The 57537-nt window shown below is 72.2% G+C and carries 45 protein-coding genes and 4 pseudogenes (2 of these 49 running past the window's edge); 25 read left to right on the forward strand and 24 right to left on the reverse strand.

What is annotated here, in order from left to right; translation table 11 throughout:
* Nucleotides 1–1373 carry the 3' portion of a C39 family peptidase gene (locus IEY56_RS01535; RefSeq protein WP_189035191.1) on the forward strand. The gene continues 10 nt to the left of window position 1, outside the view, so only the last 1373 of its 1383 coding nucleotides appear in the window; its start codon lies off the left edge, out of view; the stop codon is at nt 1371–1373.
* Between the two features lie 213 nt (nt 1374–1586).
* Here the strand turns inward: IEY56_RS01535 and IEY56_RS29180 are convergent.
* A pseudogene (locus IEY56_RS29180) lies at nt 1587–1758 on the reverse strand (IS30 family transposase); the annotation flags it as partial.
* Nucleotides 1759–2162: 404 nt separating this feature from the next.
* On the opposite strand from IEY56_RS29180, the gene IEY56_RS01540 reads away from it, so the two are divergent.
* Entirely contained in the window at nt 2163–2501 is a 339-nt protein-coding gene (locus IEY56_RS01540; RefSeq protein WP_189035192.1) for a histone-like nucleoid-structuring protein Lsr2, read from the forward strand.
* A 172-nt stretch (nt 2502–2673) separates the two neighbouring features.
* Here IEY56_RS01540 and IEY56_RS01545 read toward each other — a convergent pair whose 3' ends face one another.
* Nucleotides 2674–3735, reverse strand: a complete 1062-nt coding sequence (locus IEY56_RS01545; protein ID WP_189035193.1) for a class I SAM-dependent methyltransferase — start codon at nt 3733–3735, stop codon at nt 2674–2676.
* 385 nt (nt 3736–4120) lie between these two features.
* On the opposite strand from IEY56_RS01545, the gene IEY56_RS01550 reads away from it, so the two are divergent.
* A complete protein-coding gene (locus IEY56_RS01550; RefSeq protein ID WP_189035194.1) occupies nt 4121–6811 on the forward strand; it encodes an alpha/beta fold hydrolase in 2691 nt (896 codons plus the stop codon).
* The gene (locus tag IEY56_RS01555; protein ID WP_189035195.1) at nt 6808–7677 is read left to right on the forward strand and encodes an ABC transporter permease; all 870 of its coding nucleotides are present in this window, start codon (nt 6808–6810) and stop codon (nt 7675–7677) included. Before IEY56_RS01550 ends, IEY56_RS01555 begins: the two co-directional genes overlap by 4 nt.
* 291 nt (nt 7678–7968) lie before the next feature.
* Here IEY56_RS01555 and IEY56_RS01560 read toward each other — a convergent pair whose 3' ends face one another.
* Together IEY56_RS01560 and IEY56_RS01565 are read right to left on the reverse strand one after the other, a co-directional pair.
* Nucleotides 7969–8205 (reverse strand): hypothetical protein, encoded by a 237-nt coding sequence (locus tag IEY56_RS01560; RefSeq protein ID WP_189035379.1) that lies wholly within the window; start codon nt 8203–8205, stop codon nt 7969–7971.
* Nucleotides 8206–8306: 101 nt separating this feature from the next.
* Nucleotides 8307–9533, reverse strand: coding sequence for an epoxide hydrolase family protein (locus tag IEY56_RS01565; protein ID WP_189035196.1), 1227 nt, complete (start codon nt 9531–9533; stop codon nt 8307–8309).
* A 176-nt stretch (nt 9534–9709) separates the two neighbouring features.
* Between IEY56_RS01565 and IEY56_RS01570 the strand changes: the two genes are divergently transcribed.
* Nucleotides 9710–10144, forward strand: coding sequence for a VOC family protein (locus tag IEY56_RS01570; RefSeq protein ID WP_189035197.1), 435 nt, complete (start codon nt 9710–9712; stop codon nt 10142–10144).
* Nucleotides 10145–10236: 92 nt separating this feature from the next.
* On the opposite strand, the pseudogene IEY56_RS01575 reads toward IEY56_RS01570, so the two are convergent.
* The 4 genes and pseudogenes from IEY56_RS01575 to IEY56_RS01590 form a co-directional block, all read right to left on the reverse strand.
* Nucleotides 10237–11961, reverse strand: a pseudogene (locus IEY56_RS01575) (SpoIIE family protein phosphatase); the annotation flags it as partial.
* A 1921-nt stretch (nt 11962–13882) separates the two neighbouring features.
* Nucleotides 13883–14089, reverse strand: a complete 207-nt coding sequence (locus tag IEY56_RS01580; RefSeq protein WP_189035198.1) for a hypothetical protein — start codon at nt 14087–14089, stop codon at nt 13883–13885.
* A gap of 292 nt (nt 14090–14381) precedes the next feature.
* Nucleotides 14382–14798 (reverse strand): SLOG family protein, encoded by a 417-nt coding sequence (locus IEY56_RS01585; RefSeq protein ID WP_189035199.1) that lies wholly within the window; start codon nt 14796–14798, stop codon nt 14382–14384.
* A gap of 328 nt (nt 14799–15126) precedes the next feature.
* On the reverse strand, nt 15127–15687 hold the full coding sequence (locus tag IEY56_RS01590) for a GNAT family N-acetyltransferase (protein ID WP_189035200.1): 561 nt from the start codon (nt 15685–15687) through the stop codon (nt 15127–15129).
* Nucleotides 15688–15841: 154 nt separating this feature from the next.
* On the opposite strand from IEY56_RS01590, the gene IEY56_RS01595 reads away from it, so the two are divergent.
* Nucleotides 15842–16711 carry an alpha/beta fold hydrolase gene (locus IEY56_RS01595; protein WP_189035201.1) on the forward strand — a complete coding sequence of 290 codons (870 nt, stop codon included), beginning with the start codon at nt 15842–15844 and terminating at the stop codon, nt 16709–16711.
* Nucleotides 16712–16953: 242 nt separating this feature from the next.
* On the opposite strand, the gene IEY56_RS01600 is transcribed toward IEY56_RS01595, so the two are convergent.
* Nucleotides 16954–17748: an SDR family NAD(P)-dependent oxidoreductase gene (locus IEY56_RS01600; RefSeq protein WP_189035202.1), complete on the reverse strand. Its 795-nt coding sequence runs from the start codon at nt 17746–17748 to the stop codon at nt 16954–16956.
* Nucleotides 17749–18035: 287 nt separating this feature from the next.
* Between IEY56_RS01600 and IEY56_RS01605 the strand changes: the two genes are divergently transcribed.
* Nucleotides 18036–18452, forward strand: a complete 417-nt coding sequence (locus tag IEY56_RS01605; RefSeq protein WP_189035203.1) for a nuclear transport factor 2 family protein — start codon at nt 18036–18038, stop codon at nt 18450–18452.
* A gap of 99 nt (nt 18453–18551) precedes the next feature.
* Here the strand turns inward: IEY56_RS01605 and IEY56_RS01610 are convergent, their stop codons facing one another.
* Nucleotides 18552–20903, reverse strand: a complete 2352-nt coding sequence (locus tag IEY56_RS01610; RefSeq protein WP_189035204.1) for a thiamine pyrophosphate-binding protein — start codon at nt 20901–20903, stop codon at nt 18552–18554.
* 128 nt (nt 20904–21031) lie between these two features.
* Between IEY56_RS01610 and IEY56_RS01615 the strand changes: the two genes are divergently transcribed.
* The 3 genes and pseudogenes from IEY56_RS01615 (at nt 21032) to IEY56_RS01625 (ending at nt 22743) form a co-directional block, all read left to right on the forward strand.
* On the forward strand, nt 21032–21535 hold the full coding sequence (locus IEY56_RS01615) for an Lrp/AsnC family transcriptional regulator (protein WP_444544885.1): 504 nt from the start codon (nt 21032–21034) through the stop codon (nt 21533–21535).
* 123 nt (nt 21536–21658) lie between these two features.
* A pseudogene (locus IEY56_RS29015) lies at nt 21659–21966 on the forward strand (DUF4326 domain-containing protein).
* Nucleotides 21967–22122: 156 nt separating this feature from the next.
* Entirely contained in the window at nt 22123–22743 is a 621-nt protein-coding gene (locus tag IEY56_RS01625; RefSeq protein WP_189035206.1) for an L-threonylcarbamoyladenylate synthase, read from the forward strand.
* A 55-nt stretch (nt 22744–22798) separates the two neighbouring features.
* Here the strand turns inward: IEY56_RS01625 and IEY56_RS01630 are convergent, their stop codons facing one another.
* Nucleotides 22799–23542 (reverse strand): GNAT family N-acetyltransferase, encoded by a 744-nt coding sequence (locus IEY56_RS01630; RefSeq protein WP_189035207.1) that lies wholly within the window; start codon nt 23540–23542, stop codon nt 22799–22801.
* Between the two features lie 183 nt (nt 23543–23725).
* Between IEY56_RS01630 and IEY56_RS01635 the strand changes: the two genes are divergently transcribed.
* From IEY56_RS01635 to IEY56_RS01645, 3 genes are all read left to right on the forward strand, one after another.
* Nucleotides 23726–24577, forward strand: a complete 852-nt coding sequence (locus tag IEY56_RS01635; protein ID WP_189035208.1) for an endonuclease/exonuclease/phosphatase family protein — start codon at nt 23726–23728, stop codon at nt 24575–24577.
* A gap of 144 nt (nt 24578–24721) precedes the next feature.
* Nucleotides 24722–25225, forward strand: coding sequence for a hypothetical protein (locus IEY56_RS01640; RefSeq protein WP_189035209.1), 504 nt, complete (start codon nt 24722–24724; stop codon nt 25223–25225).
* 225 nt (nt 25226–25450) lie between these two features.
* A complete protein-coding gene (locus IEY56_RS01645; protein WP_189035210.1) occupies nt 25451–26968 on the forward strand; it encodes a glycosyltransferase in 1518 nt (505 codons plus the stop codon).
* Nucleotides 26969–27142: 174 nt separating this feature from the next.
* Here IEY56_RS01645 and IEY56_RS01650 read toward each other — a convergent pair whose 3' ends face one another.
* On the reverse strand, nt 27143–29032 hold the full coding sequence (locus tag IEY56_RS01650) for a propionyl-CoA synthetase (protein ID WP_189035211.1): 1890 nt from the start codon (nt 29030–29032) through the stop codon (nt 27143–27145).
* Nucleotides 29033–29265: 233 nt separating this feature from the next.
* Nucleotides 29266–29601, reverse strand: a complete 336-nt coding sequence (locus tag IEY56_RS01655) for a deoxyxylulose-5-phosphate synthase (protein ID WP_189035212.1) — start codon at nt 29599–29601, stop codon at nt 29266–29268.
* Between the two features lie 228 nt (nt 29602–29829).
* Between IEY56_RS01655 and IEY56_RS01660 the strand changes: the two are divergent.
* Together IEY56_RS01660 and IEY56_RS01665 are read left to right on the forward strand one after the other, a co-directional pair.
* A pseudogene (locus IEY56_RS01660) lies at nt 29830–30582 on the forward strand (DUF817 domain-containing protein); the annotation flags it as partial.
* A 209-nt stretch (nt 30583–30791) separates the two neighbouring features.
* Nucleotides 30792–31592 carry a TIGR03619 family F420-dependent LLM class oxidoreductase gene (locus IEY56_RS01665; RefSeq protein WP_229711457.1) on the forward strand — a complete coding sequence of 267 codons (801 nt, stop codon included), beginning with the start codon at nt 30792–30794 and terminating at the stop codon, nt 31590–31592.
* 48 nt (nt 31593–31640) lie between these two features.
* Here IEY56_RS01665 and IEY56_RS01670 read toward each other — a convergent pair whose 3' ends face one another.
* Nucleotides 31641–32432: an SDR family NAD(P)-dependent oxidoreductase gene (locus IEY56_RS01670; protein ID WP_189035215.1), complete on the reverse strand. Its 792-nt coding sequence runs from the start codon at nt 32430–32432 to the stop codon at nt 31641–31643.
* A 186-nt stretch (nt 32433–32618) separates the two neighbouring features.
* On the opposite strand from IEY56_RS01670, the gene IEY56_RS01675 reads away from it, so the two are divergent.
* Nucleotides 32619–33446, forward strand: coding sequence for an aldo/keto reductase (locus tag IEY56_RS01675; protein ID WP_308424102.1), 828 nt, complete (start codon nt 32619–32621; stop codon nt 33444–33446).
* 72 nt (nt 33447–33518) lie between these two features.
* Here the strand turns inward: IEY56_RS01675 and IEY56_RS01680 are convergent, their stop codons facing one another.
* Both IEY56_RS01680 and IEY56_RS01685 read right to left on the reverse strand, forming a co-directional pair.
* Nucleotides 33519–34523, reverse strand: coding sequence for an aldo/keto reductase (locus tag IEY56_RS01680; RefSeq protein ID WP_308424103.1), 1005 nt, complete (start codon nt 34521–34523; stop codon nt 33519–33521).
* Between the two features lie 93 nt (nt 34524–34616).
* Nucleotides 34617–35591, reverse strand: coding sequence for an aldo/keto reductase (locus IEY56_RS01685; RefSeq protein WP_189035216.1), 975 nt, complete (start codon nt 35589–35591; stop codon nt 34617–34619).
* A 107-nt stretch (nt 35592–35698) separates the two neighbouring features.
* Here IEY56_RS01685 and IEY56_RS01690 point away from each other — a divergent pair, with 107 nt between their 5' ends.
* Together IEY56_RS01690 and IEY56_RS01695 are read left to right on the forward strand one after the other, a co-directional pair.
* Nucleotides 35699–36595 (forward strand): LysR family transcriptional regulator, encoded by an 897-nt coding sequence (locus IEY56_RS01690; protein WP_189035217.1) that lies wholly within the window; start codon nt 35699–35701, stop codon nt 36593–36595.
* 231 nt (nt 36596–36826) lie between these two features.
* Entirely contained in the window at nt 36827–40150 is a 3324-nt protein-coding gene (locus IEY56_RS01695) for an amidohydrolase family protein (RefSeq protein WP_189035218.1), read from the forward strand.
* Nucleotides 40151–40228: 78 nt separating this feature from the next.
* Here IEY56_RS01695 and IEY56_RS01700 read toward each other — a convergent pair whose 3' ends face one another.
* Nucleotides 40229–41407: a Cmx/CmrA family chloramphenicol efflux MFS transporter gene (locus IEY56_RS01700; protein ID WP_189035219.1), complete on the reverse strand. Its 1179-nt coding sequence runs from the start codon at nt 41405–41407 to the stop codon at nt 40229–40231.
* 336 nt (nt 41408–41743) lie between these two features.
* Here IEY56_RS01700 and IEY56_RS01705 point away from each other — a divergent pair, with 336 nt between their 5' ends.
* Nucleotides 41744–42157, forward strand: a complete 414-nt coding sequence (locus tag IEY56_RS01705) for an HIT family protein (protein ID WP_189035220.1) — start codon at nt 41744–41746, stop codon at nt 42155–42157.
* Nucleotides 42158–42255: 98 nt separating this feature from the next.
* On the opposite strand, the gene IEY56_RS01710 is transcribed toward IEY56_RS01705, so the two are convergent.
* The 3 genes from IEY56_RS01710 to IEY56_RS01720 form a co-directional block, all read right to left on the reverse strand.
* Complete coding sequence (locus IEY56_RS01710) at nt 42256–42729, reverse strand: GNAT family N-acetyltransferase (protein ID WP_189035221.1); 474 nt, start codon at nt 42727–42729, stop codon at nt 42256–42258.
* Between the two features lie 117 nt (nt 42730–42846).
* Nucleotides 42847–44619 (reverse strand): bifunctional 3'-5' exonuclease/DNA polymerase, encoded by a 1773-nt coding sequence (locus tag IEY56_RS01715; protein WP_189035222.1) that lies wholly within the window; start codon nt 44617–44619, stop codon nt 42847–42849.
* A gap of 137 nt (nt 44620–44756) precedes the next feature.
* On the reverse strand, nt 44757–46049 hold the full coding sequence (locus IEY56_RS01720; RefSeq protein ID WP_229711459.1) for a glycoside hydrolase family 18 protein: 1293 nt from the start codon (nt 46047–46049) through the stop codon (nt 44757–44759).
* 434 nt (nt 46050–46483) lie between these two features.
* Here IEY56_RS01720 and IEY56_RS01725 point away from each other — a divergent pair, with 434 nt between their 5' ends.
* A complete protein-coding gene (locus IEY56_RS01725) occupies nt 46484–47659 on the forward strand; it encodes an acyl-CoA dehydrogenase family protein (protein ID WP_189035223.1) in 1176 nt (391 codons plus the stop codon).
* Nucleotides 47660–47724: 65 nt separating this feature from the next.
* On the opposite strand, the gene IEY56_RS01730 is transcribed toward IEY56_RS01725, so the two are convergent.
* Together IEY56_RS01730 and IEY56_RS01735 are read right to left on the reverse strand one after the other, a co-directional pair.
* The gene (locus tag IEY56_RS01730; protein ID WP_189035224.1) at nt 47725–48390 is read right to left on the reverse strand and encodes an endonuclease; all 666 of its coding nucleotides are present in this window, start codon (nt 48388–48390) and stop codon (nt 47725–47727) included.
* A gap of 402 nt (nt 48391–48792) precedes the next feature.
* Entirely contained in the window at nt 48793–49164 is a 372-nt protein-coding gene (locus tag IEY56_RS01735) for a hypothetical protein (RefSeq protein WP_189035225.1), read from the reverse strand.
* A 200-nt stretch (nt 49165–49364) separates the two neighbouring features.
* Between IEY56_RS01735 and IEY56_RS01740 the strand changes: the two genes are divergently transcribed.
* From IEY56_RS01740 to fxsA, 5 genes are all read left to right on the forward strand, one after another.
* Nucleotides 49365–49805 carry an Lrp/AsnC family transcriptional regulator gene (locus tag IEY56_RS01740; protein ID WP_045862166.1) on the forward strand — a complete coding sequence of 147 codons (441 nt, stop codon included), beginning with the start codon at nt 49365–49367 and terminating at the stop codon, nt 49803–49805.
* A 96-nt stretch (nt 49806–49901) separates the two neighbouring features.
* Nucleotides 49902–51545 (forward strand): amidohydrolase, encoded by a 1644-nt coding sequence (locus IEY56_RS01745; RefSeq protein WP_189035226.1) that lies wholly within the window; start codon nt 49902–49904, stop codon nt 51543–51545.
* A gap of 689 nt (nt 51546–52234) precedes the next feature.
* Nucleotides 52235–54109: an apolipoprotein N-acyltransferase gene (gene lnt / locus IEY56_RS01750; RefSeq protein ID WP_189035227.1), complete on the forward strand. Its 1875-nt coding sequence runs from the start codon at nt 52235–52237 to the stop codon at nt 54107–54109.
* A complete protein-coding gene (locus IEY56_RS01755; RefSeq protein ID WP_189035228.1) occupies nt 54106–54876 on the forward strand; it encodes a polyprenol monophosphomannose synthase in 771 nt (256 codons plus the stop codon). Before lnt ends, IEY56_RS01755 begins: the two co-directional genes overlap by 4 nt.
* A gap of 3 nt (nt 54877–54879) precedes the next feature.
* The gene (gene fxsA / locus IEY56_RS01760; RefSeq protein ID WP_189035229.1) at nt 54880–55527 is read left to right on the forward strand and encodes an FxsA family membrane protein; all 648 of its coding nucleotides are present in this window, start codon (nt 54880–54882) and stop codon (nt 55525–55527) included.
* A gap of 133 nt (nt 55528–55660) precedes the next feature.
* On the opposite strand, the gene IEY56_RS01765 is transcribed toward fxsA, so the two are convergent.
* Together IEY56_RS01765 and IEY56_RS01770 are read right to left on the reverse strand one after the other, a co-directional pair.
* Nucleotides 55661–56044 carry an RNA polymerase-binding protein RbpA gene (locus IEY56_RS01765; protein WP_189035230.1) on the reverse strand — a complete coding sequence of 128 codons (384 nt, stop codon included), beginning with the start codon at nt 56042–56044 and terminating at the stop codon, nt 55661–55663.
* Between the two features lie 256 nt (nt 56045–56300).
* Nucleotides 56301–57537, reverse strand: the 3' portion of a protein-coding gene (locus IEY56_RS01770) for an MFS transporter (RefSeq protein ID WP_189035231.1). 119 nt of this gene lie beyond the right edge of the window; only the last 1237 of its 1356 coding nucleotides appear in the window; its start codon lies off the right edge, out of view; the stop codon is at nt 56301–56303.

The raw sequence follows: 57537 nt of genomic DNA on the forward strand, positions 1-57537 counted from the left end.
GACCCGCCACGCGCCGAACCGTCCTGGCTGCCGCCGTAGCCACCGCAGCCGGCGTCGCGGCCGGACAGCCCGCGGCCGCCGCCGGGCTGAGCACGGGCGCCGGGGCGGGCACACGGGCGGGCGGCGGTGCGTCGCACGTCTCGCTGCACAGCTGGCACCGTTACCGCGACTGGGCGGAGGGCAAGGCTGAGGGCGTACGCGCCGTCAACTCGGGCCGTCCCCGCATCGTCTTCGAGAGGCCGCAGGGCACCGCCAAGTACAAGGACCCCCACACCGACAAGACGGAGACGTGGGAGTACGCCACGTGGACCTCGCCGCTGCGCGAGGCGGGTGTGGACGCGGGCGAGATCATCACGTCCTGGAACGCGCACACCCCCGCCGGCACCTGGCTCCGCATCGAGCTCAAGGGCCTCTACTCCGACGGCACGAAGTCGCCGTGGTTCACGATGGGCATCTGGACCGCCGGCGACGGCGAGGACGTGCCGCGCCGCACCTCCGTCGACGACCAGAGCGACGACAAGGCCAGCGTCTGGACGGACACGCTCGCCGTCGACGACCCGGCGAGCGGCCTGCGGGTGATCGCGTACCAGGTGCGTCTGACGCTGTACCGAGCCCTCGCCAGCGGCGCCGAGCCGGCCGTGTGGCGTCTGAGCGCCATGTGCTCCGACGTTCCCGACCGGTTCGAGGTCCCCGCCTCCGAGCCCAGCCTGCCGCGCGGCGTCGAGCTGGACGTGCCGCCCTACTCGCAGGAGATCCACAAGGGCCAGTACCCGGAGTACGACGGCGGCGGCGAGGCCTGGTGCAGCCCGACCTCCTCGCAGATGATCATCGAGTACTGGGGGCGCAAGCCGTCGGCGGAGGACCTGGAGTGGGTCGACCCGTCGTACGAGGACCCTCAGGTGTGCCACGCCGCGCGCCATGCCTTCGACTACCAGTACGAGGGGTGCGGGAACTGGCCGTTCAACGCGGCCTACGCGGCGACGTACCGCGGCATGGAAGGTGTCGTCACCCGCCTGGAGAGCCTGACGGACGCCGAGCGCCTCATCGCGGCCGGTATCCCCCTCATCACGTCGCAGTCCTTCATCGAGTCCGAACTCGACGGCGCGGGCTACGGAACGGCGGGGCACCTCATGACGGTCGTCGGCTTCACCGACGACGGCGACGTCATCGCGAACGACCCGGCCTCCGAGGACAACGACGCGGTCCGCAACGTCTACAAGCGGCGCCAGTGGGAGAACATCTGGCTGCGCACCAAGCGCAAGGACGCGGACGGCAAGGTCAAGTCCGGTACGGGCGGCGTGTGTTACCTCTACTTCCCCCGTGAGATCACGGCGCGCCAGAAGGCCGCGCTGAGGTCCGTGGGAGTGCGCTGAGGTCACACCGGCACGCACGCGGAAAGGGCCCCTCCCGGCGGGCGAATTCGAGGGGTCGTTGCAACACCTGGTCGTGTTGATCAGGCCGCGAGAAGTTTAGGACAGACGCTCGGCTGGGGTTTCCCAGCCGAGCGTCTTGCGTGGGCGGCTGTTGAGCTCGGCGGCGACGCGGTCCAGGTTCCTCGCGGGTGTGGACCGACAGGTGTGTGCCCCGAGCATGGCTTCCGTTGCGCCACTTCTTGCCGGTCCGCACATCGATGCCGACGATCCTACGGGCTTCCTCGCTGCTGTAGCCCCGCTGCATGAGTTGGAAGTATGCCGCCTGCTCACGGGTCAGCTTCCTCCTGCCCTGCGGCTTCCTGTCCCTGCGAACCTCGAAGTCCATCGCATCCCCAGAGCTGGGTGTTGCGACGACCACTAGAACTCAAGCGTTCGGGAGGGGCCCTCCCGATGTCCGCGGGAAGGCGGCGGAAGTCCCTCGGGAAGTCCGGGAATTGGTTCCTTGAACCGCGCTTGCGCCGCCGCGAACGGGCCCGGCCGCCGCCTCCGCAGCAAGGGCGGTTGCGTGTGCGCGGGCCCGGCAGGAATGCGGCCCCGGCGTGAGGATGCTCTCCGCCGACAGAAGAACTTTCCTGCGCGGCGGGTGAGAAATGGCAGTGCTGCCGCCCGGCCGGCCAGCCTATTACGGCTGTGTGCTACAAGTGGCCTCGACGCAACAGGAATTGACGGGCAGTTCCGCAGCGGTCAATATGTAGCTTCTTCTTCAGATGATCCCGGAAGGAACCCAACATGGCGCAGCGGGTCGTGACTCTCCTCATCGATGACATTACGGGTGAGGAGTCCGAAGACGTCACGAACGTGCAGTTCTCCGTGGCCGGCACGGATTTCGAGATCGATCTCAACGACAAGAACCACGCCGAGTTCATGAACGCCCTGGCCCCCTACATGGAAAAGGGCCGGCGCATCAAGCGGAGCCGAAAGGGCGGCGGGGCGGCCACCCGGTCCTCCTCCGCGGGCGCGAAGGACACGGCGAAGATTCGCGAATGGGCGAAGAGCCAGGGCCACAACGTCAACGAGAGGGGACGGGTGCCGGCTCACATCCGCCAGGCATACGAAGAGGCCCACTGACCCCTTTCGGCACCCTGGAATGCGGTGCCGCACCGGCCCTGCCCGGCCGCTCGTGCCGGCCGGGCAGCCCCGCCCGGCGGAGCACTGCCGGGAGCGGCGTGACGGCTGGCGGAATCCGCGGCCCGCGCACTGCGCCTTCCGTCGCCGTCGTACGTCCCGGGCCGTCGCATCGTCAGGACGTGCGGCGGGCCAGCACCCGGTAGGTGTTGGACATGCCGCGCTTGCGTCCGATCGGCGCGACGAGGCGGTCGACCAGCAGCGCGGACACCACGACGGGCAGGCTCACCAGGAACGCCGCCTTGCGCAGCGCCTTGCGGAGGCGTGACGGCGGAGCCGCGCGCCAGGCCAGGTCCTCTCCGGAGATCGTGGCGGCGTTCACGAGAAGGAGCGCCGCGTTCACCGCGTCCGTTGCGATGTGCGGTTCGGCCCTTTGCTCGGCGACCACGGTGAACCCCAGATCCGTCAGCCGGGCGCGCAGGTTCGCGATCGGCATCATGTGGAGGTGCTGCGGCTGCAGCCAGGGCGTCCACCAGCGGCCGAGCAGCCGGTTCCAGGCGCATTCGGGGTCCGGCAGCTCGATGGAGAGGTACCCGCCCGCGGGGAGTGCCCTGCGGGCGGCTGCTATCTCCGCTCCCGGATCCAGGGTGTGTTCCAGGTAGTGGTACATGCTGATCACGTCGTACTGGCCGGCGATCTCGTCGGCGAGTTCGACGAAGTTGCCGTGGTAGGCCTTGCGGATGCGCCCCTCCTGCTGGCCGAGCAGGACGCCCTCCGTCATGTCGAGTCCGTCGAACTCGGTCTCCGGCAGCACCGTCTTGGCGTCCTGCGGGAAGTGGCCGTGCCCGGTGCCCACGTCGAGCCACTGCTGGGGCGTGCCTGCTGAGGCGAGGACCATGCGGGCCCGTCCCTCGTGCCCCGAGCGGTTGAACTGGAGCGTGGAGTTCATGTCCTGTTCGCCGAGTCCGTCGTAGAAGTCCCGGTAGTAGAATTCGAGACCTTCGGCGTTCAGGCGCGGATTCTGGAACACATGCCCGCAGTCCGTGCAGGATTCCAGGACGAATCGGCCCGGCTTGTGCTGTATGACGTCGGAGGTGCGCAGCACGACCTTGAACGGCTTCGCCGACGTGCACCAAGGGCAGGTCTCTCGGCGGGCTTCGAAGAACCGCTCGGTTCCGTCGGCGAGGTCGGACAGGTACGCCGGTCTGCGTGCGGCAATCATTTCGCTCTTCGTCATGGCCGCGGATGCTATACGTTCCCGACCGCCCCGAGCCGCGAGTTGTCCGCGCCCTATGGAGTTCACGGCAGCAGAACCTGCTCCAACTCGCATGTTTCCGGCTCAATTCGCTGTCCGGGGAAGGCGGAAGCGAGGGGAGCGCTCTCCTTCCGCGGAGAGCCGGGCGGCCAGCACGGCAATGACCGCTTCCGGTACGCACCGGCGAGCAATCCGCCCTCGCCGGCCGTTCCGAGTTCCGGCGTGCGACCGTTGTACCGACCCCGCTGCCGGCCCGCATCCGTACTGCGGTGGTTGTAGGGGGGCGCGTGCGCGTACGCCCGGGAGCCGAGCCGGAATCCACCTGGAGACCCCGGCAATCCGCCGTCCGTCCTTCTAGGGTTCGACCATGGATCTGCGAAAGAGCCGGGAAAACCGGCCGGTCACCTGGCCGGACCGGCTGCGCGGCACGACGCGCCGCGCCCGCAGAACGCTGCTCGCCGGCGTCGCCGCTGTGGCAGTGCTCTCCGGTGCGGGCACGTGGAGCGCGACGGCGTCCGGGGAAGAGCCGCCGGTCGACCGGGCCGACCGGACCTTCGCCATGCCGGGCGCGAAGATCGACGCCTCGTACTTCACCTCGGGCCCCCGCTCCGTGAAGCGGCCGGTCGTGCTGCTCGGCCACGGATTCGGCGGCGACAAGGACGACATGCGCGCGCAGGCGCAGAGCCTGGCCCGGCAGGGCTACGCCGCAATGACGTGGTCGGCGCGCGGCTTCGGGGACTCGACCGGTGAGATCGGCCTGAACGACCCCGAGCACGAGGTCGCGGACGTCTCCCGGCTGATCGACTGGCTGGCCCGGCGTCCCGAGGTGCTGCTCGACGGGGACGGCGATCCGCGGGTCGGCATGACCGGCGCCTCGTACGGGGGTGCGATCGCGCTGCTCGCGGCGGGACACGACGACAGGGTCGACGCCATCGCGCCGCGGATGACGTACTGGAACCTCGCCGACTCGCTGTTCCCGGACGGAGTCTTCAAGAAGCTCTGGGCGGGGGTCTTCTTCAACTCCGGCTCTCCGCAGGGCGGCTGCGGCAGTTTCGAGGCGGAACTGTGCGAGATGTACGAGCGGGTGGCGGTGAGCGGCGAGCCGGACCGCGCCGCACGCCGGCTCCTCGAGGCACGCAGCCCCTCCTCGGTGGGGGACCGGATCAAGGTGCCCGCACTGATCGCCCAGGGCCAGGCCGACTCCCTCTTCCCGCTCGGCCAGGCGGACGCCATGGCCAAGGCGATACGGGCCAACGGCGCGCCCGTCTCCGTCGACTGGTTCGCGGGCGGCCACGACGGCGGCGACCCGGAGACCGCCCGCCTCGACGCCCGCACGGCAGCCTGGTTCGACCGTCACCTGAAGGGCGACAAGAGCGTCGACACCGGACCGGCCTTCCGCATCACGGAGTCCGGAGGCGTGGACTCCACCGACGGCACCGTCCGGACGCGGGGGGCGACCGGCGCCTCCTATCCAGGGCTGCGCAGCGGAGCCCGCGAAGTCGCCCTCGACACGGCGGAGAAGCGCTTCGAGAACCCGCCGGGCGCGGGACCGCCCTCGATCTCCTCCGTTCCCAGCCTCGGCGGCGGGCTTTCGCAGCTGTCCTCGTTCGGCGTCGGCGGCCTGAACGTCGACTTCCCCGGCCAGCACGCGCGGTTCGACTCCCGGCCGCTGACGAGTCCGCTGCGCGTCACCGGCTCTCCCACCGCCAGGGTGCGGGTGAAGTCCGAGAGCGACGCCGACGCCGTGCTCTTCGCGAAGGTGTACGACGTCGGGCCTGACGGCCGAGCGACCCTGCCCTCCCAGCTCGTCTCCTCCGTCCGCGTCAGCGGCGCCCAGCGCGGCAGGACCGTGGACATCCGGCTTCCCGCCGTGGACCACGAGGTCCAGGCGGGCCACCGGCTGCGGCTGGTCCTCGCCACCACCGACCTCGGCTACGCCTCCCCGGCCGAACCCGGCTCGTACAGGGCCTCCCTGGCCGGCGGCCTGAGCGTCCCCACCGCCGACGGCGTCAGCACGGAGGCCGCCCCGCTGCCCGCCTGGGTCTGGGGGCTCCCGCTCGCGGGCGCCGTCGCCGCGGTCCTGCTGGTGACCGTCCGCCGCCGCGCACCGGTCCCCGCTCCCGACCCTGAGCTCGCCGAAGTGCCCCTGCAGATCACCGGGTTGACGAAGCGCTACGCGAAGTCCGCCGGCAGGTACGCCGTACGCGACCTGTCCTTCCGCGTCGAGAAGGGTCAGGTGCTCGGGCTGCTCGGCCCGAACGGCGCGGGCAAGACCACGGCCCTGCGCATGCTGATGGGGCTGGTCACGCCCGACGCGGGCGAGATCCGCCTCTACGGGCAGGCCGTGCGCCCCGGCGCTCCGGTGCTCTCCCGGGTCGGCTCCTTCGTCGAGGGCGCGGGCTTCCTCCCGCACCTGTCGGGCCGGGCCAATCTGGAGCTGTACTGGGCCGCCACAGGGCGCCCCGCAGAAGACGCCCGCATGGACGACGCACTGGAGATCGCGGGGCTCGGGGACGCCGTGCAGCGTGCGGTGCGCACGTACTCCCAGGGCATGCGGCAGCGGCTCGCCATCGCCCAGGCCATGCTGGGCATGCCGGACCTGCTCATCCTCGACGAGCCCACCAACGGGCTCGACCCGCCGCAGATCCGCGAGATGCGCGAGGTCATGATCCGCTACGCCGCCCAGGGCCGCACCGTGATCGTCTCCTCGCACCTGCTGGCAGAGGTCGAGCAGTCCTGCACCCATCTCGTCGTCATGGACCGCGGACGGCTCGTGCAGGCAGGCGCGGTCAAGGAGATCACCGGCTCCGGCGAGACGCTGCTCGTCGGCGTCGACGGCCCGCCCCTCGGGGACGCCGAGCTGGGCAAGGTGGCCGGGCTGCCCGGCGTGCTGTCCGCCGTACGGGCCGACGGCGGCCTGCTGGTGCGGCTGAGCGGCGCGAGCCCGTCCCAGTTGCTCGCGGAACTCGTGGGGATGGAGATTCCGGTGAACGGCCTCGCGCCGCAACGCCGCCTGGAGGACGCCTTCCTCACCCTCATCGAAGGAGAGACCTCGTGACCGCCCAGTCGGGAACCGCGTCCGGCTACCGGCCGGGCCGCACGCTGCCCTTCCGGGTGGAGGCCGTACGGCAGTTGCGCCGCCGCCGCACCGCGGTGGTGGCGGTGATCCTGGCCGTCCTCCCCTTCGTCCTCGTCCTGGCCTTCGCGATCGGCGGCGACGGCGACGGGGGTGACGGGGCGGGCCGCGAGCGGCGGATCAACCTGATGGACACCGCCACCGCCTCCGGGCTCAACTTCGCCACGTCGGCGCTGTTCCTGTCGGCCGGGTTCCTGCTGGTCGTCCCCGTGGCGCTGTTCTTCGGGGACACCGTGGCCTCGGAGGCCGGATGGTCGTCGCTGCGGTACCTGCTGGCGGCGCCCGTGCCGCGCGCGCGGCTGCTGTGGAGCAAGCTGAGGGTCGCGCTGACGTTCAGTCTGGCCGCGATCGTGCTGCTGCCCCTGATGTCCCTGGCCGTGGGCACGGTCGCCTACGGGTGGCAGCCGCTCCGGAGTCCGGCCGGCGGCTCGATCCCCGAGGACGCCGCCCTGCTGAGGCTCGCGCTGGCCGTCGCGTTCGTCTTCGTCTCCCAACTGGTCACGGCGGGCCTGGCGTTCTGGCTCTCCACGGTCACCGACGCGCCGCTGGGCGCGGTGGGCGGCGCGGTGGGACTGACCATCGTCGGCAACCTGCTGGACGCCGTCGAAGCCCTCGGTTCCTGGCGGGAGTTCCTGCCCGTCCACTGGCAGTACGCGTGGGCGGACGCGCTGCAGCCCCAGCTGGAGTGGGCCGGGATGCTGAAGGGGAGTTCGGTATCGGTGACTTACGCCCTGGTGCTGTTCGCCTTCGCGTTCCGCGGGTTCGCCCGGAAGGACGTCGTCTCCTGAACTCGGCCCTCCGGCACGGGACATGGGCCGACCACCCGCCTGTACTGGACGGGGTGCCGACGGTGCGGCGCCTTTCACCCTGGTTCGATCCGGCCCAGGGGCGCGGCGCCGTCCAGGAGACTTTTCCGCACCGTCGTCCAGCCGGCGTCCTCGACGCCGAGCGTTTGACGGAGACGGGCCCACGTAGCCCGCCGGACGAGGACGACAGCGGGGAGTCGTCCCGGTCCCCGGCGACGACGAGGGCCGGGCACCGGAGTCGGGGCCTGTCCCTGCAGCCGGGGCAGTCGCTGGTCAGCGGTGGGTGACGGCGGTGGGTGGGCGATGGGCGCGGATGTCCACAGGGCGACCGACGGGATCGCGAGCTGTCATCGTCCACTGCGTGGGCAGCGTCTCGATCTGTCCGGCCGGCCATCCGGCGTCCAGGATCTGCTCGCGGACCTCGCGGACCTCGCGGACCTCGCGGACCTCGCGGACCTCGCGGACCTCGCGGACCTCGCGGACCTCGCGGAGCTGCGCGAGTGTCGCCACGGCATGGCGGGGCGACTGTAGCGCCGCCCCGGGAGGAGCACCTGGCGATGCCCTCCCCACGTGCGTACCGCTCCGATCCGTCCGCCGGGGCGACAAGCCGTTCAGCGGCGGCCGCGGAAGGTGCGACGCAGGTCGCCGACCCAGGCGTCGGGGACCTCCCACGGGATGAAGTGGCCGCCCTCGTCGTGGGCGGTGAGGTTGACGGGGTCGAACCAGCCCTCGCGCATCCGGGACCAGAAGCCTGCGCGCTGCCCGGTGGTGACGCCGGGCGGATTCTCGTAACCGACGAAGGTGATCCCGACGGGGGCCTCTACGACGGGGCGGCGGTCGTGGACGGGCGTCCAGGGGTAGCGGTTGGCGTTGGCGTAGTACCGGACCGACGTGCCGATCGCGTTGTTCACCCAGTAGATCATCGCGTGGGTGAGCAGGTCGTCCTTGGTGAAGACCGTCTCGACGTCGCCCCCGCAGTCGCTCCAGCTCCACCAGCGCTCCAGCAGCCAGGCCAGCATGCCCACCGGGGAGTCCGTCAGGCCGTAGGCGAGGGTGCTGGGGTCGAGGGTGTGGGCGCACAGATGCACGGCGTTGCGGCGCTCCATGGCGACGAACTGCCGGTGGAGGTCCTCGGGCAGGCCCTCCGGAAGGGGCTTGCCGCGGCTGAGGTCCCAGGCGCGGTCCCCGGTGAAGAAGTCGAGGTTCAGGCCGGAGCCGATGTGGATCGCGTACAGCTCGCCGGGGTACTTGTGGCCGAGCTGGCTGGTGATCAGGCCGCCGATGTCGCAGCCGGCGGCGGCGTACTTCCCGTACCCGAGGGTGCGGGTCATGAGGGTGTGCCAGAGGTCGGCGGCCTTCCAGAAGTTCATGTCCGGATGGTCCGGCAGCGGCGTCGAGAAGCCGAAGCCCGGCAGGGAGGGCACGATCACGTCGAACGCGTCGGCCGGATCGCCGCCGTACGCGGCCGGGTCGGCGAGGGGCCCGATCACCTTGGACCAGTGCCAGAACGTCCAGGGCCAGCCGTGGCTGAGGATCAGCGGCACGGGGTCCGGGCCCACGCCGGGCTTGCGCATGAAGTGCACGGGGACGCCGTCGACTTCAGTGCGGTAGTGCTCGTAGGCGTTGAGACCGGCTTCGGCCTTCCGCCAGTCGTACTCGTCGCGCCAGTACTCGGCCAGCTCCTGGAGGAAGGCCCGTCCCACCCCGTAGGACCAGTCGCCGTTGCCGGTGTCGTCCGGCCAGCGGGTCAGCCGCAGCCGGGTGCGGAGGTCCTCCAGAGCCTCCTCGGGGACGTGGATCGGACTGGGCTCCAGCGGGAAGGGCACGGAACCTGGCACGGGGTCACCGCCTCGGATGAGTGGTCGGCGTCGGAGTCGCGGCGGCGCGGGCCGCCTGAATCCGGGTACAGGGCAGGGGGCGGTCGGACGATTCCGGAACCTCGGCACCGTGTCGGCACGTCCGGGTCCGGAAAATACCGGAGAAAGCGCCGGTGTCTCCTTGCTAGCGTGCGCCGATGTCTTCGATCAAGCAGTTCCAAGTCACGTTCGACTGCGCGGACCCCTGGCGCGTCGCCCGTTTCTGGTGCGAAGTGCTGGGATACGTGCTGCCGCCGCCACCGGAGGGGTTCGCCACCTGGGGCGAGGCCGAGCGTGAGATGCCCCCGGAGCAGCGGGGCGCGTGGGCGGCATGCACCGATCCCTCGGGTGCGGGCCCGCGGCTGTTCTTCCAGCGTGTTCCCGAGGGGAAGGTCGTCAAGAACCGGGTGCATCTGGACGTGCGGGTCGGCACCGGTCTCGTGGGTGAGGAGCGCGTGGCGGTGCTCGAGGCCGAGTGCGAGCGGCTGGTCGCGCTCGGAGCGGTACGCCTGTGGCTGCTGCCCGCCGACGATGTCGACGAGTCGTGCCTGGTGATGCAGGACGTCGAGGGCAACGAGTTCTGCCTCGACTGACGTCCAGTCCAGGCTGTCGGCCCGCCCGTAGTCCTCTGCCCGCGGCTGCCGCAGCGGGTGGAGGCCCATCGGAGGCCGCATACGAGGGGCCGTCAGCCGGCGGGCGGCCGGGGCACCGTCTGCTCGGCCCAGATGATCTTGCCGTCCTCCGTGTAGCGGGTGCCCCAGCGTTCGGCGAGCTGGGCCACGAGGAACAGCCCTCTCCCGCCCTCGTCCATGGTGGCCGCGTAGCGCAGGTGCGGCGAGGTGCTGCTGTGGTCGAAGACCTCGCAGAAGAGCGTGCGGTCGCGGAGCAGCCGCACGTTGATGGGTCCCGCGCCGTGCCGCATGGCGTTGGTGGTCAGTTCGCTGAGGATCAGCTCCGTGGTGTCCACGAGCTCCTCGAGCCCCCAGTCGGAGAGGAGTTCGGCGACGGCGGCGCGTACGCGGCGCACCGCGGCGGGGTCCGACTCCACGTCCCACTCGGCCACCTGCCCGGCGTCGAGCACGCGCGTACGGGCCACCAGGAGCGCGATGTCGTCGCTCTGGGACTCCGGGAGGAGGGCGTCGATGACGGCGTCGCACGTCTCCTCCGGCGACTGGTCGGCGCGCGCCAGGGTCTCGTGGAGCAGCTGGAGCCCGGTGTCGATGTCCTGCTCGCGGCGCTCGACGAGTCCGTCCGTGTACAGGACCAGCCTGCTGCCCTCGGGAAGCCGCAACTCGGCTGTCTCGAAGGGCTGTCCGCCGATGCCGAGGGGAAGGCCGGCCGGCACGTCCGGGAACTGCACCGTGCCGTCGGGGTGGGTGAGCGCGGGCGTCGGATGGCCGGCCCTGGCCACGGCGCACACGCGGGAGACGGAGTCGTAGATCGCGTACAGGCAGGTGACGCCCGCGACGGTGGTCTCGTCACCGGCGGCGACGGCGTCCTGGTCGATGCGGGTGACCAGCTCGTCGAGGTGGCCGAGGATCTCGTCGGGCGGCAGGTCCAGAGCGGAGAAGTTGTGCACCGCCGTGCGGAGGCGGCCCATGGTGGCGGCGGCGTGCAGGCCGTGCCCGACGACGTCGCCCATGACGAGCGCCACCCTCGCACCCGGCAGCGGGATGACGTCGAACCAGTCGCCGCCGACCCCTTCCTGCGCGGGAAGGTAACGGGAGGCGACCTCGACGGCGTTCTGCTCCGGCAGCGCGCGAGGCAGCAGGCTCCGCTGCAGGGCGACCGCCGTGGCGTGCTCGCGCGTGTACCGGCGGGCGTTGTCGAGGGAGACGGCGGCGCGGGCCGCCAGTTCGGCCGCGAGGAACAGGTCGTCCTGCTCGAAGGGCTCGGGCTTCTCCGCCCGCCAGAAGTTGACGACACCCAGCAGCATGCCGCGGGCGGGCAGCGGAGCCGTGATGAGCGAGTGGATCCCGTAGCCGAGGATGCGGGAGGCCCGGTCGTGGCCCATCGACTGCCATCCCCGCGACTCGCTGAGCCGGGGCACCAGAATCGCCTGCCCGCTCTCGATGCTGCGGGCGGGAGGCGACGACGGCACGAAGGTGATCATTTCGCCGACCGGGAAGAGCGGCGCGTCCTCGCGGATGCCGCTGTAGGCGAGGCGCCGCATCCGGGTGCCGCCGTCGCCGTCGCCGTCGCCGGAGCCGACCCTGATGCCGTTCACCCCCGGTTCGTCACCCCGCAGCACGGACTCGGCCAGCTCGACGGTGACGAAGTCGGCGAAGCGCGGCACCGCGACCTGCGCCAGTTCCTCGGCCGTGTGGGTCACATCGAGGGTCGTGCCGATGCCGCCCGTCGCGTCGTACAGCAACTTCAGCCGGCGCCGGACCAGTTCGACCCGCTGCGATGCCTCACCGATCATCTCCATGACGTCGTCGGTGCCGATGTGCTCCTCGCCGGCGACCGCGTCGACCGCGAGACGCGCCGACGCCGCGCCGACCGAGCCGGCGAGCTGCGCTTCCGCGTGGTGGGCCAGTTCCGGCGCCGCCTCGGCCGCCGGCGACTCGGGTTTCCTCCCCGGATAGGAGCTCATCGCGCGGCGCGCCCCCTCCCGCCCGAGAAAGCGCTCCAGCAGCGCCTGAAGCTCGCCGACGGTGGCACGCGTCTGCCAGCGCCGCCGCTCCCTGACGGGCTCCGCGAGGACTTCGACGAACTGCAGGGCCTGCGTCCGCTCGGCCGGCCCGGGTCTGCCCGCGAGTGAGACGCCGACGTACGCGCCGATGTTCAGCAGCGCGCTCCAGAACATGGCGTGGCTGATGTGGTCCATTCCCGACAGGCCGAACAGGTGCTGCGGCCGGAGCAGTTCGATGCCCAGCGGGCCGTTGCGTACGAAGGAGGAGGGCAGCAACCCGGCGTCGGCGAAGATCGGCAGCAGCAGCGTGTACGCCCACACCGCGAACCCCGCCAGCAGTCCGGCGAGCACTCCGTGACGCGTGCCGCCCTTCCAGAACAGCCCGCCGAGGATCGCCGGCGCGAACTGTGCCACCGCCGCGAACGACACGGTGCCGATGGAACCCAGCGCCGGGCCCTCCCCGGCGAGCCGGAAGTACGAGTAACCGAGCAGCAGCACCAGGACGATCGTCGCCCGGCGGATGCCGAGCACCAGTCCGGCGACGTCCGCCCGGTGCGTCAGCCGGGGCCGGACGCGCAGCAGGAACGGCATGACGAGCGAGTTCGACACCATGGTGCTGAGCGCGATCGTCTCGACGATGATCATGCTGGTGCCGGCGCTGATGCCGCCGATGAATACGAGGAGTGCGAGCACCTGCGGGCCGTCGGCCATCGGCAGTGCGAGCACGAACGTGTCGGCGTCCACGGACTTCCCGAACTTCAGCAGTCCGCCGGCGGCGATCGGCAGCACGAAGAAGGTGATCGCGAGCAGGTACAGCGGGAAGAGCCACATCGCCCGCTTGAGGTGGCCCTCGTCGACGTTCTCCACGACGATCATCTGCCACTGCCGCGGCAGCAGCACGATCGCCAGCATGGACAGCACGTTGAGCCAGACCCACTCGCCGTACCCGGTCTCCTCCCGCACGGTGAACAGTTCGCTGAGACCGGCGTCCGCGGCCTGGGAGAACAGGTCGCCGAACCCTCCGAACACCCAGAAGGTCACGAAGATCCCGGCCGTGAGGAACATCAGCAGCTTCACCACGGACTCGAACGCGACGGCCGCGACGATGCCCTCGTGGCGCTCGGTGGTGTCCAGGTGCCGCGTGCCGAAGAGGATCGTGAACGCCGCGAGCAGCAGCGCCACGTAGAACCCGGTGTCCTGGAACAGCGGGACGTAGCCCAGCTTGGAGGTGGAGGTGATCTCGGGGTGCCTGCGGAGGATCTCGAAGGTGTTGGAGATCGCTTTGAGCTGCAGCGAGATGTAGGGGACGATCCCCACGACGGCGATGATCGTCACGAGGCCGCCCAGCGCGGCGCTCTTCCCGTAGCGGGCGGAGACGAAGTCGGCCAGCGAGGTGATCCGCAGCCGACGGCTGACCCGGATGATCCTCCGCAGTACCGGCCAGCCCAGCGCGAACATGACCATCGGCCCGAGATAGACCGACAGGAAGCCCACTCCGGCCGTGGCCGCAGTGCCCACGTTGCCGTAGAAGCCCCACGCGGTCTCGTACACCGCGAGGGAGAGCGCGTAGACGGTGGCGTTGTTGATCACGCTCCGGCCGGCGTCGGCCCGTCGGTCGGCGTGGAAGGCCACGGCGAAGAGCAGACCGAGGTACCCCACCGAGACAGCGACGATCACCCAGGTCTGAAGCACGGCGCTACTTCGATCTGCCGCCGATGACGGCGACGAGCCCGATCACGACCGCCCAGACGATGTACAGGTAGGCCCAGAGCAGCGGGACGCCGAACGCGAGTTCCTCACGGTCGAACTGTGCGAGCAGCGGCGGAACGATGAGCACCAGCCCGAGCGCCGCCACCGCCACCAGCCGCCCGGCGAGCTGTTCGTCGTCTCGCGAGTCCGCCACGGGCCACCGCCTCCGAATCCTCGATGTTCCGCCGTGGACCGTCCAGGATGTCCAGTGCTGCGACGCCGCTCGGCACCGCCATGACCAGCACTCGGACCAGTCCAACACGGCACCGGGACGCGTCGCGGACCGCCACGCCGCCCCACTGCCCGCCGCCGGGCGGGACGGCGGGAGAGGGACGACGCCGGCTTCCCGTCCGGCGGCAGGCGCTGCGCGCGTGGCGGGGCGGAACGTCCGGACGGAGGGCGGCGCGGCACCGCCTCACTGGTCCTGCCGTCGAGCCGTTACGCCGTTACGCCGTCCACCGTCTGACCGGGATACCGGCTTCGGCGGCGAGGGCGGCGCACGCGTTCGCGTCGTGGGAGTTGTGCGGCTTGGGGCGGCGGCACCTGACGGAGGCGCAGGGACCGACGAAGACCAGGCACAGATCGGCCCCGGCGCTGACCATGCGCTGGTCGCGTACGTGTTCGGCATCGTGGCCGAACGTCTCCCGGTCGGCCGTGTGGGCCTCGACGGGGACGTCGTTGGCGGCACACCAGCCGGCCGCCTGCGCGTCCGGGCCCTCAGGGCGGGCGCCGTGGACGACGACGATGCCGCCTGCCCCGTCCCGGAGTGCGTCGTCCCGGGCTTCGAGGAGGGCGCCGGCGACCCGCTCCTCGTCGTCCCACGTCCGGGACCCGGTGACGAGTACGCGCCAAAGGTCGCTCATGCTGCGGTCTCTCCTCGCGGGGTCGGGGCGGGTCCGTCGATTGTGACGGACGCGCAGCAGCCGCAGGCCGGTTCACGGCGGCGGGCCGGCAGGCGTAAGCCCGCGGACCGTCACCCGGTCACCGGCGCGGGGTACCACCTGTTACGTAGGGACGGCCGCTCACCGGGTCCGGTGCGGGCGCTCGCCAACGCCCGCCCGCTCGCCCGGAGATGGGCGAGGGCAGTCGCGAGCAGCGCGGTACCGGCCGCCGGGAGCAGCCCGTCTTGCGTCAACACGCCGGCTCCGGCACCGACTTCGAGGCGAGCCCGCGCGTCCCGCAGCTCGGACGCTACGCCCGACGCACCCACTGGGCCCGGGTGAGGGCGTACTCGACATCGCCGTGCTCGGAGCCCTCGATGGCCTCCGGCCAGTCACCGGTGAAGCTCCGCAGGAACGACAGGCCCGACTTCTCCATGACGCGCCGGGAACCGGCGTTGACCGCCATGGTGTTCGCGGTGACCCGCACCACGCCGAGCTCCTCGAATCCCTTGCGGATGAGGGCCCTTGAGCCCTCCGTGGCGTAACCGCGGCCCCATGCGCTCCTGTTGAGCCGGTATCCGAGCTCGACCACGGAGGCGTCGCGCTCGTCCAGGGGCCTGAACTCGAACCAGCCGAGGAAGACGCGGCTGCCCTTCTCCTCGGCCGCCCAGTAGCCCCGCGTGTCGATGCACGGGTACTCCCGCATCAGCTTCGGCAGGGTGCGCTCCCGGATGCTGTCGCGGTCGGCCGGCCTGCCGCCGTTGATGTAGCGCATGACGTCCGGGTCGCTGTGCAGCGCGAGCAGGTTGCCGGCGTCCGCGGCCGTGAACGGACGCAGCACGAGCCGTTCGGTCTCCAGGAAGGCTTCCACGGCGCCATCGTCACCGCCGGATACCCGGGCCCGCCACCGCATTTCGCGGCGACTGTACGGCCCGCCCGCGCCCGCTACGAGAAGTCCGCGCCTCCGTCCTGAGCGTGGGCCGGGAACGCGATGAGTTCTCCGCGCCGTGTGAGTCGGCATCCGTATGAACACCGAGAAGCTCGAGACACCCGGGGCGGACCTCGTCTACGACGTGCGCGGCCCGCTTCCGCCCGACGGCGGCCGACCGCCGCTGATGATGATCGGCCAGCCGATGGACGCCTCCGGCTTCGCGGCGCTGGCCCCGCACTTCCCCGACCGCACCGTCGTCACCTACGACCCCCGCGGCCTCGGCCGGAGCACCCGCAAGGACGGCCGCTCCGACCACGAGCCGCTGACACAGGCCGGCGACGTGCACGCCCTCATCTCGGCGCTCGGCGCGGGCCCCGTCGAGATGTTCGCGAGCAGCGGCGGCGCCGTGACCGCTCTCGCCCTCGTCACCGAGTACCCCGGCGACGTGACCGTCCTGGTGGCGCACGAGCCCCCGCTGCTCACGGTGCTCCCCGACGCCCCGGCGGCCGAGCGGGCCCGCGCAGAGGTGCGGGACGCCTACGAGAGCAAGGGCTGGGGCGCGGGGATGGCCGCCTTCGTCGCGATGACGTGCTGGCAGGGCGAGTTCACCGGCGACTACTTCGCCCGGCCCGCCCCGGATCCCGCGTCGACGGGCCTGCCCACCGGCGACGACGGCTCCCGTGACGACCCGCTGCTCTCCGACAGGTCCTGGGCCGTCAGCGGCTACCGGCCGGACGTCCAGGCGCTCAGGTCGTCGGCGACCCGGATCGTGATCGCGGTGGGGGAGGAGTCGAGGGCAACGCTCACCGGACGCACCTCCGAGGCCACGGCCGAGCTGCTCGGCCGGCGGGCGGCCGTCTTCCCCAGCCACCACGGGGGCTTCCTCGGCCCCGAGTCCGGCTACCCGGGCCGGCCGGAGGACTTCGCAGGCCGTCTGCGCGCGGTCCTCGACGACGCCGGCTGAGCGGCGTCACGCGGTGGGCGGCCGCCCGTCCCGTCAGACGGCGCACCGGTCCGAGCCGTCCCACCCGTCCCAGCCGAACGCCCGTGGCGCCAGCGGGCGCCCTCGAACTCCTCGCGCACCGCGACCCCCTACGCCCACACCGCGCCGATGCAGGGGTGGTACGCGTCGTGGAAGCCCGCGGACGTGAAGGAGGCTCACGGCACGGCACGGCACGGCACGGCGACGGCGCGCGGCGCCGGCAGTCACGGGATGAGAGTCGGTGCGACGCCGCCGTCGACGCGCAGGGCCGCCCCCGTGGTGGCGGACGCCTGCTCGGAGGCGGCGTAGAGGACCAGGGCGGCGACCTCGTGCGGACGGATCAGCCGGCCCAGCAGCGAGGTCGGGCGCTCCTGTTCGATGAACGCGCGCTCGGCCTCGGCGAACGAAGTGCCCGGTCCGACGCGGTCGTTGATGAACTCCTCGACGCCGGGAGTCAGCGTCGGTCCCGGGAGGACGGAGTTGACCGTGACGCCGGTGCCCGCGACCTCCTGGGCCATGCCGCGCGAGAGGGCGAGCTGGGCCGTCTTCGTCATGCCGTAGTGGACCATCTCCGTGGGCGTCATGACGGCGGACTCACTGCTGATGAACAGCACACGCCCCCAGCCGCGGCCGGCCATGCGGGGAGTGTGATGGCGTGCCAGCCGGACGCCGCTGAGGACGTTGACGTCGAAGAAGCGCTGCCACTCCGCGTCGGGGATCTCGAAGACCGGTGCGGCCGAGAAGATGCCGGTGTTGTTCACAAGGACGTCGCAGTCCGGCACCGCCTCGATCAGCCGCCGGGTGCCCTCGGCCGTGGACACGTCCGCCGCGACGGGGCGCACCGCGTCCGAGCCCGCCTCCGCGGCGACCGCGCGGGCGGCTTCCGCGGTGCGCTCCTCGTCGCGTCCGTTGACCACGACGTCGGCCCCGGCGGCGGCCAGCGCGACCGCTATGGCCCTCCCGATGCCGGCGGTGGATCCGGTGACGACGGCGGTCCTGCCGGAGAGGTCGATCTGCATGAGGGCCTTCCTTCACGGCGTCCGGCGCGAGCGGCGGACGCGGGTCGGTGCGGTGGCTTCTGAGTCGCAGAAGGGGACGGTCCGGACCGTACTTGCGTGCGCATGTAATTGCAAACGCGCTATATATTTGCGCGCGGGCTAGCTGCGTCAGGTGGTGAGAATGGGCCATGACTTGACCTGACCGGCCGCCTGCCCTGACGGGTGTCCTGACCGGTTGCCCTGACGGGTCGTCCACACGGACCGGCCGTCCGTCCGCACGCCCGCTGCCGTCGGTGTACGGTCCGGGGATGACCGAGGCGGACGGCGCGGCCGCGCAGCAGCGAGATCCGGGAGCCGGGGCTGCCCGTGAGCAGCTCACCGCCGTCGCGGCGGACTGGGCGGCGGCGATCGTCTCCGACGACCCCGAACGCATCGCCGAGTTCATGGCCGACGAGTGGGTGATGGTCTCCGAGACGGGCGTCTCACCGAGAGCCCAGTTCCTCTCGTACGTCGAGTCGGGCGATCTGACGCACTCCGCCATGGAGCTCACCGGCCGCCCGAGGATTCAGGTGTACGGCGAGACCGCGCTCTTCACCGGACGGGTGACGAACACGGCTCACTACCAGGGCCGTCGTTTCGAGGCCGACGAGTGGACCACCGACGTCTTCGTACGGCGGGGCGGCCGCTGGCTGTGCGTCCTGAGCCAGGTCACCGCGGCACGCTGACACCGCAGGGCCGGCAGGCCCGCGCTGCACGGGCCGCCGGCTCGCACGCGCCCTCCCGCCGTATCGCGCGGGCGTCCCGGCGAGGCGGCGCCCGGCCGGTCAGTCCGTCAGGTCCAGGGCGGCACCGACGATCCCGTCGGCGTCGATGCCGTGGTGGCGGTGGACGTCGGTGAGGGTGCCGCTCTGGCCGAACCCGGTCACTCCCAGGGTGCGGCTGGGCACCTGGTTGATCCCGGCCAGGAACGCCAGCGTGTGGGGATGCCCGTCGAGGACGGTGACCATGGGCCTGGCGCGCTCGGGCGGGAAGATCTGTCCGAGGATCCAGTCGGAGCCCTCCTCCAGCCCCTGCCGTGCGCGCACCGCCCGGAAGAGGAGGTCCGCGCTGGTGACGGACACGACGTCGGCGCCCACACCGAGTTCGGCGAGCCGGTCCGCGGCGGCGAGTGCTTCCGGCACCATCGCGCCGGCCGCGGCGATGGTCAGCGACGGGTCGGCATGCCGGCGCAGCATGTAGCCGCCCGCGACGGTCTGCCTGCGGCGGCGCTCCCTCGCGGCGGGGTCGGCCGGCACCCCGGCCAGCGACTGGTCCACCGAACGGGTCGACAGCCGCAGGTACGTCGACCCGCCGTCGGGCTTCCCGAGGCGGGAGAGCCCCGCGAGGAGGCACCACTCCAGGTCGAGGGCGAAGGCCGGTTCGTAGGCGGTGCAGCCCGGCTGCTCCAGGCCGATCGAGGGGGTGATGACCGACTGGTGGGCGCCGCCCTCCGGCGCGAGGCTGACGCCGGACGGCGTGCCCACGAGGATGGACTGGCCGCCCGCGTACATCCCGAAGGACCACGGCTCCAGCGCGCGCCCCACGAACGGGTCGTAGACCACGCCGATCGGCATCAGCGGCCTGCCCCACCTGCTCCACGTGGCGCCGAGCTCGCCCAGAAGGCCCACCAGGTTGGTCTCCGCGATGCCCAGTTCGATGTGCTGCCCGCCCGGCTGCTCCCGCCAGTGCAGGATCGTCTCGGCGTCGTCGGCGAACCAGTCCCGGCGCTCGGTGGGGGACCAGGTGCCGACCTTGTTGAGCCAGCCTCCGAGGTTGGTCGTCGAGGCGACGTCCGGGCTGACGGTCACCACGTGCCGCGCCGTCCCGGGGGCCTGCCGCGTCAGGTCCAGCAGGGCCCGGCCGAGGGCCTGCTGGGTCGAGCCGCTGCCCGTGGGGGTGCGCTTGAAATCCGTGGGGACCGCGGGCGGAGGCTGCAGCGGAGCCGGGTCGCGCCGGAGGCGCGCGGCCGTGCGTTCACACAAGCCGGCCTCGGGACTGCCCTGCGGGAACCGCTCCCAGGGGCGTTCCGGATCGGCGCCGACGTTCCGTGCGAGCTCCGTCATCTGATCGCCGGTCAGCAGGGCCGAGTGGTTCTGCGGGTGGCCGGCCGTCGCGAGGCCGTGGCCCTTGACGGTGTAGGCGAACACGACCGTGGGACGGGTGTCGTCGATGGCCGCGTACGCGTCCGTCAGCGCGCCCAGGTCGTGGCCTCCGAGGTTGCGGATGACGGCGTCGACGGAGGCGTCGTCCAGCCCTTCGAGCAGTGCGGCGATCTTGTCGCTGCCGGGGCCCGACCCCGGGAGCCTCTCGCGCAGTTGCGTCGCCGAGCAGCGCAGCAGCCGCTGGTACTCGGGGTTGGTCATCTCGTCGATACGCGCGCGCAGTGCGTCGCCGCCGGGTTCGGCGAACAGCTTCTCCAGAAGGCGGCCGTACTTGACCGTGATGACCTGCCAGCCGGCAGCGGCGAACATGCCCTGGAGCCGCGTGGCCGAGATGTTGGGAACGACCCTGTCCAGGGACTGCCGGTTGAAGTCGACGATCCAGACGACCTCGCCGAGTTCGGCCACGCCGGGATCGAGGATCGCCTCCCAGCAGGCGCCCTCGTCGAGTTCGGCGTCACCGATCAGGGAGTACTGGCGTCCCGAACCGCCGTCCTGGAAGCGGGCGTTGACGTACCGGCGGGCGACTGCCCCCCAGATGGGTGCCGTCGCGCCGATGCCCACCGAGCCGGTGGAGTAGTCGACGGGGTCCGGGTCCTTCTCGCGGCTCGGGTAGCTCTGCAGGCCGCCGAAGCTGCGCAGCGTCGTCAGGTAGGACTCGTCCAGCTCGCCCAGGAGGTAGTTCACGGCGTGCAGCACGGGCGAAGCGTGCGGCTTGACGGACACGCGGTCCTCGGGGCCCAGTTCGTGGAACCAGAGCGACGTCATGATCGACGTCATGGAGGCGCTGGACGCCTGGTGGCCGCCGACCTTCAGGCCCGTCGGGTTCGGGCGGACGCGGTTGGCGTGGTCGATGATCGCCGTGGACAGCCACAGGACCCGCTGCTCGACGGCCCGCAGCACGTCGAGGTCCCTCTCGGCGGGCCCCGCCGCCACCGAGCCGGGCCGGTCCGCTGCAGCCTGGGTTTCCGTGGTCATGGCGTCCATCCGAAGCAGAGAAGTCAGCAGATTGCATCTGAATGACAGCAGGACGATGATGACCGCACAAGTTGTGTGTCATCCACTGAGCAATATGCCCAGTCAAACCACCCCCCGATACGGCGAGGTTGAGCAGAGTGACAGGCGAGGAGCCCCTCGACGGCGTCGACGCACGGCTGCTGCTCGCCCTCGCGGACGAGCCGCGCGCACCGGTGATGGCGCTCGCCCAGCGGCTCGGCCTGTCCCGCAACACCGTCCAGGCACGGCTGGCGAAGCTGGACCGCAGGGGGGTGCTGCACTCGTTCGAGCGCCGCATCGATCCGGCGGCGCTGGGCTACCCCATGTCGGCGGTCATCACCACACGGGTGACGCAGCGGCGGCTGGAGGAGGTGGCGGACGTGCTGAGGGAGATTCCCGAGGTGGTGGAGGTCGACGGCCTCAGCGGCGAGACCGACGTGCTGGTGCGCGTGGTGGCCGTCGACGCCGACGATCTGTACCGCATCGCCGGGCAGGTCCTCGCCAGCCCGGGCGTGGAGCGTACGAGCACCGCCCTCGTCATGCAGAAGCTGGTCGGGCACCGCCTCGCCCCGCTGCTCCGGCGGGCCGCGGGCGAGTCGCCGGAAGGCGAGTGACGGCAGCCCTCCCGCCGCGCCGCCCGCAGGCACCTACCGCCCCTGCCGCGCCCTCTCGGTGCGCGCTGCCGGACGCAGGCTGACGGCGCGGCGACCCGAGACCGAGGAGAGGAGCGGAAGCACATGAGCAGCACCACGGTCGTCAACCTCAAGGGGCACCTCGGCGACCCCGGCTACGAGGACGTGGTCTACGTCGGACGCCCCATGCGCCGGGGCGGCCGGCACTTGGAGGGCTCCCCCCTGGCGTCCCCCTTCCGGCCCGGCCGGACGGCACCCGTGAGGAGGTGATCGAGCAGTACCGCGCGCACCTCCTCGGACGCCCCGGCCTCCTCGCTCTCCTGCCCGGACTGCGCGGGCGGCGGCTGGGGTGCTGGTGCGCCCCCCTGCCCTGCCACGCAGAGGTGATCGCGGAACTCGCGGACGCCGGCTGAGCGGCCCGGCCGGGGGAGACGGGGGCGTGTACGGCACGCACCCGAGCGGCGCGTCAAACGCGGCGGTCGCGGAGCCCGCCCGGCCAACGACGTGCTCGCGCCGCCCGGTTGGGCCGACGCGGGGGTTGATCCGTCGTGATCACGTAGGGTCGGTGGATGGCCAAGTATTACGACGTGCACCCCGAGAATCCGCAACGCCGCACGATCAGCACGGTGGCCGACAGCATCCGCTCCGGCGCGCTCGTCGCCTACCCCACGGACTCCTGCTTCGCGCTGGGATGCCAGCTGGGAAGCCGCGACGGCATCAACCGGATCCGGTCGATCCGCAACCTCGACGACCGCCACCACTTCACGCTCGTCTGCCAGAACTTCGCGCAGCTCGGCCAGTTCGTGCACGTCGACAACGACGTGTTCCGGGCCGTCAAGGCCGCTACGCCCGGGAGCTACACCTTCATCCTCCCGGCGACGAAGGAGGTGCCGCGGCAGCTCCTGCACCCGAAGAAGAAGACGGTGGGCGTCCGAATCCCCGACCACGCCGTGACGCAGGCCCTGCTCGCGGAGCTCGGCGAGCCGGTGCTCTCCAGCACGCTGCTGCTGCCCGACGAGGAAGAGCCCATGACGCAGGGCTGGGAGATCAAGGAGCGGCTCGACCACGTGCTGGACGCGGTGGTCGACTCCGGCGACTGCGGCACCGAACCGACCACGGTGCTCGACTTCTCCGGCGGCGGCGTCGAGATCGTACGGCGCGGAGCGGGCGACACCTCACGCTTCGAGTGACAGCCCGGGTAGCGCCTCGCCACCAAGGGCTTGCCCCACTGAGTCCGGCAGGGGGTCACTGCGGGCGGCGGACTGCGGCCGGGCCCAGTCCCGCGCGGGGGCGGCCCATGCCCGTCGCCCCGGCCGCGGGCCAGCGGACGGGAGCGGGAGCGGCGGCCTGGACCTGCCTCGGCGGAGGCGGTGCGGGCAGTGCCGGCGGCGGCGCGGGCAGGGCAGGCGGTGCGAAACCGCCCGCCGGAACGGACCGTTTGGGGGCGAGTACCGAGTAGACGACGGTGTCGCGCCACGAGCCGTCGGGACGTCGCACGTGCCGGCGCAGCAGCCCCTCACGGACGGCGTTGATCTGCGCCATCGTGCTGTGGCTCGTGCGGTCCAGGTCGTCGAACTGCCACTGCACCCGCGTGAAGCCCAGGTGGAAGGCGTGCTGCATCAGCAGCAGGTGGATCTCGACGGCGGCGAAGGTGCCGGAGAGCGAAGCGCCGAGCCAGTACCAGCCGATGTCGAGGCGCTGGTCGAGCACGCAGATGTCGAGGTAGGCGATCCAGCCGACCGGCCGCCGCGTACCGGCCTGCAGCACCGTGAAGAGGAAGGCGCCCCCCGCGGCCTGCTGGGCGAGGCGCTGCTCCACGATGAGGCGCATCTCGGCTTCCGAGCGCGGCGCGAGCACCGGCAGCCAGCCCCAGTCGGTCTCGAGGCCGCGCTGCGCCATGTAGAGATCCGGGACGTGGTCGAGCCTGAGCGGCTCCAGCACGACGTACCGTCCTGCCAGTGCCACGGGAGCGGGGGACCGCGCTGTCATGGGTCGCACGCTAGCGCGAACACCGTTCACGTGTAAGAGGAATGCGTTACGCGATCTTCACCTCGGCTGCCGAAGTGGTGCACCCCGTACACCGTCGCGCGTCCCCGGCGCGGCCCGTGAACAGGGGGAAGTCATCCGGAACGCGTCCGGCAGGCGCCTGCCGGACGGTGGTACGGATGTGCCATGGAACTTCACGTGATGACGTTCAACCTCCGCTACGCCGACTACGACAGCGCTTCCCCGCACGCGTGGCCCCTGCGCCGCCCGGCTATGGCGGAGCTCCTGACGCGGGAGGCCCCCGACCTCATCGGCACCCAGGAGGGAGTCCACGGACAGCTGCGGGACGTCCACACGGACCTCCAGCGGTCCGGGAAGAGCTACGAGTGGATAGGCATGGGCCGGGAGGGCGGCAGCCGTGGTGAGTTCATGGCCGTCTTCTACGACAGCGGCCGCCTCGCGCCCGTCGAGTACGAGCACTTCTGGATCTTCGACGATCCGCACAGGGTCGGCGGGAAGTGGCCGCACTCGGGCTCTCCGCGCATGGTGACCTGGGTGCGCTTCCGCGATCTCGTCGGGGGAGGCGAGTTCTACGCGCTCAACACGCACCTCGACAACGCCAGCCACGAGGCCCGTCTCGGCGGCGCCCGGCTGCTCGTCGACCAGATGCGCCGGCCGGCCGCACCCCTGGTGCCCTTCGAGCCGGGGCTGCCGCGCGTCCTGACCGGCGACTTCAACGTTCCGGCGGACGCGGGGGAGGGCGGTGTCCACGACATCCTGCTGCGGGAGGGCGAGATGACCGACTCCTGGACGGCCGCACCGGCGGAGCGCCGCAGCGCCGAGTACCGCACCTGGCACGACTACAAGGGGCCGGCGCCGGGCCCCCGCATCGACTGGATCCTCACCTCGCCCGGGGTCCGCACGGTCTCGACGAAGATCAACACGTTCGCGCCGGGGGGCCGGTACCCCAGTGACCACTTTCCCGTCCAGGCCGTACTGGAGCTGGAGCCCTCCTCCCGGGGTGCCGGCGAGGTCTGAGGGGCGGCACGGCGGGGCCCGTATTGCCGCGGCCGACCGGGGGTACCCGCCAGGCACGTACGGCAGCCGGCCGCCTCCGGGCGGGTCCGGTGCCGGGAGCGGGAGCCGTGCCGGAGCGCACGCGCAGGACGGGAGGTGACTCCGATGGTGCGGAAGAAGAAGGAGGGGAACGAGGTGCAGCGGCGCGCGGCCGCGCTCAGGGCGCGCCGTGCCGGAGAGACGCCCAGCGAGGAGCACACCACGACGGGCGCGTCGAAGCAGCGGACCCACGTCCCCCGGCGCTCGCACAGCCACGAGGAGAGGACCGCCCACATCCACGAGGGCAAGCAGGGCAGCGTGAGCAGGCCGGCGGCGGGAGGGGGCGGCCGGGGCGGCGCCGTAGAGCCGTGGCCCACGTTCCGCGGGCGCGGCCACCCTGGCTACACCGAGGAGCACGAGCAGGTCTATCAGGCCCTCGCCGACGCCCAGGCGGCCAACGGCGGGGCCGCCGTGATGCTGGGGGAGGTCGCGCGTGCGGCGGCACGGCCCCTGGAAGAGACGCGCGTCCTGATGCACGATCTGACGGCTGTCCAGGGACTGGCGACCGAACTGCAGCACCCCGACGACCCCGATCTCGGGTCTCGCTATGAGACGAGGCCCGGCTTCTGACGCCGCTGCCTGAGCCCGCGCACGGTGCCGTGCCGTACGGGCCGGGAGGGCCCCAGAGCATGGTCCCCCGCGTCACTTGTGACGGAGTGGGGCGGAGGGCCGCCGCGCGGTGCGTCGCCTGCCCTCGGCGAAACCGCCTGTGTCTTCGGGTACTTGCCCGTGCGGATATCGCAACGGAGAGCCTGGTCAGGCCGGGGGACCGTCCGGGGACGCTACGCTGAGGGCATGGCCGATTTGTTCCCCGGTGTACGGAAAGGTCTTCCGAAGGGGCGCCAGTTCGCGCTGACGTGGGGGATCCGCGACGATTTCGGCGGCATGACCAGCGCGATGCTCCACCGCAGCCGCGCCCTCGTACGCCTCGGGAGACGACCGGTCGACGTCCTCACCTTCGACGCCCGCCCCGACTATCCGTCGCTCGCGCACCGGCTCCGCGAGGACGGCGAACTGACCCCCGGCATGCGGCTGTTCAACCTCTACGACTGGTTCCGCGAGCATCCGCTGCCGCGGCCTGACGGCGCGCCCGTCCCGGGCGGGCTCGCCTTCACCCCGTTAGGGAGCGGACCCGCCCGCGAGAGCGTCCTGCGGGAGGGAACGGTGATGCACCGGACACGGCGGGCAGCGGACGGCACCGTGCTGCAGACCGACCACTACCGCGCGGACGGCTCGCTGCTGCTGAGCGACCGCCGCGACACGCATACCGAGGGCCGGCTCGGCGGACGCTCCGTGGTGCTGTGCGACACCGCCGGGCGCCCGGTCCGGGCCTGGGGGGCGATCTGGCCGTTCTACCGGCTGTGGCTCGACCTGGTGCGCGAGGGTGAACCCTCGTTCCTCGTCGTCGACAGCAAGCCGGTCGCGCGGTTCATGCTCACCTACCGCCGTCGGCGCGCCGTGACGCTCCACGTGGTGCACAATTCCCATCTCGACGGGGAGGGGCGGCAGTCGGGCCGGATCAAGGAGTCCCGGCGCCCCGTCTTCGAGCAACTCGGAAGCTTCGACGCGGTCGTTCTCCTCACGCCGCGGCAGAAGGCCGACGTCGAGGCGATGTTCGGCCCGTCTCCCAACCTCTGCACGGTTCCCAACAGCAGGAACGTCGTACCGTCGAGGCGGCCTGACCCCGAACGGCCGCCCGGACGCGGCGTCGTCATCGCCTCCCTCACCCGCCGCAAACGTGTCGGTCACGCTGTCCGCGCCGTGGCGGCCGCTTCGGCACGCGCGGGCGGTGATCTCACGCTGGACGTGTACGGAAGCGGTGCGGAGCGGCGGGCGCTGCGGAAGCTGGTGGACGGGCTCGAAGTGAGCGACCGCGTAAGGCTGCTGGGGCACCGCCCCGATGCGCGCGACCAGCTGGCCGGGGCGTCCTTCGTCCTCCTCACCGGCAGCACGGAGGGGCTGCCCCTCGTGCTGATCGAGGCCATGGCCGCGGGCTGCCTTCCGATCGCCTACGACGTGCCCTACGGGCCTGCCGACGTCATCACCCACGGCCGGAACGGCTTCCTCGTCGAGCAGGGGAACGTCGCGGAGCTGACGGAGGCCGTCGTGCGGCTGGCCGGCCTGCCCGCGAAGGAGATCGCCAGGATGCGCGGTCAGGCCCGCCGCACCGCGAAGCGGTACTCGGACGCGGCCGTGACGCGGCTGTGGGCACGCGAGATGCGCAGAGCGCGGCAGCGTCACAGGGCGGCATTCGAAGCCGCAGCGCCGGCCGCCCCCGCCCCGCAGGGGACCTCGGTCGCAGCGTCCACGTGACGGCGGTACGCGTCGACGGGGCGGTGGCGCCGCGCCTCATGCCGGTGTGCGCGGGGGACAGGCGCCGGAGCCGCGGGCGTCCCCCGTCTCCCGCCAGTCCCGTCCCCGGCAGCTCCGGCTCTCACCGATCCCGACTCCCGGCGACTCCGACTTCCGCCAAGTGCCGTGCGCCTTCTACTCCTTGCGCAGCGCCGGGCGCAGCGCGTCCAGCACGGCCGGGTCCTCGATCGTGCTGGGGACGGGCTCCTCGGTGCCCTCGGCGATGTTCCGCATCGCCTTGCGCAGGATCTTCCCCGACCGTGTCTTGGGGAGCGCCGTGACCACCGCGACGTCCTTGAGCGAGGCCACCGCCCCCACCTGGTCGCGCACCAGCTGGACCAGTTCCGCCTGGAGCCGGGAGGTATAGCCCTCGGCGGCCGCGTCCACCCCGGACTTGAGAACGACGAACCCGCGGGGGACCTGTCCCTTGAGCTGGTCCGCCACTCCGATGACCGCGCACTCCGCGACGTCCGGATGGCTCGCCAGGACCTCCTCCATCCCGCCCGTCGAGAGCCTGTGTCCGGCCACGTTGATGACGTCGTCCGTACGGCCCATCACGTACAGGTAGCCGTCCTCGTCGAGGTACCCGCCGTCCCCGGTGAGGTAGTAGCCCTCGAACGCCGACATGTACGAGGACAGGAACCGTTCGTCGTCGTTCCACAGCGTGGGCAGCGCCCCCGGAGGCATCGGGAGCTTCGCCACGATCGCCCCGTTGGTGCCCGGCGGCACGGGCTTCCCGTCGCCGTCGAGGACCTGGATGTCCCACCCGGGCAGCGGCTTCGTGGGCGACCCCGGCTTGAGCGGCAGCAGTTCGATCCCCGCCGGGTTGGCGACGATGGGCCAGCCCGTCTCCGTCTGCCACCAGTGGTCGATGACGGGAATGCCGAGCAACTCCGAGGCCCAGCGGTACGTTTCGGGGTCGAGCCGCTCACCGGCGAGGAAGAGGTACTTCAGCTTCGACAGGTCGTACCCCCGCGTGAAGGCGCCCTCCGGGTCCTCCTTCTTCAGCGCCCGGAAGGCGGTGGGGGCGGTGAACATGGAGCGCACCCCGTACTCGCTCGCCACACGCCAGAACTGCCCGGCGTCGGGGGTGCCCACGGGCTTGCCCTCGTACAGCACGGACGTCGCCCCGGCCAGCAACGGTGCGTAGACGATGTAGGAGTGGCCGACGACCCAGCCGACGTCGGAGGCGGTGAAGAGTGTCTGCCCCGGCCCCACGTCGTAGACGTTGGCCATGCTCCAGGTGAGCGCGGTGGCGTATCCGCCGCTGTCGCGCACGACGCCCTTCGGTTTCCCCGTGGTGCCCGATGTGTAGAGGACGTAGAGGGGATCCGTCGACTTGACCGGAACCGGGTCCGCGGGCGAGGCGGCGGCGCACGAGCTCGCCCAGTCGACGTCATGCTCGCCCAACTCGGCCTGCGCCTGCGGGCGTTGCAGGATCACGTTCTTCGCGGGATTGTGCGAGGCCATGCCGACGGCCGCGTCCAGCAGGGGCTTGTACTCGATGACGCGGGAGCCCTCGATCCCGCACGACGCCGAGACGACGACCACGGGCTCGGCGTCGTCGATCCGCACGGCGAGCTCCCTCGCGGCGAAGCCGCCGAAGACCACTGAGTGCACCGCGCCCAGCCGCGCGCAGGCGAGCATCGCGACCGCGGCCTCCGGCACCATCGGCATGTAGATCACGACGCGGTCGCCGGTGCCGACCCCCAGGGCGCGCAGGGCTCCGGCGAACGCGGCGACCTCGTCGCGGAGCCGCCTGTAGGAGTAGACGGACTTCGTCCCGGTGACGGGGGAGTCGTAGACCAGGGCCGCCTGGTCCCCGCGTCCGGCCTCGACGTGGCGGTCGAGGGCGTTGTGGCAGACGTTCAGCTCCCCGTCGGGGAACCACCGGTAGAAGGGGGGACGGGAGTCGTCGAGAGCTCTGGCGGGCGCCTTGTGCCAGTCCAGGGCGGCGGCCGCATCCAGCCAGAACCGCTCACGGTCCGACACGCTCGCTGAGAAGACATCCTCGTAGCCGCCCACCGGGTCCTCCTTCCGGGCGACCTCCGGCCGCCCTGGCTGTTCGTCGTCCGCTGTCGAGCGTGTCCGGTCCGCGCGGGACCAAGGCCCGGGCGCGGGCGGGGTGCGGACACCCGTGCGGGCCCGGTCCCGTCCGTCCGGCCGGTACGGCGACCATACGACCGTCCGGGCGCCCTGGTCAGCAGGCCGTCAGGCGCGAACCGCGCGCCGGACGGGCCGTCCCGGACGCGTCGATGTCAGACCAGCTCGCAGCCGCAGCGGACCAGCGACCGCGCGAAGGGTTCTCCCGTGGCGCGCGCGTAGGCCATCCGTTCGCGCACCTCCCTGAGAGTGCGGGGCCGGTAACCCGGCCCGCCGCAGCACGACTTGTGGAAGCGCACCCCCGCGTTCAACAGCACGGAGAGCGTCCGCCAGGCCCGCCGGTCCCTGCGGGGCGGAGCCGCGAAGGCGGATCCGGCGTGGACGAGGGGCCGGGCGCACCCGGGGCAGAGCCTCCGGTGGGTGCCCGCGTACGGCTGCTTGTAGGAGGCCCGGCAGGGCAGGCAGACGTACGAGGTCTTGGTGTGCGACATGCGGGCAGCTTAGGAGCGTCCCGTGCGGGGTTCGACGGCTTTCCGGGGGCCGGCGCCTTCGCCGCGCCCCGCCCTCGCGGCCGCCGTCCTGGCACCTGTCGTCCCCGCTCCGATCCCGTTCCCCGGCCCCGAATGGCGCGCGGCGACTCTCCGCGTCCTTCCGTCACCCGCGGTGAAGCACCGGCCGGGGCGGCGAACCGCACGGGTACGACAGGCGTCCCTGCCTGCATGGACGGGATCTCGCGCGTGATCGGGCAGCTGCTGCGCTTCGCCTGGCTGCAGGCGCGCTGCTGTGCTTTCGCCGTCGCCCTGATCGGCGGCATCGCCGTCTCGGCGCTGCTGCCGGAACTCCCCGTCGCCCGCTACGACCTCGTCCTCGTCTACGGCGTGCTGCTCGCCGTGCTCGCCCGGAAGCTGGGCTGGGACGGCTCACGGGACACGGTGGTGATAGCCGCGTGCCATGTCATCGGCCTGCTCTTCGAGCTGGTCAAGGTGCGGCTCGGCTCCTGGAGTTACCCGGAGGCCGCGCTGACGAAGGTCGCGGGCGTCCCGCTCTACGGGGGCTTCCTCTATGCCGCCGTGGGCAGTTACGTGTGCCGGGCATGGCGGATGATGGACCTGCACCTCACGGGGTACCGTCCGCGGATCATGGCGGTGCTCGCCGCGGCGGTCTACCTCAACTTCTTCACCCACCACTGGCTTCCCGACCTCCGCTGGCCGCTGGCCGCCGCCCTGCTGTGGGCGACGGCGGGCTCCCGGGTCTGCTACCGCGTCGGCGCGAGCCGCCACCACATGCCGCTGTGCGTGTCGTTCGTCCTCATCGGCTTCTTCCTCTGGGTCGCGGAGAACGCGGCGACCTTCGCCGGCGCATGGAGCTACCCTGACCAACTCGACGGCTGGCAGCCCGTCACCATCTCCAAGGCCGCCGCGTGGGCGTTGCTGATCAGCGTCACCTTCGTCCTCGTGGCCTCCTCGCGGAGGGCGGTGGCCGCACTGCCGCCGGGAGAGGCGGGGGCGGAGGGTTCCGGGGACGACGCCGGAGCCTTCGGACATGCGGAAACCGGCGGGACGAAGATCGGGGACACTGGGTGCGCTACGGGATCAACATCCTCAACTTCGGCCGGAGAACCGGCCCTTCGAGCCTGCTGCGGTGGGCGCGGTACGCGGAGGAGCGCGGCTTCGGCTTCGCCATGATCTCCGACCACGTCGCCGTCACCGAGCAGGTGGCCCAGCAGTACGAGGCACCCTTCTACGACCCCTTCACCACTCTCGCCTGGCTGGCCGGAAGCACCGAGAGGATCGAACTCGGCACCACCGTCACGGTGTTGCCCTTCCGGCACCCGCTGCTGACGGCGAGGGCGGTCGCGAACATCGACAACTTCAGCGGCGGGCGCTTCATCTTCGGCGTCGGCGTGAGCTGGAGCGAGACCGAATACGCGGCGCTGGGCGTGCCGTTCCGGCGGCGCGGAGCCGTCACGGACGAGTACCTGGACGTCGTCACCCGCGCCTGGCGGCACGAGAAGATCTCCCACCACGGGGAGTTCGTCTCCTTCGACGACGTGTCGACCGGCCCGCTTCCGGTGCGCACCCCTCCCGTGTGGATCGGCGGGGGCAGCAAGGCCGCCCTGCGCCGCGCCGTGAAGTACGGCGACGCGTGGCACCCCCTCAACCAGCGCATCGCGTGGTTCCGCGACGAAGCGCTGCCGGCGCTCCGCCGCTTCGCGGACGAAGCGGGCCGTCCCGTACCGCAGTTCGCGCCCCGGCTGCCGCTGCTGCTGACCGACGCGCCGCTCCCGGACGAGACCCGGCTTGCCGGGCAGGGCACTCTCGACCAGGTCAGGCGCGACCTGGACGAGCTGGCAGAACTCGGCGCCACCCACGTCCTGTTCGACACCTACCGGGGCGAACCGCGATCGATGCGTCCGCAGGCCGAGGACGAGCGCGTCCTGGAGACCCTCGCGCAGTACGTGCTCGGCCCGTCGGAGGGGTAGCGCGGGGAGGCGCGGACCAGCGCGGCGGCAGGCCCGGCGCCCCGGCCTTCAGCGCGAGGCGCGCTGCGCCTCGACTATCCGGCTGATGGTGTCCTGCGAGTTGCTGCGGCGCTGGATCCTCGCCGCGAACGAGGGGAACTGGCCGGCGATCGCCGCGCCCAGCCGCAGCTTCAGCGGAGCGACGTTGACCTCGCACAGATCCCGCTCCACGGCCCGGACGAGCCCCTCGGCGACCTGCTCCGGCGTGACGGTCCCCAGCCCGCCGGGCGGTTCGGCTCCGGTGGCGGCGAACATGCCCGCGTCGCGTACGAAACCCGGCTGGACGACGGAGACGCCTACCCCGGTCCCGTGCAGATCCTGCCGGAAGCCCAGGGCGAAGCCCCGCAGCCCGAACTTGGACGCGGAGTAGAGGGACGCGGACGGCGTGGCCGCCTTGCCCGACATCGAGCCGACGAACGCGAGATGGCCGCGGCCCCGCTCCACCATGCGCGGGGCCAGGAGGCGAGCCAGCATGACGGGCGCGCGCAGGTTCACGTCGAGGGAGCGGTCGATCTGCCCGGGCGTGTAGTCGAGCAGGTCGCCGCTGGCGGGGAGTGCTGCGTTCGCGACCAGGATGTCGGCGCCGGAGGCCTCCTCCGCGAGCCGGGTGACCTGCCCGGCGTCGGCCAGGTCCGCGACGACGCCGCGGGCGCCCAGCTCGTCCGCGAGCGGCTCCAGCACCTCCGCGCGTCGCCCCGTCAGTATCAACGTCGCACCGGCATCGGCGAGTTGGCGTGCGATGGTGCGCCCTATGCCGCCGGTGACCCCGGTGAGCAGGACGGTGGATCCAGCGATGCGCATCGGCTCGGCCCCTCTGGTCGTGGACGCCGGGATCCCGGCGAACTGGACGATACCTGGGAGTAACCCGGCAGGGTTCACCCGACCGCCGGTACGGCCGCCCGCCGGGGCGTGCCGGTGAGGTTTGAGCAGGGGACGACCGAGGGACCAGCACCGGAAGCCATCCCGAGAGACCGAGGAAGCCAAGACGTGAGCACAGTTCCCGCTGTCACCCTCAACAACGGTTCGTCCATGCCTCAGTTGGGCTTCGGCGTGTACCAGGTGCCCGAGGACGAGACCCAGGGCGTGGTGTCCACCGCGCTGGAGCTCGGGTACCGCAGCATCGACACCGCTTCCCTCTACCGCAACGAGGAAGGTACCGGCCGCGCCATCGCCGCCTCCGGAATCCCGCGCGAAGAGCTCTTCGTGACGACGAAGCTGTGGAACACCGACCACGGCCACGACGCCGGCCGGCACGCCTTCGAGGTGTCGCTGGCCAAGCTCGGCCTCGAATACGTGGATCTCTACCTCATCCACTGGCCGCTGCCCGCCCGGGACCTGTACGTCGAGACCTGGCGGGCGCTGGAGAAGATTCACGAGCTCGGCCGTGCGAAGGCCGTCGGCGTCTCCAACTTCCATACGCCGCACCTGCGCAGGCTCATCGCGGAGACCGACGTGGTGCCCGCCGTCAACCAGATCGAACTCCATCCGAAGCTCCAGCAGGAGCAGTTGCGCACCTTCCACGCCGACGCCGGCATCGCCACGGAGGCGTGGTCGCCGCTGGGCAGGAACAACGGCGTCCTCGACGACGAAGCCGTGACCGGCGTCGCCCGCAGGCACGGCCGGACTCCCGCCCAGGTCGTCCTGCGGTGGCACCTGCAGCTGGGCAACGTCGTCATCCCCAAGTCCGTCACGCCCGCCCGGATGCGCGAGAACATCGACGTCTTCGGCTTCGAGCTCGACGACGAGGACATGGCCGCGATCGGCGCGATGGAGACGGGGGAGCGCGTCGGGCCGGACCCGGACACGCTCAACTGAAGCGCAGGACGGCGGCACGGCAGAACGCGCCCGGTACCGGAAGCCCCGGTACCGGGCACGTCGCGCGCCGGGTCAGGTGAGGGCGGGCAGCCGCTCCAGCAAGCCGTCGATACGGGACAGTTCCGCGTCGGTGAAGTCGAGCCGCTCCGTGGCCGCCACGCTGTCCGCGAGCTGCTCCGGGCTGCTCGCGCCGACCAGCGCCGAGGTGACCCGTCCGCCGCGCAGCACCCACGCCAGCGCCATCTGGGCCAGGCTCTGCCCGCGCTCCCGCGCCAGGCCGTTCAGCTCCCGGAGCTGGGAGACCGTCTCCTCGGTGATCTGGCCCGTGCTGAGGAAGGGGCTCGACCCCGCGGCACGGGAGTCGGCCGGCACCCCGTCGAGGTAGCGCGCGGTGAGCAGCCCCTGGGCGAGCGGGGAGTAGACGATCGAACCCGCGCCGATGTCGTCGAGTGTCCCCAGCAGCTCCTCCTCGGGCCTGCGGTCCAGCATCGAGTACCGCGGCTGGTGGATGAGCAGCGGCGTACCCAGCTCCCGCAGGATCCGAGCTGCCTGACGCGTCTGCTCCGCCGTGTAGTTGGAGATGCCCGCGTAGAGGGCCTTGCCCTGCTGCACGGCCGTGTGGAGCGCCCCCATCGTCTCCTCGAGCGGGGTGTCGGGGTCCGGCCGGTGCGAGTAATAGACGTCGACGTAGTCGAGGCCCAGGCGCCCCAGGCTCTGGTCCAGGGAGGCCAGCAGGCTCTTGCGCGAGCCCCACTCCCCGTACGGTCCGGGCCACATCAGGTGCCCCGCCTTCGTGGAGACGAGGATCTCGTCGCGGTAGGGCCGCAGATCCTCGCGGAAGATGCGGCCGAACGCGGTCTCGGCGGCGCCGGGCGGCGGGCCGTAGTTGTTGGCGAGGTCGAAGTGGGTGACCCCCAGGTCGAACGCCCGGCGCACGATGGCGCGCTGGCGCTCCAGCGGCCGGTCGGTGCCGAAGTTGTGCCACAGGCCCAGCGAGATCGCGGGTAGGCGCAGCCCGCTGCGCCCGGTGCGGCGGTAGGGCATGGCGTCGTAGCGGCCTTCGTGTGCTCGGTACAAGGGTGATTTCTCCTCGGATGATTCCGGTCTCTGTCAGGTTCGTCTGTGTTGCGGTGTGCGTGCCCGGGGGCCCTGCTGCAGGGGGTCTGCCGCTCAGGCGATCCCTTCGGGGCTGGCGCCCCCGACCTGCACGCCGTCGGCCGCGATGCGCTCGATCTCCGCCAGCTCCTCACCGCTCAGCGCGATGCCGGCCGCAGCCGCGCTCGCCTCGATGTTGGCGCTGCTGCGCGCACCCACCAGCGCCACGTCCGCCCGGGCCAGAACCCACGCGATCGCGATCTGGCTGACGGTGTGGCCGCGCGCCTCCGCGAAAGCGGCGAGCCGGCGTACCACCTCCACGTTCCGGCGCAGCGCCTCGCCGGTGAAGGCCGTCGCCCGGCTGCGCCAGTCGCTCTCCTCGAAGCGCGTGGTCTCGTCGAAACGCCCGGTCAGCAGTCCGCTCGCCAGCGGGCTGTAGGCGAGTACGCCGTTGCCGTGCTCCTTCGCGTAGGGGAGGACCCCGTCCTCGATGCCCCTGCGGAAGAGGTGGTATGGCGGCTGGAGCGTCTCCACGGGCCGTACGGCGGAGAACTCCTCCATCTGCGCCACGTCGTAGTTGGACACCCCGACGTGGCGCAGCTTGCCCTCGTCGGCCATGTCCTGCAGCGCGCCCGCGGTCTCGGCGGCGGGAACCTCGGGGTCGGGCCAGTGGACCTGGTACAGGTCGATCGTCTCCACTCCCAGCGCCCGCAGGCTCTGCTCGACGCCCTCGCGCAGGAAGGCGGGCGAGGCGTCGCGGACTACACCGGACGTCGGCAGGGGGCGGATGCCGCCCTTGGTGGCGATCACGACGCTCTCCCGGTCCCGGATCAGGTCCTCGCGCAGCGCCTCGCCGAGCAGCCGTTCCGAGGCGCCGAAGCCGTAGGCCTGGGCCGTGTCGAAGAAGTTGACGCCCAGCTCGCGGGCGTGCCGGATGGCGCGCTTCGCGGCATCCTCGTCGAAGGAGCCCCATTCGCCGCCCAGCTGCCAGGTGCCGTACGCCACGCGGGAGACGGTCAGGCCGGTCGCTCCGAGTCGGGTGGTCTGCATGCGTGCGCTCCTCACGTGGCGGCGGTGGACTCCTCAAGCCTCACGCGCCCGCTGCCATCCGTCCAATAGAAGAAAGTGAACGGATTCAGCGCGTAGCCTTCTCAATCGTGGAACTACGGCACCTCGAGTACTTCGTCACCGTCGCGGAGGAGCGGCACTTCACACGCGCCGCCGAACTGCTGATGGTCTCCCAGTCGGGCCTGTCCGCCTCCGTGCGGGCGCTGGAGCGCGAGCTGGGGGCGAAGCTCTTCGTACGCACCACGCGCAGCGTCGAGTTGACCGAAGCGGGCCGGGCCCTGCTGGGCGAGGCCACCCGGACGCTCGCGAGCGTCCGGGCCGCCAGGGAGGCCGTCGCCTCCGTGCAGGGGCTGCTGCGGGGCACCCTCAGCGTGGGCACCGAGCAGTGCATCGCCGGGGTGCACGTGCCCGAGCTGCTGGCGCGCTTCCGCACGGAGCACCCCGGGGTGGAGATCCGGCTGCGGCAGACGGGTTCGGCACAGCTCGCGGAGGCCGTCGCCGCCGGGCGGCTCGACCTGGCGTTCGTAGCCCTGTGCGAGCCGCCCCCTCAGGGCGTACGGCTCCTCCCGCTGACCGAGGAGCCGCTGGTCCTGCTGTGCCATCCGGGGCACCCGCTGGCGTCCGGCGGGCAGGCGCGATGGGCGGACCTCAAGGGCGAAGCCCTCGTCGACTTCCAACTCGACTGGGGAGTACGCCAGTTGACGGAGAGGACGTTCGCGGCCGCGGGGGTGGAGCGGCAGGTGGCGCTGGAGGTCAACGACGTCCACAGCATGATCGAACTGGTGGAGCAGGGGCTCGGGGTGGCCGTCGTGCCGCGGCACTTCGCCCACAAGCCGCCGGCGTCCGGACTGCGGGCGGTGCGGCTGACGGACGGTCCGGCGCCGTCGTGGAAGGTCTCCGTCGCGCTGCCCGCCGGGGACGCGGCCAGCCCGGCGGCCCGGAAGCTCTGCGCCTACCTGGGGCTGGCGCCCGGCGCGGACGACTGACGACGCTGAGGTCGCGGGCGCCAGCAGGAACGAGCACGTTCGCGTACGGGAACGAGCCGCTCGCGCCGCGCAGTTCGGCCCGCCGCCCCGCGCGAAACCCCGTTCCCGCACCGGCATTGCGTTGTTGACCGGCTGGCGCCCCGGCCGTGAGGATCGATGGATTCGGCAGCGCCGGGGCGTCCGCGCCCGCCCGGCGCACCGCGTTTCGCTACACCGGTGCCGGGAGGACCGATGACCTCAGCAGACCCCGCCCCCGTTTCCACGGACGCCGCGGCACCGGATTTTCCCGGCCCCCGCGCCGGTCAGCACCCCCTTTCCCGTGCGGCCAGGCTCTCCCGGCGGCGCTTTCTGCAGGGCACGGCAGGGGCCGCCGCCACGGGCGCCGTCATGGCCGGCGGAGCGGGGACGGCAGTGGCCGCCGCACCCGGCGCTCCCGAGTCCGCCCCCTCGTCCAGGGTCACGCTCTCCTTCACCGCGGCCACCAACGGGGCCGCGACGCTCGCGCCGGGCGGGGACAGGCTCGTCGCCGAGGTCCAGAACGTCCTGTGGTCCGTGCCCCGGCGGGGCGGCGGCCGCGCCGTACCGCTCACGGAGCCCGAACTCGAGCCGACGCGGCCCCAGTTCTCCCCGGACGGCCGCCGACTCGTCGTCTGCGCCTACCGGGGCGGCGGCTTCCACCTGTGGACCATGCGGGCCGACGGCTCCGGGCTGCGCCAGCGCACCGACGGCCCGTGGGACGACCGCGGACCCGCGTGGTCCCCCGACGGCACCCGGATCGCCTTCTCCTCCGAGCGCGGCGGCGACACGGTCACCGGAAGTCCCTACCGCATCTGGGTGATCGACGTCCGTACGGGCGAACTGACCCGCCTGACAGGGCTGCCGGGGCAGGACGGCCCCGAACAGGACGGAGCCTGGGAGGACTTCGACCCCACATGGTCCCCGGACGGCGAGCGGGTGCTGTTCGTACGGGCGATCCCCGTGGAAGGCGAGGAGGGCCCGGTGCTGCAGGCCCGCACGATCGCCTCCGTCCAGGCCGACGGCGAGAGCGCGGTGCGCACCGAGTACACGGAGAAGAGCGAAGCGGACGTCATGACCCCGGCCGTCTCGCCGGACGGACGCCTCGCCCACCTCCGCACCACCGCGGCTCCCTCCGGATCCTGCACCCTCGTCGTGGACGGTGAACCGCTGGACGCCGGCGGCGAGGTGCTGCCCGTGCCCCCGCGCTGGGCCGGCTCCGGCGCGCTGCTGCTCACCGTCGACGGGCAGTTCAGCATCGTGCGCACCGAGGACCCCGGCGGAACCGAACGCATTCCCTTCACCGCCGCGGCGTCCGTGGACCGGCCCCGGTACCGCGTCAAGGACTACGACTTCGACGCCGGCGGCGGCAGCCGCGCCGTACGGTCGCTGCACCTGCCCGCTCTCTCGCCCGACGGCCGCCGGGTGGCCTTCGCTGCTCTCAACGCCCTGTGGGTCGCGGAGACTTCGGTCGGCAGACGGCCCCGAAAGGTCCTGCAGGCCACCGCCACGCGCTACCCGCTCGCCCCCACCTGGACGCCCGACGGCAGCGGCCTCGTCTACTCCGACGACCGGGACGGGCTGTTCGCCGTCTACAGGCGCGACCTGCGCTCCGGGAAGGACGAACTCCTCTCCCGCGGCGGACGCGTCTTCCCCGTCCTCTCCCCGGACGGCACGAAGCTCGCCTGCCTGGACATGGTGGGCAACCTGATCGTGCGGGACCTGCCCGCCGGGACCGAGAAGGTCCTCGCCGAACCGCTCGGAGCCGCCGGGCTTCCCGGCAGGCCGAGCTGGGCGCCGGACGGCCGCCACATCGCGCTGTGCGACCGCAACCGTCTCAATCAGCGCTTCCGCGAGGGCTACAACCTGATCCGCGTCGTGTCCGCCGAAAGCGGCGGCGACCGGCTGTACCCCGTCGCGCCGCACACCTCGCTCTCCGACCGCTACGACAGCGGTCCCGTCTGGTCGCCCGACGGCCGCCACCTGGCGCTCGTCAGCGAGTCCGCGCTGTGGCTGCTGCCGGTACGCCCCGACGGCACACCCGACGGGAAACCCCGGCGGCTGACCGACGAGAGCGCCGACCACCCCTCCTGGTCGGGGGATTCGCGCACCGTCCTCTACTTGTCCGCCGGCAGGCTGCGCAGCGTCGACGTGCGTACGGGCGAGGCACGCACCGTCCCGGTGAAGCTGCACCACCGGCGTCCGCGCGCCCGCGACACGGTCGTCCACGCGGGGCGGCTCTGGGACGGCACGGGAGAGACGGTCCGCGAGGACGTCGACATCCTGGTGCGGGGCGGCCGCGTCCGCGCCGTGGCCCCGCACCGGGCCGGCCGCGCGGCCGCCCGCCGCATCGACGCCGCCGGGTACACCGTCCTGCCGGGCCTGTGGGACTCCCACACCCACCCCTGGCAGAGCACGTACGGCGGGCGGCAGACGGCCACGCAGCTCGCGTTCGGCATCACGACCGCCGTCGCCCTCGGCGGTTTCGCCTACGAGCAGGCCCGCATCCGCGAGGCAGTGGCCCACGGCAGCCTCGCGGGGCCGCGGCTCCTGGCCACCGGGGAGCTGCTCGACGGCCCCCGCGTCGCCTACAGCATGGGGCGTGCGCACCGCACCCGGGAGGGACTGCGCCGTTCGCTGGAGCGGGCCGAAGGCCTCGACTGGGACTTCGTGAAGACCTACGTACGGGCGCCGGGCTGGATCATGGCGCAGGCGGCGGAGTTCGCACACGAGCGGCTGGGAGTACGGGCGGGCAGCCATCTGTGCACTCCCGGGGTGCAGCTGGGCGGGGACGTCACGACGCATCTGCAGGCCACGCAGCGTCTGGAGTTCGGCCGCGCGACCACCGCGACGGGACGGGCGTTCGGCGACGTCGAGGAGATCTACACCGCCGACGGAGCCCGCTTCCACCTCATCGCCACTCCCTTCGCGGCCATCCCCCTGGTGGGCTCGGACCCGGCGCTCGCGGACGACCCGCGGGTGACCCGGATGATGCCTCCGTGGGACACCGCCGCCGTAGAGGACCTTGCCGCGCAGCCGCCCACGGACGCCCAACTGACCGCACTGCGGCGGGAGACGGACATATACCGGCGAGTGCTGGACGCAGGCGGACTCATCGCCCTCGGCACCGACCAGCCGCTCGTGCCCGTCGGTCTGCACCTCCACATCGCGCTGCGCGCACTCCACAGGGGAGGCATGTCGCCGGCCGAGGCGCTGCGCACGGCGACGGTGATGCCCGCGCGCGTCTTCGGCGCCGAGGGCGACCTGGGAACCGTCGAGGAGGGCAAGCTGGCCGACCTCACCCTCGTCGACGGCGACCCCTTCACGGACTTCGACGAGCTTGTGCGCACGGCCGCCGTCGTCCGGGGCGGCGAGCTGTTCGAGCAGACCGCCCTCCTCGACGCCTTCCCCGAACCGGCCGGTGGGGGAGGGGCGGCCGTACGCGAGGACACCGACGGTGACCGTGGCGCCGTGACGCTCGACTGGCGGAAGGTCAGCAGGCAGCTGCGCAAGGAAGGGTGCTGCGACGCGGGCGTGTGAAGCAGGGGCGGCGCGCGGGGAGCGACGCTCGGCGCCCCCGCCCGCGTCTCTCGATGCCCAAAGGGGCGTTCCCGTGCGTCACTGGCGCACCTCGGCGCTCGGGCCGGCCTCGACCACGGTGCGGAAGGGGCACGCGATGAGCAGCGCGGCGGCGACGAGCGCTCCGCTTGCCCACAGCGGCCCGAGGTTCCCGACCGCGGTACCGAGGGTGGCCGCGGCGATGAGGGGTCCGGCGGCGGCGCCGATGTTGAGAGCCGCGGTCGCATACGAGCCGGCCATGGTGGGGGCTCCGCCCGCCTCGTAGAGGACGCGGGTGATCAGGGTGCTGCCCAGCGCGAACGACAGCGCGCCCTGCACGAACACGAGGGCGAACAGCGCGACCGGCTGGTGGGCCAGCAGGGCCAGGGCCGGCCAGCCGAGGAGCAGCAACGGACCACCGGCTGCGATGACCAGACCCGGACGCTGGTCGGACAACCGGCCGGCGACGGTGACGCCGGTGAACGAACCGGCACCGAAGAGCACCAGCGCGACAGAGATCCACAACTCGTCGAGCCCGGCGGTGCCCGTCACTACGGGGGCGAGGAAGGTGAAGCTTGCGAACGTCGCCGCGTTCACCAGCGCGCCGAGCAGCATCACCAGCATCAGCCGCGGCCGGGTGAGCTGGGCGAGCTCTGCTCGCAGGGCCGGCCCGCCAGTCGCCTCCGCCGTCAGCCGATTCGTGGGAATCCCTTTCAGGATGCCGAGAGCCGCGGGCAGGCAGAGAGCGGCGACGGTCCAGAAGGTGGCCCGCCAGCCGAACAACGTGCCGAGTACCGCCCCGCCAGGGACACCGGCGACCGTGGCCGTCGTCGTACCGGAGAGCAGCACGGCCAGCGCACGTCCCTTCCTGCCGGGCGGGACCAGCGCGGCGGCAGCCGTCAGGGCGACGGCGAGGAACCCGGCGTTCGCGAGCGCGGCGACGACCCGGGTGGCCAACAGGACTGGGAAGCTCGTGGTGAGGGCGCCCACGACGTGGGCTGCCGCGAAAGCGAGGACGAATCCGAAAAGGCTGGAGCGCCTGGGCCAGGTGCGGGCGAGCGCGGCCACCAGGGGGGCGCCGACGATCATGCCGATCGCGAACGCCGAGGTGAGCGTGCCTGCTGTCCCGACGGCGACGCCGAGCTCCGAGGCGATGTCCGGCAACAGGCCGGCGAGCATGAACTCCGAGGTGCCCATGGCGAATACCGCGAGGGCAAGCAGGTACAGCGGGAGAGGCATCGAGTGGCTCCGGGGTGAGGAGAGGCACGAGAAAGGTCATCTCGTCACCGCGGCCAGCCCCAGGCACACGCGTCCCACCGCGGAGTGCGGCGCGACGGCAGGGCTACGAACTCAGGGGTTCAGGGGGCTGACGGCGTGACCGAAAGCCCCCACCTCGTCCGACTCAGGACTCGACATGGCCCGCAAGCTACCCGACCGACGCCCGCCGAGGCACCTCGGTTTCACCGGCACCGGTCCCTGCCACCGAAGTCATGTCCCACGACGACCAGCGGCGTGGCCCGTGGATACCGGCCGTCCTGCTCCGCTGCCTTGCCGCCGGGCTGATTGACTGGACGGGTGGACTGCATCTTCTGCGAGATCGCCGACGGCCGGCGCCCGGCCCACCGCGTCTTCGAGGACGAGGACGTGGTGGCCTTCCTCGACGCCAGACCCCTCTTCCCGGGGCACACACTCGTGGTGCCGCGGCGCCATCACGAGACGCTGACGGACCTCCCGGCGGAGAGGGTGGGCGGCTTCTTCGCACGGGTGCAGCGGATCGCCGGCGCCGTCGAGTCCGGCATGGCGGCGGCGGGCTCCTTCGTCGCCGCGAACAACAAGGTCAGCCAGTCCGTGCCGCACTTCCACGTGCACGTCGTGCCCCGCAACCGCAAGGACGGGCTGCGTGGCTTCTTCTGGCCGCGCAGCCGCTACGCCGACGACGCCGAGGCCGAAGCGGTCGCCGGCCGGCTGCGCTCCGAGCTGGAGCGCTGACCGCGGACGCCGGAGCGGACCCTCGCCCGGCTGCCCGGGCGGGTCTGCGCGCGCCCGTACGGGGCGGACGCGCTCACAGCCTCAGGCACCGAACGTGCTCACAGCCTCAGGCACAGCGACGGATCCCGGTGCGCGGTGAAGCCGAGCGACCGGTAGAGCGGTTCGCCGTCGCGTGACGCGTACAGGTCCACCCGGGCGGTCTCGCACTCCCGGAACCAGCCGAGCAGGCCGCACATGATGGCGCGGCTGTGACCGCGCCGCCGGTACGCGGGGTCCGTCACGACGCCCAGCACCTGCCCCGCCAGACCGTTGGGCAGATGGGGGCCGGGCAGCCGCTGCTGGACGGTTCCGATACCGCAGGCGGCCAGGCCCCGGTCGCCGTCCACCACGAGGACCCGCGTGGACTCGGCTGTCAGCTGCTCCTTCAGCACCGCCGTCAGGGCGTCCCGCCAGCCGGCGTCTCCGGACGTGCGGCCGGAGCCGTCCTCGTCCAGCTCCGCGAACAACAGCGCCCGCAGACGCACGAGTTCGGGGATGTCGCCGTGGGCCGCGCGCCGCACCTGTGATGTCATGTAATGACTCTACAGCCATTGAGACACTTACTTCGGTCTTTTCGGCCGTGACAGCGCACCTCGCCGCACCTGCGGCCGGCGACGCCGCCGAGGGCCGCCTGAGTCGGGCGCCTGCGTTCACTTCGCGTCCGCGTAGCACTCCACGACGGCGGTGGTGAAGGGGAATCGGACCGGCGTCTCCCCGAAGGCGGCGCTTCCGGCGCGCTCCGCGGCAGCCGCGATCGCTTCCCGGACCTCCTCCGCCTCCGCCGCCGGGCAGTGCACGATCACCTCGTCGTGCTGGAAGAAGACCAACTCCGCCCGCGATCCGGCCAGTTCCTGGCGCAGCGCGGCCAGCATGAGCACCGCCCAGTCCGCCGCGCTGCCCTGCACGACGAAGTTCCGCGTGAACCGCCCGCGCGCGCGGGCCGCCGCCGTCCCCGCTCCCGGAGGCCCGGACTCGGCCTCCCCGTCCTCTCCCGCCTCCGTACCTGCCCCGTCCTCGGCGGCCGCGGATCCGGCCGGAGGGCAGGTGCGCCCCAGATACGTGCGGACCAGGCGGCCCTCCTCGCCCGCGCGTGCCGCCTCGTCGACGTACGCGACCGCGCGGGGGAAGCGCCGCCGCAGCGCGGCGAGGTTCCTCAGCCCGTCCCCGCTGGTCTGGCCGTACACCGCGCCGAGCAGCGCCAGTTTGGCCTGGGCGCGGTCCCCGGAGAAGCCGTGCCGCGAGAGCGTCGTGTACAGGTCCTGGCTGCTGCCGGCCACCGCCATGAGCCCCGGATCACGCGATACGGCGGCGAGCACGCGCGGCTCCATCTGGTCGGCGTCGGCGACGACGAGGCGCCAGCCGGGGTCCGCGACCACAGCCCGCCGCACCACTTTCGGGATCTGGAGCGCGCCGCCCCCGTTGGTCGTCCAGCGGCCGGAGGCCGCGCCGCTGGGGACGTACTCGGCGTGGAAACGCCCGTCGCGCACCCAGGACCGCAGCCACGACCAGCCGTGCGCGGTGTAGAGCCGGTAGAGCTTCTTGTAACGCAACAGCGGCTCCACGGCGGGATGTTCGACGTCGCGCAGCTCCCACGCCCTGGTCGAGGAGAGCTTGACGCCGGCACGCGCGAAGGCGCGCAGCACATCGGCGGGCAGGTCGGGCCGTACCCGCACGCCCGGCCCGAAAGCCCGCGAGACCTCCTCCTCCAGCTCCGCCAGCCGACGGGGGAGGCCGCGGCCCCCGTAGCGCTCGCCGAGCAGTTCCTCCAGCAGTTCGCGGTGCACGTCCGCGCGCCAGGGGACTCCTGCCCGGCCCATCTCGGCCGCGACCAGCGTCCCCGCCGACTCGCCCGCCAGCAACAGCCGCATCCGTTCGGGGTGTTCAGCCGCCGACGTCCGTTCCAGCTGCCCCGAGTACACCTCCAGCAGCGCCGTCATCGCGTCGACGCCCTCCGGCAGCGGAAGGACCCCCGCTTCGAACAGCGACGGTTCCGGGTCCGCCTCCCGCGAAGCGGGCGGAGGGTCCGGAGGCACGGGCTGCCCGTGAAGCCGGGCCCACGCGGCAGGCAGCGAACGGGGCGCTCCCGCCCGTCCTTCGTGCCCGAGCAGCAGCGCCTCCGCCGACTCCACGTCGTAACACCGCTCGACGCGCACACCGGCGTCCAGCAACCGCGGGTAGAGCGAGGCCGTGGACCGCCACACCCAGCGGCCCACCCCGGGCACGGACCGTACGGCCGCGGCCGGCGAAGTCTCCGAGCGCACGGTTCCGGCCGCCCGGCCGTCACCGTCGAGCGGGCAGACCAGGACGGAGCCGTCGGCGCGCTCGGCGAGCGCCCAGCGGGACGGCCCGGCCGGGGCGGCACCGCCTCCGCACGGGACCGGCCGCGGGCGCGGGGCGGCCGCGCTCTCTTGGTCGGCAGGCATGCCGGGAGTCTCGCAGCCGCCACTGACACTCCCGTGCTCCACGAGCGCGTGACGCGCCTGTGCGCCCCGCCGCGGGGGTGGGGCGCACAGGGGAGAGGAGGAGCCGCGGCGGCCGGCCTGCGGCCGCCGCACCGCCGTCAGCGCACGGCCTTGATCAGCTCTCCTTCCGCCGTGTCCCCGCTCAGCTCCCATACGAAGGAGCCGCCGAGCCCCTTCTCCCGCGCCCAGTCCGTCTTGCTCCCGATGGTCTCCGGGGTGTCGTAGCTCCACCACTGGTCGCCGCAGTGCGCGTACGCGGTTCCGGCGACGGTGCCGGTCGACGGGCAGCGGTCCTTGAGCACCTTGTAGTCCTCGATGCCCTGCTCGTACGTTCCGGGCGCCGCACCGGTGGCGCTGCCGCCCGGTTCGGCCTGGCTCACGCCGCTCCAGCCGCGTCCGTAGAAGCCGAGCCCGAGCAGGAGCTTGCCGGCGGGCACGCCCATGCCGGTGAGCTTCTCGACGGTCGAGGCGGCGTCGAAGCCGTCCTTGGGGATGCCCTCGTACGCGGTCAGCGGCGAATGCGGCGCGGTGGGGCCCTGGGCGTCCCAGGCGCCGAAGTAGTCGTAGGTCATGGGCAGATACCAGTCGACGTGCTGGGCGGCGCCCGCGTAGTCGGCGGCCTCCAGCTTGCCGCCGTCGGACGCGTCCGCCGTGATCGCCGCCGTGACGAGCCTGTCGCCGCCGAACTCCTCGCGCAGTGCGCTCATCAGCTCGGTGAAGGCCTGAGGCCCGCTCTCGTCACACGTCAGACCGCACGCGTTGGGGTACTCCCAGTCGATGTCGATGCCGTCGAACAGCCCTTCCCAGCGCGGGTCGTCGAGCAGCTGACGGCAGGAGGCGGCGAACGCCCCGGGGTTCTTCGCGGCCTCGGCGAAGCCGCCGGACCAGGTCCAGCCGCCGAAGGACCACAGCACCTTCAAGTGCGGGTGCTTGGCCTTGAGTTTGAGCAGCTGGTTGAAGTTGCCGCGCAGCGGCTGGTCCCAGGCGTCGGCCTTGCCGTCGACGCTCTGGTCGGCGGTGTAGGCCTTCTCGTAGTCGGCGAACGCGTCGCCGACGGTGCACTTCCCGCCCTGGACGTTGCCGAACGCGTAGTTGATGTGGGTCAGTTCGGCGGCGGAGCCGGACGTGTCGATGTTCTTCACGTGGTAATTCCGCTGGTAGACGTCCCAGTTGGCGAAGTAGCCCACCAACGTCCCCTCGGCAGCGGGTCGTTGGGCTTTCTGGCCGGCAGCCGGGGAGGTGGGCGCGGGAGCGGCGGCGGCCGCTCCCGCCCCGCCGGCGGAGAGCGTGGCCGCCATGAGGAGCGCGCAGCATCCGGCGAGGAGCCCGCCGAGGCGGCGCCGGACCGGGCGTGTGCGTCTGCGACGGGTCGGTGCGAAGAGGCCTGTCATGTTTCTCCCTCGCGGAGGTCGGTCGGTCCCGCCTCGAGCCGCAGCGGTGGAACGGAAGGGGCGGAACGGCACGGAGGCGGAGCCGGGACGGGAAACGGAACACGGAGCGGCAAGTGCGGAGAAGCTTCGCGCCGGAATCTAGAAGGACTAGACCAGTCAGTCAATGGTGTGAACCAATTCGGCTGAGATCGATGACTCGGATACCCCCCGAATCGCGCCGCACCCCCGCGTTCCGCCCGGTCGCGCCCGTGACGGCCTGCCGCGGATCGGGCATACTTTCTCCGCCGCAGCCGCTGGTCAGCCGACGTCGCAACCCGGCACGGCACCTCGCGGCAAGCGGTCCACCGGTCCCGGCTCCAGCAGCGGACCGACCGGCGGCGTTCCACCACACCCCGGTCCGTCGCCGCAGCCCCCGACAGGAGGAGAGCTTCGTCATGCCCGAGTACGGACCGCAGCCGGTGGAACGGCAACTGCCCACGCAGGAGGCCCGCGACCTGCTGGCCCTCGTACGTGAACTCGTCCACCGTGAGATCCGCCCCCGCGCAGCAGAGGAAGAGGCCTCCGGGCACTTCCCCCGCGAGGTCTTCGCACTGCTCTCCCAGTCCGGTCTCCTCGGCCTCCCGTACTCGGAGGAGTTCGGGGGCGGAAACCAGCCCTACGAGGTGTACCTGCAGGTCGTCGAGGAGCTGGCCGCCGCCCGTCTGACCGTCGGCCTGGGCACGAGCGTCCACACGCTCGCCTGCCACGGCCTCGCCGTCTTCGGCAGCAAGCAGCAGCGCGCCGACCTGCTCCCGGCCATGCTCGGCGGCGGAACGCTCGGTGCTTACTGCCTGTCGGAGCCCGCGTCGGGCTCGGACGCCGCCTCCCTCCGTACGAGGGCCCGGCAGGAGGGCGACGACTGGGTCCTCGACGGCACCAAGGCGTGGATCACCCACGGCGGAGTCGCCGACTTCTACACGGTGCTCGCCCGTACGGGAGACGAGGGCCCCCGTGGCATCTCGGCCTTCCTCGTGCCGGGGGACGCGGAGGGTCTCAGCGCCGCCGCCCCCGAGCGCAAGATGGGCATGAACGGTTCACCGACCGCGCAGCTTCACTTCGACGGTGTACGCGTCAGCGACGCCCGCCGGCTCGGCGAGGAGGGCCAGGGGCTGACCGTCGCGCTGTCCGCGCTGGAGTCGGGACGGCTCGGGATCGCCGCCTGCGCCGTGGGCCTCGCGCAGGCCGCCCTCGACGAATCCCTGGCGTACATGCAGCGCCGCGAGCAGTTCGGCCGCCCCCTCACCGACTTCCAGGGGCTGCGCTTCATGCTCGCCGACATGGCCACCCAGATCGAGGCCGGACGGGCGCTCTACCTCAGCGCCGCACGGCTGCGGGACGCCGGCAGGCCCTTCTCCCGCGAAGCGGCGATGGCCAAGCTCTTCTGCACGGACGCGGCGATGCGTGTCACCACGGACGCCGTTCAGCTGCTGGGCGGCTACGGATACACCACCGACTTCCCGGTGGAGCGGTACATGCGGGAGGCGAAGGTCCTCCAGATCGTCGAGGGCACCAACCAGATCCAGCGGCTGGTCATCGCCCGGCAGCTCGCAGGCCCCGAGAACAAGCGGTAGACGCGGGCGCGGGGCGCGGCCCGGGGTCTCCGGGCCGCCGCTCCCGCACGGCGGGCGCGGGGGCGTCACTCCCCGCCGAGCACGTCGTCGACCACCTTCTTGTCGAGCGCGGCCCGCACCAGCGCCGCGGCCAGCCGGGCACTGTCGCGCCGGGCGATCAGAGCGCTCAGCTTCTCCGGCGAACGGGGCAGCCCCAGCCGTTCGGCGCCGTCCTGTGCCTTCTTGTCGAAGTAGGGCCTGAACTCGGGCCACACCTCCTGCACTTCGCGCAGGAAGATGTCCACCCCGGTGGGGCCGATGCCCGGCACCTCCCGCAGCCGTTCCGCGGGACGCGGATCGTCCCGCAGCCGGCGCAGGTCCCCCCGGTACTCCCGCAGCAGCAGCTCCGCGCCCTCCCCGAGCTGGGTGGCGGTCCGCTCGTCGTAGCGCCGGTAGCCGCCGACGCCGAGGGCGTCGACCCGCTGCTGCCAGGTCGCTTCGGCCATCCTGCGTGCGTCCTTCATGCCCGCGTCGGACAGCGCTCGGGCGGACGCGGCCGCTATGTCCGCCCGGATCCGCGCTGAGAGCAGATGCGAGAGGACCAGGAGCCGGTAGAGCGGGGAGGGGGTGTCGCGCAGCGTGATGCCCGCCTGCTCGGCGTAGGTCTGGCCGTGCCGCTCCAGGAGGGTGCGCACGGTCGCCCTCTCGCGCGTCTGGCGTGACGTCTCGGGCCTTGTCTTCGTCTGTGCCATGAGGAGCCTCACTCGACTGTGTCGGCTACGTCCGGGAGCCCGGGTGCCCAGCACCGCGCGGGGGTCACTCGGAAGCCGCGGACCATCGCGCGCATGGCGCGGATCCGTCCGGACGGGCAGCCGGCGCAGGACCGGCGGCGGAAGTCCGCCGGATACCGCCGAACGCGGGCGTGCGCGGGAGGGCCGACGGCTGCGCTGCGCGGGCACGGCGCGGCGGCAGACGAGGAGGACCCTCGGAGGGATCGTCTCGCGGTGATGTCGCCCGGCATGCCGGTGTGGCGGCGCCCGCCTCGCGGGAGATGGGCGCCGGGTCGTCAGCAGGTCGTAGGGGCGGAAAGGTGATCCGGCGGATGCCGGTGAGTCAGTCGGGCGTCCGCGCTCGGCGGTTCGCGCGACGGCCGGTCAGCGGACCGGTTCGGGGCGGCCCGCGTGGGAGAACGGCTGCGTCCGCCAGTCCAGACCCTCCGGGAGGGTCAACAGGGCCGTCAGATCGTGTTCGTGGCTTCCGTCCTGGCCCAGGGAGGCGGCCTCGGACGCCGCCCGGCCGGAGCCCTGGCACACCGTCAGACCGAACGGGTCCCACGGCGAGGCGCACAGTCCGTGCTGGGGGAGTCTGTCCTCCTCGGCGAGCAGTGCGATCGCCTGCCCGCAGTCCGGGCAGGTCACCCGGAAGATGTCGTACGTCTCGCTCTCGTATGCCTCGGGTGCCGCTGCTTCCCGTACAGCCGCCTCAGCGGCGGACACAGACGTGCGGACCCGCTTCACAGTGCGCATGCAAATCCCCCTCGGGTGGACCTGCCGGGCATCTCGCCCCCGGCTGCACAAGCACTTCCCGTGGCGTCACGCGGGTAATCTCCGCGCGCCCGGGGACACGGGTGCACGTGTGTGGCCTTGGTCACACCGCGTGCTCCCCCTGCGCTTCCGCCATGCGCCCGCTGTGCCTGAGCGTGCGCGGCACAGTAGGTTGACCTGCTGTGGAGGAAGTGGACAGGCGAATCGTCGAGCTGCTCGTCAAGGACGGGCGGATGAGCTACACCGATCTGGGCAAGGCCACGGGCCTGTCCACCTCGGCGGTGCATCAGCGCGTGCGCCGGCTCGAACAGCGCGGTGTGATCCGCGGCTACACCGCGCTCGTCGACTCCGAGGCGGTCGGGCTTCCGCTGACGGCGTTCATCTCGGTCAAGCCGTTCGATCCGAGCGCCCCCGACGACATCGCCGAACGCCTCGCCGAGGTACCGGAGATCGAGGCCTGCCACAGCGTCGCGGGCGACGAGAACTACATCCTGAAGGTGCGCGTCGGCACTCCCATCGAGCTCGAGCACCTGCTCGCCCGCATCCGCTCCCTCTCCGGGGTGTCCACCCGTACGACGGTCGTGCTCTCCACGCCGTACGAGGCTCGCCCTCCCCGCATCTGACACGCCCGGACGCGGCGTCTCCCCGCGTCGCCCCGTACGGGCGCGAGACGCCGACCCGCCCTGCCTCCGCGCGGAGACGGGCGGGAGACTGTCGCCATGAACGACAGCACGAGGCCCGGCGAGCGCGAGAACCACACCGTCCTGCTGCGGGGCGGTGAGATCCACAGCCCCGCGGACCCCTTCGCCACGGCGATGGTCACCGAAGGCGGGCGCATCGCCTGGATCGGCTCCGAGGGGGCGGCCGACTCCTTCACCGACGGCGTCGACGAGACGGTGCACCTCGAAGGGGCTCTCGTCACCCCGGCCTTCACGGATGCACATGTGCACACCACCGTGACGGGACTCGCTCTGACGGGACTCGACCTGAGCGGCGTGCCCACACTGCCGGAGGTCCTCGCCCGGATCGCCGCCTACGCGTCGTCCCGTCCGCACGACACCGTCCTGCTGGGCCACGGCTGGGACAGCACGGCCTGGCCGGAGCGCCGCCACCCCACGCGCGCCGAACTCGACGAGGCCACAGGCGGGCGGCCGTGTTACCTCACCCGCACCGACGCCCACTCCGCGCTGGTGACGACCGCGCTCCTCGACCTCGTTCCCGGCATCCGGCACGTGACGGGCTTCGACGACGACGAGCCGCTGACCCGCGACGCGCACCACGCCGCACGGCGGCGTGCCCACGGCACCCTGACCGCCGCGCGCCGGGCGGAAGCCCAGCGGGCGGCGCTGGAACACGCCGCGTCCCTCGGCATCGGCGCCCTGCACGAGTGCGCGGGCCCCGACATCTCCTCAGAGGACGACCTCACCGCGCTACTCGCGCTGGCGGCGGAGACCGACGGACCACGCGTACGGGGCTACTGGGCGGAGCCCGTCACCTCGGCCGCCGACGCCGCCCGCGTCCGTGCCCTGGGCGCCTCCGGCGCTGCCGGTGATCTGTTCGTCGACGGCTCGCTCGGCTCGCACACCGCACACCTGTCCGCCCCGTACGCCGACGCCGGGCACACCGGGACCGGCTACCTCGACGCCGCCGCAGTGGCCGCACACGTCGCGGCCTGCACCCGTGCAGGTCTCCAGGCGGGCTTCCACGCCATCGGCGACGCGGCCGTCGCCACCGTCACCGCCGGAGTGCGCGCGGCCGCCGAGGAGGTCGGCACCGATCGCGTACGGGCCGCCAGGCACCGCGTGGAGCATGCCGAGATGCTCACCGGCCAGACCATCGCCGACTTCGCCGAGTTCGCCCTCACCGCGTCCGTCCAGCCCGCCTTCGACGCGGCGTGGGGAGGCGAGGACGGCATGTACGCGACCCGCCTCGGCGCGGCGCGCGCGGCGACGCTCAACCCCTTCGCGGCGCTTCTCCGTTCGGGCGTCCCCCTGGCTTTCGGCTCCGACAGTCCGGTCACTCCGCTCGACCCGTGGGGCACGATCCGCGCCGCCGCCTTCCACCGCACACCGGAGCACCGCATCTCCGTACGCGGCGCCTTCACGGCACACACCCGCGGCGGCTGGCGCGCCACCGGCGACGACGAGGCGGGCGTCCTCGTCCCCGGCGCACCGGCGGACTACGCGCTCTGGCGCACCGGCGAACTGATCGTGCAGGCCCCCGATACGCGGGTCGCCAACTGGTCGACCGACCCCCGCTCGGGCACGCCCGGCCTGCCCGACCTCACCCCCGGAGCCCAACTGCCCGTATGCCTGCGGACGGTGGTGGGGGGACGTACCGTCTTCAGGCGCCCGAACGAGTGATGTATGCGCGTCATGTGCGGGTGCCTGACGGCCCTTCAGCCGCCGGGCGCCGCCGGGGCCGCACAGCACTGACCTGCTGTTACGGCGAAACGCCGCAGGTAGCGTCGCTGTTGACAGGCGACGCCCGCAGCCGGGTAGGTTCGGCCAGGTCCACCACAGGACGTCCGGCTTGCCACTCCCTCGCGCAGTCGTCGAACGCCGCTGGGCCAGAGGGTGGTGTACCGCACCGGGACACCACCACTGGGAGCCAGGTCCAGCGCCCACGGCACGGGGGCGGAAGGTTCAGGCTGGCCGGCAGGTGCGACCCGGGTGGGGCCCGGATGCTCAGTAGACAACGGCTCTCGGTCGACTCGCAGCCAGCGGGTCCCAGGTCGGCCCGAAGGGCACCGGGCCCCGACCCGTCGCCCGCGCCCTCGCGGCAGCCGGCGCCAGGCCCCAGCAGCCGCACCCCTCGTCAGAGCCTCGGCCCTCGCGGCACGTCTCCCCGCAGCTTCCGCGTCTCCACAGCGCCGCGGCGCTGAACCGGGCAAGATCCCGAAGCCCCGCCGATCCGCCTCCCGCGGGAGGTGCCGTACGGGCGCGTCCGGCCCCTGATTTCGTCCCCGGCATTGCCGACCCACGCCCCGCCGGGGCGCCCGCGCGTTATACGGTCACATCACGACCTCACGACCTGCAGGAAGGGCGCGATCGTGCCATCGGGTTCCGAGACCACAGCCGCATCCGCCGCGGGCGGCCGCCCCGCCGAGCGGCCGGACACCCCCGACGGGACGGAGCAGCCCCGCAGCCCGCAGAAGGAGGAAGCCGGAACCGGCACCGGCACCGCGGACGCCGGACCGGCCACCGCGCAGCACCTCTCGGAGCCCGCACCGGCGGAGCCCGCCGAAGACGGGGCGCCCGCCGCCCGGCCTGGGCGGCTGCGCCGCCTCAACGGCCTCATACGGCGCGAGACCCCGCGCACCGCTGCCGCCGCGGCGGCCGGCGTGGCCCTCGCTCTCGCCTTCCCTCCCTACGGGCTGTGGCCGCTGTCGATCCTCGCCGTGACCGCGCTCAGCCTCCTCACTCGGGGGCGCACCGTCCGGCAAGGGGCATGGACGGGCTTCGCCTTCGGCTGGCCCTTCTTCACCGTCCTGCTCAAGTGGCTCCATGTGGTGGGCTGGGACGCCGTGTTGGGCCTCGCCTTCCTCGAGAGCCTCTTCGTCCTGCTCCTCGGCGCCGCACTCGCCGCCACGTCACGTCTGCCGCTGTGGCCCCTGTGGGGCGCGTGCCTGTGGGTCGCCGAGGAGTGGGCGCGCGACCGTACGCCCTTCGGTGGCTTTCCGTGGGGGCGCATCGCCTTCGCCAACACCGGCTCGCCCTACACGCCGCTCGCCGCACTCGGCGGAGCGCCGCTGGTCACCTTCGCCGCCGCTCTCACCGGGACCGCTCTCGCGGGGGCCGCGCTGGCTGTGTGGGGGCTGCGCCGCAAAGTTCAGTCCGAGCGCGTCACCGACCCAGACTCCAGCACCCCCGTACCGGCGGGCGTCCGCAGCTACGCGAACCTTGTGCCGCTCGTGGGCTCGCTGACGCTCGCGGTCGCCGTCACCGGAGCCGGATACGCCGTGCCGGTGCCGACCGCCGCCGACGACACCGCCGACATCGCCGTCGTGCAGGGGAACGTGCAGCAGCCCGGCATGGAGTTCCTCGGGCGTCCCATGAAGATCCTCAACAACCACGTCGATACGACGCTCGACCTCGCCCGCAAGGTGAAGGCCGGGAAGGTGAAGCAGCCCGAGCTCGTCATCTGGCCGGAGAACTCCTCCGACCTCGACCCGTACAAGTGGCCCGAGGCGGGCGACCGCATCGACCAGGCGGCGAAGGCGATCGGCGTCCCCATCCTGGTCGGTGCCCTCGTCGACCACCCCAGCCGTGAGGGCTACGTCAAGAACCAGGGGATCGTCTGGGACCCGAAGAAGGGCCCGGGCGCCTCCTACACCAAGCAGCACCCCGTGCCCTTCGGCGAGTACGTGCCCTTCCGCGACGAGCTCAGCAAGGTCATCACCCGGCTTCAGCGCATCCCCCGGGACTTCTGGCCCGGCGACCGCACGGGTGTGCTGCAGACCGGCCCCGCCCGCCTGGGCGACGTGATCTGCTTCGAGGTCGCCTACGACGAGATCCCCAGGGACACCGTCAACGCCGGTGCGCGCGCCCTCGTAGTGCAGACCAACAACGCCACGTACGGCAGGACGGGTCAGCCGGAGCAGCAGCTGGTGATGTCGAAGCTGCGCGCCGTCGAGCACGGCCGGGCGGTCGTCACCGCGGCCCCCAGCGGTATCAGCGCCGTGGTCGCCCCCGACGGCACCATCCAGCAGCGCACACAGGAGTTCGAGCGGGACGTGCTGACCGCGACGCTGCCCCTGCGCGACGACACCACGCTGGCCGACCGCGTCGGCGCCGCCCCGGAGTGGCTGCTCGCTATGGTGGGCGTCCTCTCCTGCGCCGCAGCCTGGTTCGCCGGGCGCAGCCGGTCCGTCCGGCAGGCGCAGCAGACGCGGCACGTACGGCAGAAGCAAGAGGGGCAGCAGTGACGGACGGCGGACAGCGGCGGCGGAACGGTCCGCTCGGCAGTGTTCTGGTGATCATCCCGACGTACAACGAGGCCGACAACATCGAGCTCGTCACCGCGCGCGTCCGCGAGTCCGTCCCGGACGCGCACATCCTCGTCGCCGACGACAACAGCCCCGACGGGACAGGCAAGATCGCCGACGAGCTGGCCGCCCAGGACGACCGGATCAAGGTCCTCCACCGCAAGGGCAAGGAGGGCCTCGGCGCCGCCTACCTCGCGGGCTTCCGCTGGGGCATCGAGCACGGATACGGCGTGCTGGTCGAGATGGACGCCGACGGCTCGCACCAGCCTGAGGAGCTGCCCCGGCTGCTCACCGCTCTGAAGGGGGCCGATCTCGTGCTCGGCTCCCGCTGGGTGCCGGGCGGCCGGGTCGTCAACTGGCCGCGGTCGCGCAAGATCCTCTCGCGGGGCGGCAGCCTCTACTCGAGGGTGCTCCTCGACCTCCCGCTGCGTGACGTCACCGGCGGCTACCGCGCCTTCCGCAGCGAGACCCTGCAGGGCCTCGGCATCGACGCGGTGACCTCCCAGGGGTACTGCTTTCAGGTGGATCTCGCCCACCGGGCAGTCCGGGCGGGCTTCCACGTCGTCGAGGTGCCGATCACCTTCGTCGAGCGCGAGCGCGGCGACTCCAAGATGAGCCGCAGCATCGCGACGGAGGCGCTGTGGCGGGTCGCCGTCTGGGGTGTGCAGGGCCGGGTGAAGCGGCTGCTCGGTCACAGGCACACTTGAACCATGACGAGCCGTGCACCGTTTCCCTACGGGCCCTCCGGCGAGCAGCCGGGCGGCGAGACCCCCGGCGCCGCGAAGGGCCGTGATCCCGTCCCGCGTTCCCGCGTCCGGCGGTTCCTTCCGCTCGCGGTGGCCGCGTGGGCGCTGCTGGAGATCTGGCTTCTGACCCTCGTGGCCGACGCTGCCGGTGGTCTGGCCGTGCTCGGGCTGCTGGTGGCGGGGTTCGTGGTGGGCGCCGTCGTCATCAAACGCGCCGGGCGGAGAGCCTGGCGCAGGCTCTCCGAGCAGGTGCAGCAGGCGCAGTCCGAGGCCGCCGGGGGAGCGGGCGAAGCGCGGCGACGCGACGAACGTGGGGGCGGCGGGAACGCGCTCGTGATGCTCGGCGGGCTGCTGCTGATGGTGCCCGGCCTGCTCTCCGACGCCGCCGGGCTGCTGTGCCTCTTCCCGCCGACCGCCGCGCTGATGCGCCGTACGGCGAGGCGGCACCTGGAGCGCCGCTCGGGCTTCGCGTCCGGCAGTCTCGGGGACGCCTACCAGCAGGCCCGCAAGGCGGAGGAGCAGATGCGCATCCACCGCCCCGACGGCAAGATCGTCGAGGGCGAGGTCATCGAGGGCGAGGTCGTACGGGACGACGACCCGCCCACGCGTTGAGCGGCCCGGCGCCCGGCGGAGTCCGTACAGCGAAGCGCGGCCCGGCGACCATGCGAGATGGTCACCGGGCCGCGTTCGTGTTCACGAAGCCGCTGTCGCGCCCGGCGCGGTACTGACCGCGCCGTTCAGGCTCTCAGGCGGACTTGCGCTTGCTGTTGCCGTCCCGCGGGTGCACCGCGAGATTCATCGTGCCGGACCGGAGCACGGCCAGACGCTCCGCGAGAACCTCTTCGAGCTCCTCACGGGTGCGCCGTTCCATGAGCATGTCCCAGTGCGTACGCGCCGGCTTGCCCTTCTTCTCCTCCGGCCCTTCGCCGTCCACGAGGAGTGCCTGTGCACCGCACACCTTGCACTCCCACTCGGGCGGGATCTCGGCCTCTACAGAGAACGGCATCTCAAAGCGATGGCCGCTCTCACATGCGTACTCCACGGCCTGGCGCGGTGCCAGGTCGATACCGCGGTCGGTCTCGTAGCTGGTCACCACGAGTCGCGTGCCGCGAAGAGCTCGCTCACTCATGAATTCGTGCCTCCCGGGCTTGTCGCCCACAGGACAGGTATGTCGCTGTCGTCGTCATCTGGTCAACGTCCGGTCGGCGGTGAAGATTCCCGAAACGGGAGATGCGTCGTCCGTCGTGCCGCCCTTCTGATACCCACCAATGACCGGTTTGTCACAACTGGCAGGAGATGTCACCCAGCGATCTCATCTCCCGCCGTGCGGTAACGCTCCATCCGGCGAGTCGAGGGCGTACACTACCCGGCCGCCGCCGCATGTCCTAAATCCGCTCCGGCAACGGGTTCCCCGCGGCCTTCGCCGCCCGCTCCACCGGTACCCGCAAAAGCAGGACGAAACCGAGAACGAAGAAGACGAGAAGCGAGATGATCGCGGCCCGGTAGCTCTCCGTCAGCTGGTAGGCCAGCCCGAACACGAGCGGCCCCAGCCAGCTCGTCCCCCGGTCGCTCACCTCGTACAGGGAGAAGAACTCCGCCTCCTTGCCGGGCGGTACGAGCTGGGAGAACAGCGAACGGGACAGCGCCTGGCTGCCTCCCATCACCAGCCCGATCCCGGCGGCCAGCACGAAGAAGTACCCCGGGGCGCCGGCCGGCAGGAAGTAGCCGGCGGCGACCGTCACCGTCCAGGCCGCCAGGGACCCGAGGATCGTGCGCTTGGCCCCGTAGTGCTGTGCGAGGCGCCCCATCAGCAGCGCCCCGGCCACGGCCAGGACCTGGACGAGCAGGATCGCGGAGATCAGGGTCGTCTGGTCCAGGCCCAGTTCTTCCGAGCCGAAGACGGACGCCTGCGTGATGACGGTCTGCACCCCGTCGTTGTAGACGAGGTACGCCAGCAGGAAGAGCATCGTGAGCCTGTAGCGCCGCAGTTCACGCGCCGTCTCGGCGAGCTGCCGCCAGCCGCTGAGCAGCGACACGCGCTCGCCCGCCGCCGTCCCCGGGCGCTCCCGCAGCCGCCGCAGCGGCACGATCGTGAAGACGGCCCACCACACTCCGGCCGAGGCGATGCAGATGCGGGCGGCCGAGCCCTCGGTGACTCCGAGGGAGTCGTGGCCGAGGAAGAGGGCGAGGTTGCCGACGAGGACGATCGATCCCGCGGCGTAGCCGAAGGCCCAGCCGCGTGAGGAGACGGCGTCCCGCTCCTCCGGCCCCGCGATCTGCGGCAGGAACGCGTTGTAGATGACCGCGGCCACCGCGAAGCCCACGTTGGCGACCACGAGCAGCGCCCCGCCCAGCAGGTAGCGCTCGCCCTCCAGGAAGAACATCCCGGACGTGGCACCGGCGCCCACGTAGGCGGCCACCCCGAGGATCGGCTTCTTGCGGCCGGTCCGGTCGGCTATCGCGCCGGCGAGCGGCATCACCAGCACGGACAGCAGGACGGAGGCGGAGACCGCGTAGGCGAAGAACGAACCGGCCCGCACGGGGATGCCCAGCGGGTGGACGAATCCCTCGGCGTCGGCGGCGGCCTTGGCGATCCCCGTCAGGTACGGCCCGAGGAAGACG

The organism is Streptomyces daqingensis (assembly GCF_014645895.1).
Lineage (GTDB): Bacteria > Actinomycetota > Actinomycetes > Streptomycetales > Streptomycetaceae > Streptomyces > Streptomyces daqingensis.

Coding starts and splice junctions, on each gene's coding strand:
- IEY56_RS01745 (WP_189035226.1), top strand. CDS start 49,902: ATGAACGACAGCACGAGGCCCGGCGAGCGCGAGAACCACACCGTCCTG.
- IEY56_RS01645 (WP_189035210.1), top strand. CDS start 25,451: ATGGCCGATTTGTTCCCCGGTGTACGGAAAGGTCTTCCGAAGGGGCGC.
- IEY56_RS01585 (WP_189035199.1), bottom strand. CDS start 14,798: ATGAGCGACCTTTGGCGCGTACTCGTCACCGGGTCCCGGACGTGGGAC.
- IEY56_RS01545 (WP_189035193.1), bottom strand. CDS start 3,735: ATGACGAAGAGCGAAATGATTGCCGCACGCAGACCGGCGTACCTGTCC.
- IEY56_RS01640 (WP_189035209.1), top strand. CDS start 24,722: ATGGTGCGGAAGAAGAAGGAGGGGAACGAGGTGCAGCGGCGCGCGGCC.
- IEY56_RS01720 (WP_229711459.1), bottom strand. CDS start 46,049: ATGACAGGCCTCTTCGCACCGACCCGTCGCAGACGCACACGCCCGGTC.
- IEY56_RS01635 (WP_189035208.1), top strand. CDS start 23,726: ATGGAACTTCACGTGATGACGTTCAACCTCCGCTACGCCGACTACGAC.
- IEY56_RS01550 (WP_189035194.1), top strand. CDS start 4,121: ATGGATCTGCGAAAGAGCCGGGAAAACCGGCCGGTCACCTGGCCGGAC.
- IEY56_RS01710 (WP_189035221.1), bottom strand. CDS start 42,729: ATGACATCACAGGTGCGGCGCGCGGCCCACGGCGACATCCCCGAACTC.
- IEY56_RS01610 (WP_189035204.1), bottom strand. CDS start 20,903: ATGACCACGGAAACCCAGGCTGCAGCGGACCGGCCCGGCTCGGTGGCG.
- IEY56_RS01735 (WP_189035225.1), bottom strand. CDS start 49,164: ATGCGCACTGTGAAGCGGGTCCGCACGTCTGTGTCCGCCGCTGAGGCG.
- IEY56_RS01725 (WP_189035223.1), top strand. CDS start 46,484: ATGCCCGAGTACGGACCGCAGCCGGTGGAACGGCAACTGCCCACGCAG.
- IEY56_RS01570 (WP_189035197.1), top strand. CDS start 9,710: ATGTCTTCGATCAAGCAGTTCCAAGTCACGTTCGACTGCGCGGACCCC.
- IEY56_RS01595 (WP_189035201.1), top strand. CDS start 15,842: ATGAACACCGAGAAGCTCGAGACACCCGGGGCGGACCTCGTCTACGAC.
- IEY56_RS01685 (WP_189035216.1), bottom strand. CDS start 35,591: ATGCAGACCACCCGACTCGGAGCGACCGGCCTGACCGTCTCCCGCGTG.
- IEY56_RS01630 (WP_189035207.1), bottom strand. CDS start 23,542: ATGACAGCGCGGTCCCCCGCTCCCGTGGCACTGGCAGGACGGTACGTC.
- IEY56_RS01695 (WP_189035218.1), top strand. CDS start 36,827: ATGACCTCAGCAGACCCCGCCCCCGTTTCCACGGACGCCGCGGCACCG.
- IEY56_RS01765 (WP_189035230.1), bottom strand. CDS start 56,044: ATGAGTGAGCGAGCTCTTCGCGGCACGCGACTCGTGGTGACCAGCTAC.
- fxsA (WP_189035229.1), top strand. CDS start 54,880: ATGACGAGCCGTGCACCGTTTCCCTACGGGCCCTCCGGCGAGCAGCCG.
- IEY56_RS01700 (WP_189035219.1), bottom strand. CDS start 41,407: ATGCCTCTCCCGCTGTACCTGCTTGCCCTCGCGGTATTCGCCATGGGC.
- IEY56_RS01715 (WP_189035222.1), bottom strand. CDS start 44,619: ATGCCTGCCGACCAAGAGAGCGCGGCCGCCCCGCGCCCGCGGCCGGTC.
- IEY56_RS01730 (WP_189035224.1), bottom strand. CDS start 48,390: ATGGCACAGACGAAGACAAGGCCCGAGACGTCACGCCAGACGCGCGAG.
- IEY56_RS01655 (WP_189035212.1), bottom strand. CDS start 29,601: ATGTCGCACACCAAGACCTCGTACGTCTGCCTGCCCTGCCGGGCCTCC.
- IEY56_RS01625 (WP_189035206.1), top strand. CDS start 22,123: ATGGCCAAGTATTACGACGTGCACCCCGAGAATCCGCAACGCCGCACG.
- IEY56_RS01540 (WP_189035192.1), top strand. CDS start 2,163: ATGGCGCAGCGGGTCGTGACTCTCCTCATCGATGACATTACGGGTGAG.
- IEY56_RS01605 (WP_189035203.1), top strand. CDS start 18,036: ATGACCGAGGCGGACGGCGCGGCCGCGCAGCAGCGAGATCCGGGAGCC.
- IEY56_RS01670 (WP_189035215.1), bottom strand. CDS start 32,432: ATGCGCATCGCTGGATCCACCGTCCTGCTCACCGGGGTCACCGGCGGC.
- IEY56_RS01665 (WP_229711457.1), top strand. CDS start 30,792: ATGATCTCCGACCACGTCGCCGTCACCGAGCAGGTGGCCCAGCAGTAC.
- IEY56_RS01600 (WP_189035202.1), bottom strand. CDS start 17,748: ATGCAGATCGACCTCTCCGGCAGGACCGCCGTCGTCACCGGATCCACC.